Consider the following 56,208-nt stretch of genomic DNA (forward strand, 5'->3'; position numbering starts at 1 on the left):
GTCGCGCGCCGGAGCCGGCCGGCCCGCGGTCCCGTCGTCCGCGGGCGCCTCGCCCGGTGGCGGTGCGCCGTCGGCCGGCCGGATGCCGAGGCCCGGTTCCCGGCCGGCTCGTACGGTGCCGTCCGTGCCGCTGATGCCGGTCCAGGGGTCGTGGGCGAGCAGCAAGTGGCCGTCCAGGTCCGTCCATCGGGCGCGGTCGGCGAGGTGGACGGCGGGGGCGAGTCCGAGGGTGCTGGCGGTGAGACAGCCCAGCATCAGGTCGGTGCCGGTGCCGGCGAGCAGGTCGGCGATGCGCAGCGCGGCGGTGACCCCGCCGCACTTGGCGAGCTTGACGTTGATGCCGTGCACCCGCCCGGCCAGCCGCCGGACGTCGTCGAGGTCTGCCGCGTCCTCGTCGGCGATGACCGGCAGTGGCGAACGGGCGGCGAGTGCGGCCAGCGCCTCGGGGTCGCCGGGGGCGAGCGGCTGCTCCACCGCCTCGATGCCGAGGCCGGCGTAGCGGGGCAGCAGGGCGTCGGCCAGGGCGGGGGTCCAGGCGCCGTTGGGGTCGAGCAGCAGTCGGGCGTGCGGTGCGGCGTCGCGCACCGCCAGTACCCGGTCGAGGTCGTCCTCGGGGTCCGGGGCACCGGCCTTGAGCTTGAGGACGGAGAAGCCGCGCCGGGTCAGCCGGGCCGCCTGCTCCGCGGCCGCCCGGCAGGAGGTGATGCCGATGGTGCGGGCGGTGGCTGCGGACGGCGCTTCCGGGGCGCCGAGCAGCCGGTGCACGGGCCGGCCGGCGCGCTTCCCGGCGAGGTCGAGCAGCGCGGACTCCACGGCCGCGGTCACCGCCGCGGGCGTGCCGGGTGCGGGCAGGTCGCCCGCGCGCAGGGCGTCGAGGGCGCTCTCGGGGGTGGCGCAGCGGGCGAGTTCGCGCCCGGCACGGTGCAGCAGCCGGCCGAGGGTGGCGGCGTCCAGGCCGTAGTAGGCGCTGGTGACGGCTTCGCCGTGGCCGCGGCGGCCTCGGTGCTCGATGGTGAGCCAGAGGGCGTCGCGGGCGGCCATCGTGGAGCGGGAGATGCGCAGCGGCTCGGCGAGTTCGAGCCGTACGGTGCGCTGGCTGACCTTCACGGGGTTTCTTCCCAGGGGGTGGTGGTGCGGGTGGGATGGTGCGGGATGGTGGACGGCCGGTCGGGGTGGGTGACCGGTCCGGGCGGGCAGGCGCCGGCCGGGGCCGCGAGCGGGTCGGCGACCGTCCCGCACCGGGTCCATCCGGTCGCCTCCGCCGCGGTCGGATGCGGGATCTCGACCGGGCGGGTGGCGGCGGTGGCCAGGTCCAGGCCGTGGGCGGTGGCGAAGTCGTCGTCGTAGACGCTGTTGAGATAGCGCTGCGGACCGTCGGGGAAGACGGTGGCGACCACTGCGCCGGGGTGTATCCGCGCGGCCCACGCGGAGACCAGGGCGACCGCGCCGGTGCTCCAGCCGCCGCTGACGAAGTTGCCGGTGGCGAGCCTGCGGCAGGCGTCGGCGGACTCCGCCGGGCCGACCCAGTGCACCTCGTCGAAGGCGTCGTAGGCGACGTTGCGCGGGTGGATGCTGCTGCCCAGGCCGCGCATCAGCCGGGTCCGGGCGGGCTGGCCGAAGATCGTCGAGCCGGTGGCGTCCACGCCGATCAGCCGCAGTCGCGGCCAGTGCCGGCGCAGCGGGCCGATGATCCCCGCGCTGTGGCCGCCGGTGCCGACGCTGCACACCAGGATGTCGAGGTGGTCGAGTTCGGCGGCCATTTCGGCGGCGAGGGAGGCGTAACCGGCGACGTTGTCGGGGTTGTTGTACTGGTCGGGCCAGTACGCTCCGGGCAGTTCGGCGAGCAGGTGCCGCAGCCGGGCCAGCCGGGCCGCCTGCCAGCCGCCCTCGGGCGCCGGCCGGTCGACGAGTTCGAGCCGGACGCCGTGGGTGCGCAGCAACCGGCGCATGGACGGCTCCAGTTCGGTGTCGCCGACCAGCACGACGGGGTGGCCGAGCGCCTGGCCCGCGAAGGCCAGACCGATACCGAGGGTGCCGGAGGTGGACTCCACGACGGGGGCGCCGGGCCGTAGGTGGCCGCGTTCCCTGGCGCCGAGCAGCATGGACACGGCGGCCCGTGCCTTCATTCCGCCCGCGCCGAGCCCTTCGAGCTTGGCCCAGAAGCCGGGGTGCGGGCAGGGGAGGTCGGCGGTGACCCGGGCGAGCGGGGTGCGGCCGACCAGGCCGAGGAGTGCGCGATTGCCGGCGGGGTGCCGGACGGCCGTGGTCACCTGGCGCCTCCGGAGGTCTGGTCGCGGTACTGGTGGATGGTGCCGGGACCGCCGTCGAGCCAGAAGAAGGGGTACGGCTCGGCGCACACCGCGCTCACCCCGGCTCCGAGGAACCGGGGCAGCACCGCGCTGCCCGTCTGCGCGAACATCACCAGGGGCTTGCCGTGGCGGAGTGCCTGTTGCCGCAGCGGTTCGAAGCTGCCGTTGCCCAGCGTCATCCCGGAGGCGAGCACCGCGTCGCAGTGCGGCAGTTCGGCGAGCGCGTCGGTGCGGACCGGCTCGCCCCACTCCGTCGTGCCGCCCTTGAGGTCGCAGGGGACGTAGGACAGTCCGCGCGCACGCAGCGCCTCCAGCAGCGAGTTGACCACGCCGACCACGAGCACCCGGGCGCCCGGCGCGGCGTCGACCAGTCCGGCGACGGCCCGTGCCCTGGCCCGGGACTTGCGCAGGGACGACCCGGCCGGCAGCGACCAGGACCGGGCGCCGTTCGCGGGGGTGTGCGGGAGGACGTGCATCAGGTAGGTGTCGAGGGCGGCCACCCGCACCGGGCGCAGTTCATGCGTCAGCAGGCGGGCCAGGTCCGCGCCGACGCAGTCCTCGACCGCGGCGTCCGGCAGTTCACCGGGCTCCACGGCGCAGGAGCCGACCGCGGCGGCCAGCCGCAGGCTCAGCACCTCGTTGCGGTAGCCGCCGCTGCGGCCCTCGTGGCGTACGGCCTGCCGGGTGCTGAAGGCGACGGCGACCCGCTGGGTGCGCGGGTCGGGCCCGAAGTGGCCGCCGAGGACGCGGTCCACGAGGTCGTCGTACGAAGTGGCGGTGGCCGGGCGATCGGTGGTGGGCGTGGTCATCGGTTCACCACCCGCGGGCGCAGCTCGGACAGCAGGCTCTCGACCCGCCGGCGTGCGCCCGTCCCCTCGGCGTCCCCGGCCATCACATGCCCGAGGTACTCGTTGTTGCTGCCGGCCGCCTTGACCGTCGTGCCGGGCTCGGCGAGCCGGACTTCGAGCACGTCCGGCGCGCTGCGCACGAGGTCCGCGCCATCGGTCCCGGCCAGCACGCCCACGGCGTCCGGGACGAGGAAGCCGATCGCGGCGCTGTGCAGCCCGGTGTCGCGTATGTGCAGGTCGGGGCGCTGCCCCAGTGCCAGGTCCACGGCGGCGGCCGCGATGTCGACGCCGGTGACATGGCGGACGAGTTCGGTGATCCGGTTGCCCGCGGGGCGGGGGTTGACCTCGATCAGCCGTGGTCCGCCGGGCGTCAGCTTGATCTCGGTGTGCGCCACGACGCCGTCCAGGCCGAGGGCCCCGATCGCCTGACGGGCCGTCTCCCCCGCCGCTTCCGCATCGGCCGCCGGGAGCGCGGCGGGAAACATGTGGCCGGTCTCGATGAAGGCCGGTGCCCCGCCGACGCTCTTGTCGGTCACCCCGATCACCTCGGTCCGCCCGTCGAACGTCGCGGTCTCGACGCTGACTTCCGGCCCGTGCAGCAGCTCTTCGAGGAGGACCACGGGCGCCCGGCGCTGACCGCGGGCATTGACGGGAAACGCGTCGAGCGCGCGGTAGGCGCGGGTCAGCTCCGCCTCGTCGTCGACGCGCCGGACGAACATGCCGGCGCACAGGTCGACGGGCTTGAGCACCAGCGGATAGCCGATGCCGGCCGCCGCGTCGGCCGCTTCGGAGCGGTCCGCGCAGACCGCGAAGCGCGGCCCGGGGAGCCCGGCGGCGGCGAGCAGTTGCCGGGTGGCGTCCTTGCGACAGGCGTTCTCGACGGCTTCGGGCGCCGGGCCGGGCAGCCCGAGGCGGCCGGCGATCTTGGCCGCGGTCGGGAGGTAGTAGTCGCAGGAGGTGATCACCCCGTCGAAGCCGAGCGCGGGGTGCAGCCGCTCGACGTACGGCAGCAGGGTGTCCAGGTCGTTGGTGTCGGCGGTCAGCACATGACGGGCGCCGAGCAGCGGGTGTGCGGTGCCCTCGGGCGCGGAGCGCAGGTAGTGGTGCAGGTCGCGGGTGAGGAGGGTGAACTCGTGTCCGCCCTCGCGGATCGCGCGTGGGAGCAGCCTGCTCATCGCTCCGACCCAGCTCTCGACCATCAGCAGATGAGCCACGGTGTCCCTTCTTCGCAGCGTTGTCCGGGGGGTGTGGGGGCGGTACGTGACGGAACGACGGCCTTCCGGGGCGGGCCGTCCGCTTGACCGGGCCACACTGTAAACGATAATCATTTTCACCACCAAGTTCCGTGGCCCCTCCGCCGCCCTCCCGAATGCGAGACCCGTGATTCCTGCCGTACGCCGCACCGGCCTGCTCTGTGCCCTGACGGCCACCGCCGCCCTGCTCCCGGCCGCCCCGGCACCCGCCGCTCCCCCGCCCCCGGCGCTCCGCTTCGGTGCCTGCCCGGACTCCGTACCGGACCCGCCCGCGCCCGCCCGCGTCGAGTGCGGCCGGCTCCGCGTCCCCCTGGACCGCGCAGACCCGCACGGCAGACACCTCGACCTCGCGGTGTCCCGCGTCCGCGCCTCCGGACCGGCCGCCGAGCGCCGGGGCGTCCTGCTGGTCAACCCCGGCGGGCCCGGCGGATCAGGCCTCCCGTACGCGGTGACCAAGCGCGCCAAACTCCCGGAGGCGGTGCGCCGTTCGTACGACGTGATCGGCTTCGACCCGCGCGGCACCGGTGCCGGCGCACCGGCGGACTGCGGCCCGATGGGCGGCCTCTTCGACCGCCCGGGACCGGACCCGGTCCCGTCGGGGCGGACGGCCGAGCGGGCGTACCTCGACGGGCTGCGGCGCACCGCCGACGACTGCGCCCGGCACGTCGCCAAGGCCCTGCCGCATCTGTCGACCACCGAGACCGCCCGGGACATGGACGCCCTGCGGGAGGCGCTCGGTGAGCGCCGGATCAGCTATCTCGGCGTCTCCTACGGCAGCTACCTCGGGGCCGCCTACGCCGCTCAATTCCCGCAGCGGGTGGGCCGGATGGTGCTGGACAGCGTGGTCGGCCCCGAGGAGTGGTACGACTTCGACCTCCGCCAGAGCCGTGCGCTGGTACGCCAGCGGGCGGTGTTCTTCGACTGGGTCGCCCGGCACCGGAAGCACTTCGAACTCGGCGCCGACGGCCCGGCGGTGCGTGCCGCGTACCAGCGGGTGCGGGACGGTCTCGCCGAGCGCCCGGTGGACGGCTTCGGGGCGGCGGAGTTCGACCGGGCCGTCTACCGGGCGCTGGGCCGCACCGAACGCTGGGCGGGTCTCGCCGACGGCCTGCGGACCTATCTGCGGGACGGCACCATAGGCCCGTTGCTTCCGGCGGAGCCCTTCGACGGCCCCGCGTCCCGTACCTTCGAGGCCGCCAACCGCACGGTCAAGTGCGCGGACGGGCCGGCGCCTTCACCCGGCCGGGTCGTCGCCGACATCCGGCGGATGCGGCGGCTCGACCCGCAGCCGGTGCTCACCGGGATGGAGGCCTCGGTCTGCGCGTACTGGCACCACCGTCCCGCACACGCCACCCCGCTCGGCAGCCCGGCCGCGCCACCGGTCCTGCTGGTCGCCTCCGAGCACGACCCCGTCACCCCCGTCGAGGGAGCCCGGGCACTCCAGCGGCGACTTCCCGGCTCCCGGCTCGTCACCCTCCACGACGACTACTCGCACGGGGTGTTCGCCAGCCGCGGCAACGCCTGCGTGGACGGGACGGCCGCGGCCTACCTGACCGACGGGACCGTACCGCGGGATGACGTGGACTGCGCCGGGCCCGGACTGCCCATGCCATGACGCACGTTGACTGACAGCCGTCGGCCCGGCCCGCACACCGGCGGCCGGGCCGGCACCGCCCTCCGCCCGCCCGTCACCCTCCCCCGCGCCCTCCGGGGCGCAGATCGCGCAGCGGTCCTTGCCGTCCCAGTCGTCCCAGCCGAACGCCGCGGGCGACAGGGCCAGCCCCTCCAGTTCGCTGCGCACCGCCACCGGTACGCCCACACCGCCGCGAGGCAGGGATGAGAGGCGTCGTGGAAGGCGGGTGAGGCGGACGAGGCGCCGGTCGCGACCACCCGCCCGGACGGCGCCCGCACGATCCCGCGCGCCGGTGACGCTACCCCTTCCCCGGGGCCGCGGCCTCGAGATCGTCGACACTGCCGGTCATGACCGCCGGGAGGTGCTGGGTGAGGTGCTCGACGGGCCAGTCCCACCAGGCCAGCGCCAGCAGCCGGGCGATGTCCGCGTCGTCGTACCGGCGCCGGATCAGCCGGGCCGGGTTACCTCCCACGACCCCGTAGTCCGGAACGTCGTCGACGACCACCGACCCGGACGCGATCACCGCGCCGTGTCCGATGCGGACACCGGGCATCACCATGGCGCCGTAGCCGAACCAGACATCGTTGCCGACCACGGTGTCACCGCGGCCCGGCAGACCGGTGATCAGGCCGAAGTGTTCCGCCCACGAGCCGCCCATGATGGGGAACGGGAACGTGGAGGGGCCGTCCATACGGTGGTTGGCGCCGTTCATCAGGAAGCGCACGCCTTCGCCCAGCGCGCAGAACTTCCCGATGACCAGCTTCTCCGGCCCGTAGTGATAGAGCACATTGCGGGTCTCGAACGCCGTCGGATCGTCCGGGTCGTCGTAGTAGGAGAACTCCCCGACCTCGATCAGCGGCGAGGTCACCAAGGGCTTCAGCAGCACCACACGCGGCTGCTCGGGCATCGGATGCAGCGCGGTCGGATCAGCGGGCACACCGGGAACAGCGGGCATCACGCATCAGCTCTCTCACACCTCGCGGATCAGAACCCGACCATGATCGCAATGGGCCCCGAGCCGATCCACCGACTTTTCCGATCCGCCGGCTCTCACGACCGGCGGCGGGGTTTGCCACGCCGGCCGCCGCCCTTGGGACCGCCGGAACCGCTCCGCGTGCTCTTGCCGCCCGGCCGCCCCGCGGTCTTGCCTCCCCCTGCCGTGCCTGCCGCTTTGCCCGCGGCGGGCTTCCACCGGGCGCCGCCCGCCTCGGGGCGCTTGCCCTTCGGCTGGGCCGCCGGCTGGGCCTGTGTGCGTCCGCGGCTGCTGTTCACGGTCCGCCCGCGGACGATCCCGATGAAGTCCTCCACCATGTCGGTGGTCTCCTCCTGCGGCCAGGACAGTGCGACGCGGGATGTGGGGGCGTCCGAGACCGTGCGGTAGGTGAGGTCCTTGCGGTGGTGCAGGCGGGCGAGCGACTGCGGGGCCACGAGGACGCCCACCCCCGCCGCCACCAGCTCGATGGCGTCCGCGGTCGTCGCGGGGCGCTCGATCGCGGGCTGTCCCGGGCGGCGCTCCCAGTCGAGGGTCTCGTCGAGCGGATGCAGCACGATCTCGTCGGCCAGGTCCTCGGCGGACACCTCGTCGACCGCCGTCACCAGGTGGTCCTTCGGCACCACGACCACGGTCGTCTCGGTGTAGAGCGGAATCGCCGCGAGATCGTCCCGGTCCACCGGCATCCGTACGAAGCCCGCGTCGGCGCCACCGTCCCGCAGCAGCGCACAGGCGTCGCCCGCGGACACCGGGACCAGGGTCAGGGGGATGTCGGGCAGCCGCTCGTTCCAGATCCGCACCCACTTCGTGGGCGTCACTCCCGGGACGTAGGCGAGCCGGAACGACGGGGGTGCTTCCGAGCTTGTCACGCCCGCCAGGTTACCGGTCGTGGTCGGAGCCCGTGCACACGCTCGATACCCTTGACCTCATGAAGTCGCACCAGACACCCCAGACGATGAAGCCCGCGACCGCGGCGAAGAAGCTGGGGGTGTACCTCGAGGCCACCCCCGCCGAGTTCCAGGAGGGTGTCGTCTCGCGCACCGAGCTGAACGCTCTGCAGGCCGATCCGCCCGCATGGCTGGTGGACCTGCGGCGCAACGGCCCGCACCCCCGGCCGGTGGTCGCGGCGAAGCTCGGCGTCTCCATCTCCGGTCTCGCACGGGCCGGCGTCACGGAAGCGCTCACCACGGAGCAGATCGACGCCCTGAAGCAGGAAAGCCCCGAGTGGCTGCAGCGCGAGCGCGCCACGCAGGCCGAGGTCCGCAAGGAAACGGCCCGGATCAAGGAGAAGAACGCGGAGCAAGCCGCGCAGCAGCAGAGCCCGCGCGCCTGACCTCTGCCCCTTGTCCCTGGGGGCTTCCGTCCCCTGCCCATGAACGATGTCGCCGCGGGCGCGCGGGTGCTCACCCGCCCGCCCGGCCCGGCCGGATGGGCGGCACACCCATCGGTAGCCGCCCGTCACGGACACTCCACCCTGAGCGAGTCCGGCCACCCGCCCGGTTACTCGAAGCGCGAGGGGTCCCCCGCGCCCCGGCGGACGATCTCGACATCGCCGCCGGAGAAGTCGATGACCGTGGTCGGCTCGGTACCGCAGTCGCCCGAGTCGAGCACCGCGTCCACCACGTGGTCGAGCCGCTCCTTGATCTCCCATCCCTGTGTCATCGGCTCCTCCTCGTCGGGCAGGAGCAGCGTGCTGGAGAGCAGCGGTTCACCGAGCTCGGCGAGCAGGGCCTGCGGAACGACATGGTCCGGGATGCGGACGCCGACCGTCTTCTTCTTCGGATGCAGCAGCTGGCGCGGCACCTCCTTCGTCGCGGGAAGGATGAAGGTGTAACTGCCGGGCGTGGCCGCCTTCACCGCGCGGAACACATCGTTGTCGATGTGCACGAACTGCCCCAGCTGCGAGAAGTTCTGGCACACGAGGGTGAAGTGGTGACGGTCGTCGAGGTTCCGGATCGACCTGATCCGCTCGATGCCGCTGCGGCTGCCCAGCTGGCATCCCAGTGCGAAGCAGGAGTCCGTCGGATACGCGATGAGGGCGCCGGAACGGATGCTGTCGGCGACACCGGTGATGGTGCGCCGCTGGGGATTCTCGGGGTGTACGTCGAAATACTTCGCCATCCGTCGAGCCTACGTGATCAGGTCAGGCGCACCCGGAGGGCGAAGTAGGCGCCGCCCCGCTGAGGGCCCCGGAGAGAAGGGCCGCGGGACCGGCGGGATCACCGCTCCAGCAGCATTCGGGCGATCGTGAGCTGGTCCTGATCCAGCTCGTCCTCGCCGTCCTCGATGTTCCACAGCAGGTTCTGCAGGGCCCGCCCCAGCGTCCAGGCGGCGGCCCGCTCCCGGTCGAGGCCCAGCACCTCGGTCATCAGGTCGAAGCGGTAGCGGACTTCGGGCGGGTCGAAGAAATCGGCGAGCGCGGGCATCAGCTCGAAACCCGGGTCGCCGGCCAGCGGCTTGGGGTCGATGGCGAGCCAGGGCTCGCGCTCCCCGGCGAGGATGTTGTCGTAGTGCAGATCCCAGTGGAGCAGCCGGTCGCCGGGGTCGCCCACGACCTCGCGGACGGCCGCCGCACAGCTCTTCAGAACCGCACGCCCGGCCGGGTCCGCGACTTTCCGCACCGCGGCCGGCACCGAGTCGAGCATGCTCTGCGCGATGTCGCCGAGCTGCCGCATTCCGGCCGGTGCGGGTACGCCGGTGAGCCGGGCCAGCAGCTCCGCGATGATCCGTACGGCCGCGCGGGAGTCGTCGAGCGTCGACAAGTGGCGCTTCTCGTCGAGGCGTTCGAGCAGCAGGGTGTTGGTGTCCGCATCGTGGTCCAGCAGCCGTACGACGCCGTCGCCGCCCCAGACGCGCAGCGCCACCGGCTCGCCCGCGCTCTCCTCGTCGAGCAGTTGCATCTTGAGTGCGGCCGGTGTCCCGTCGGCCCGCTCGACCGGCAGGACGAGCGCCGCCATGCCGCACAGCGAGGGCCCGGCCGGCCGCAGCTCCCAGCGGTCGAGGAACTCCGCGGCCCGCTCCGGCAACGCGGCGATGAAGTCACGGCCCGCCGCACCGTTGATTTTGATCTGCGTGGCGACCAGCTCTTCCGGAATGTCGATCACACGGCCGATCCTAGGAGCGGACGTGTCGCGGCTGGTAGCCGAATATCTGCCGGGACGACTCCCCACGCCCCCTCAGTCGCGCTCGACGAACAAATGCCGGGGTCCGCGCAGCACCGGACTCTGCCGGTACGGAGGCGGGTCCTCGGTCAGGCGGGGTGTGTCGAGGTGCTCAAGGAGCTCGTGCAGGGCGATCTGGGCCTCCAGGCGGGCGAGTGGGGCGCCGAAGCAGCTGTGGATGCCGCTGCCGAAGCCGAGGTGCTGGTTGTCCTCGCGGGCCGGGTCGAAGCGGTCGGGGTCGCGGAACCGTTCGGGATCACGATTGCCGGAGGCGAGCATCAGGATGAGCGGGGCGCCCTTGGGGATGGTGAGCCCGGCGACCTCGATATCGGCCAGCGGGGTGCGCTGCGGGAGCATCTGGACGGGCGGCTCGTAGCGCAGCAGCTCCTCCACCGCCAGGGGCATCAGCGCGGGGTCGCGGCGCAGGCGGGCCAGTTGGCCGGGGTGGCGCAGCAGGGTCAGCACGCCGTTGGTGATCAGGTTGACGGTGGTCTCGTGGCCGGCGATCAGCAGCAGCACCGAGGTCGTCATGATGTCGAGCGGGGTGAGCTGCCCGTCGGTGCCGTGGCCCGTGGCGAACGCGGAGAGCATGTCGTCGGACGGATGGTCGCGGCGCTTCTCGGCGAGTCCGCCCAGATACAGCGCCATCGCCTTCCGGGCCTCCGCGGCGGTGCGTTGGCGCTCCGCGGGGTCGTCCCCTGGGCTGGGGTCGATACCGGTGACGATCGCGTCCGACCACTCACGGAACTGCGGTTCGTCCTCGATCGGTACGCCCAGGAGGCGGCAGATCACGGTGACGGGGAGCGGGTAGGCGAAGTCGTCGACGATGTCGATCCGTTTCTTGCCGTCGAAACTCCCGATGAGGTCCTTGACGACGCGGGAGATTTCGCCGTGCATGGCGTCGATCCGGCCGGGGGTGTGCGGCGGGCCGAAGGAGTGCATGGCCAGGCTCCGCAGCCGGTGGTGCTCGGGGTCGTCGAGTCCGATGAAGGCCGGCGGGAGTCCTTCCTCGGCGACGTCCCGCTCGTCCGGTGCGGTGCGGTTGCGGCGGTCCGAACTGACCCGAGGGTCGTGGAGCAGCGCGGCGATCTCGTGGTACGTCCCGACCAGGTAGCTGCCGTCCTCCTGCCGTGCCACCCGGTGCTCGCGGAGTTCGGCGTAGAGCGGGTAGGGGTCGGCGCGGTGGGCGTGGTCGGTGATCCGTTGGAACAGGGTGTCCGCAGCCATGCGCGGGGGCTCCTCATCGCTGTGAAGGGGCGGTTCTCCGCCGTGGAGTGGCGCTTCGCCGCCATGGGTGGCAGTTCGTGGCCATGGGTGGCGGTGGTCTCAGCGGGCCGGTTGCACCAAGGTCAGGCGGCGGTCCGGCAGATGACCGGTGAGGGCGACGGTCGGACCGTGCGAGAGCATTTTCGGGTCCGGCACGTCGGAGGGGACGGGGACCGGGGACTCCCTCTGGTCCGCGGCTCCCGGCGGGGGTGGGAACGGCGCGGCGGTCTCGATCAGCCGCTGGTAGTACTCCAGTGACCTGGCCTGGTTCACGCTCACGGCCGCGGTGACCCGCCCCCGGTAGCCGTAGACGGCGACCAGTCGGGCGTCTTTGAGCGAGCCCTGGGCGATGACCACCTGGTCGGAGAACGTGGGTACGCCCACGGACTTGATGTTGAGGCCGAACTGACTGGACCAGAAGGCCGGGACCGTCAGGTGCGGACGTCTGCGGGGCCCCGGGTTGACCATGTTGTGGGCCGCCACCTCGGCCTGGGCGACCGCGTTGCCCCAGTGCTCCAGAGAGAGCAGCTGGTACTCGAAGAGCGGGTGCGGGAAGCGGGCGACATCGCCGGCCGCGAAGATGTCATCGGTGACGATCCCGTACATGTCGAAGGCCCGGCACCCCGCGTCACAGGTCACGCCCCGGGGGCCCGCGGCGAGTTCCGATTCGGCCAGCCATTCGGTGTTGCGGACCGCGCCCAGGGCGATCACCGCGACATCGGCATCGACCCGGGTGCCGTCGGAGAACTGGGCACCGGTGAGCCGGCCGTCGCCCTCCAGCGAGGTGACCGTCACCCCACAGCGCAGGTCGACGCCGTGCGCCCGCTGCAACTTCGCGGCGAGCGCTCCCAGCGTTCCGCCGAGGGCACCGACCAGGGGCGCCGGTCCGCGCTCCGCGACCGTCACCGCCAGGCCGCGCTCCCGGCAGGCGGAGGCGATCTCCGAACCGGTGAAGCCGGCACCGACGACCAGGACGCGTCGCGGTCCGGCGTCGAGCCGTTCCGCGAGGCGGCGCGCATCGTCGCTGGTGCGCAGGGTGAACACCCCGTCCAGGGCCGCCTCTCCCGGGTGCGGCCAGGGCCGGGCACGGGTTCCGGTGGCGATCAGCAGCCGGTCGAAGGGGACTTCCGCACCATCGGCGAGCAGCACCCGCTTCCCGATCGGATCGAGTCCGGTGGCCCGCACCCCGAGCCTCCACTGCGCGTCCACGTCACGGCGCTGAGGCAGCCCGGTGTCGCACGCGGGGACCTTTCCGAGCAGCACCTGTTTGGACAGCGGAGGCCGGTCGTACGGGGGCTGCGGCTCCTCCCCGATCAGGGTCAGCGAGCCGGTGAACCCCGACTCCCGGAGCGTCTCGGCGGCCCGCAGTCCCGCGAGCGAGGCGCCGACGACGACGATCCGGCCGTCGCGTGGTTCACCGCGCACCGGCGCCCGCCTCCTCGCCCAGGACGATGGCCTGCACCGGGCACGCCGCCACGGCCCGGCGCACCCGTTCCAGCTGCCCGTCCGGCACCACCGGGTGGTACAACAGGGACTCCTCACCATGCATCGCGAACACCTCGGGGGCGAGGAACGCGCACTGCGCATAGCCCTGACAGCGATTGAGATCCACCACGACGTTCAACCCCAGCCACTCCTCTCCACCGCCCACCGGCACATGCGTCGTCTCCGTCCTACTAGCGGTGACGCCGGAGCGCAGAGGATGCTCCGCCATCCGGGGGTTCACGCGGGGTGAGCGGAAGGGGTGGCCGAACCGCTCGCAGCAGACGGGGGCGAGCGGACGAGGCCGTACGCCTCGCTCCGTAGGCGAGCGCGGACGGCGGCAATTGGCCGCCGTGGAGAGTTCACTTCCTGCACACGAATGAGCTGTCGCCACAGCCGTGCGTCACCGGGTATCGGAGCGGCGAAACCCTCCCCGGCGAACGGCTGTCGCAACCCGGCAGGTCACCCGCGAAAAGCCGCAAAGCAGTGGCACCCGGGCAGAGTTCGGACCCGGCGCAGCGTCCACGGTGCCGCGGACGAGTCTCGTATGGCTCATTCACGGCTCAAACCTTGACTGTCGTGCACTGCTCGCGAGACACCCGAACTCCCGCTGCCGACAGGCGGGTTGAGCCATGAAGCCGCTCCCGTACGTCATGTCCCCGAAGATAAGGGACTGCGATTCCGGGTTAATTGCGGAGAGAGATGAGTAACATCCAGCCAACCGTAGATCGATCAGGCGATAGAGAGCAGGCTGTGTCATGTCAGACTCGGAATTCGCTGCGCAGGTAGCTGCCAAACTGAAGAGCATCGCGAAAGAGATCGACGAACTGCAGAAGCTCAAGGTGAAGCTGGAGGACCTCCAGAAGCACCTGGGCGCCGGTTCCCGGAACACCGCCGTCACACCGCAACCGGCCGAGCCCGGACCCGCGGTGACGAAACCGGCGACGGTCCCCCAGGCGCGGCGGGCGCAGGCCACCACCGCACCGAAGGCCAAACCGACGACGAAGGCCCCGGTCAAGTCGGCGAAGAGCGCGAAGAAGAAGACCCGGAAGGCCAAGCCGGCGCGGGCCGCAGGGGGCCGGCGGAACTCCACCCGCGCGGACCGCGTCCTGGGGCTCCTCGACGAGCAGCCGCGCACGGTCGCGGAGGTGGCAAAGCTGCTGGCGCAGCAGCACCCGGACCACTCCGCACCGGAGACCGCCGTCCGCAACACCCTGGAGACCTCGCTCGTCGCCAAGGGCCTCGTACACCGCACCAAGCAGGGCCGGAGCGTCTTCTACTCCCGCCCCGCGTCCGGTGCCGAAGCCGAGGCGGCCAAGGCGGCCGAGGCACCCGCCACCAAGGAGGAGGCCGCATCCGCCTCTGCCTGACGGGAGTGCTGTCCGGCGCTCGGCCACGCCGTCGGCCCCCGCCTCATGGCGGGCTCGCCGACGGTGAGCCGAGCCGGACCCGTCCCAGGGGAGGAAGCCTGCGGCAGTGGTGGGAGGGCTTGGCCGGAGCGGTCGCGCACGCGGAACCGGACCGCGAGTCATATCACCGGCCGCTCCGCCTGTAGGGTCGGGGCGCAGTGGTCCCACCACGGCAATCAGGTTCCCGAGCTGCGGAAACGCCATGGATCGGCCCGCGGCCCCCGGCCCGGAACGAGACGTCCGGCGCGCCCGCGAACGGCCCCGCCCCGGCGGGTGGCAGGCTTTCGCAGCCGCGGTCCTGACGCTGTCGGTGAGGGCGGTCGCAGGGGGGTGAATCGGCCCAGTCTTGACTAACCGGCCCTGCCCGATCTTGACTGCCAGGGTCCCACCCCTGCCAGGGCCCCCACCAGGGGTATTGGCCTACTCACCGAAGGTCACGAACATGACGGTTGACGTCTCCGCCGCCACTGAGGTCGGGCAGTTCCTGCTCGGCGACTCCTTCCCGTGCCTGGCCGGCCGTTCGGCATGGCGACAGGGTGGTATCACCCATCGCCATTACACATGGTTCGGGGATGACACCGCGGCCGAGCAGCTGGCGGCGGATCTGCAGGAGTATGTGGAGGCGGTCGACTGGGCCGCCAAACCCTTCACCAGCTTCGTGGCCACCTTCTCGGGGCCGCTGAATCTGACGGAGATCGAGTTCGAGCAGCTGCTGTGGGAGCAGCTGCAGGCGTTGCACGACCACGACAGCCGTCAGCACTCCTGGGCCGAGGGCTACGACCGGGACCCGTCGTCCGGTGCCTTCGCGTACAGCGTTGCCGGGCACCCGTTCTTCGTGATCGGGCTGCACGAGACGCACAGCCGCATCGGCCGCCGCCCGCCCTTCCCGATGCTCGCGTTCAACTCCCACCACCAGTTCGACCGGATCAAGGCCGCCGGACTGTGGGACCGGCTGGCGGAGAAGATCCGCAAGCAGGACATCGAGCTCCAGGGCAACATCAACCCCAATCTCCTGGAGTACGGGGAGCTCTCCGAGGCACGGCGCTACTCGGGCCGCCCCAAGCCGGCCGACTGGGCCTGCCCCTTCTCCGCCCGGGTCTGAGCCCGTCGGCGGCCGGGAGCGACAGCACCGGGCCGCCGTGCGCATCCGCCGCCCTCCGGACTCGTCCGAGGGCGGCGGTGCCGCATCTACGGGCCGGGCGCCGGCCCGCCCCCTCGGCGGCGGGCAGAGCGCCCTGACCAGCGGTCCCCAGGGCCGTCAGGCGGTCCGGGCCTGCCCTACGCCGAGCCGGGCGACCTGGCGCTCGTGCAGGCGACTGAGGAGCAGCAGCGAGACGATCGCTCCGACGAGGGCGCAGGCCATGTCCCACTGGGTGTCCCACTGGTCCCCCTGGGCGGCCAGGAACGCATCGGCCGCTTCACCGCCGGCCAGCGCCGCCCACCACTCGATCATCTCGAAGAACGCGCTGAAGGCCAGGCATGCGCAGACGGTCAGCGGGGCCAGCCAGCGGCTCCCGCGCAACGGGGAGGTCCGGAGCAGCAGTTCGCGCACCAGGATGGCGGGCACAAAGCCCTGCACGAGATGACCGAAGCGGTCGTAGGGGTTGCGGGAGAGGTCCAGCGCATCCTGCAGCCAGCGCCCCGCCGGGACCTCGGCGTAGGTGTAGTGGCCGCCGACGATCAGGACCAGTGCGTGCGCGGCGAGCAGACAGCACAGGAGCGGGCTGAGCGGAAAGCGCTTCCGCACCGCGACCAGCACCGGTACACCGACGATCACCCAGCAGACCTCCATGAGCCAGGTGGGCCGGTCGTGCGGCTGGAGGCCCGACAGGGCGAGTGCGAGAAGCACCGCCGCGAGCAGGACCGGCGGCAGGGTACGGGGAGCGGTCATGGCCTTCATGGATCAGCCTCGGAGAAATCGGGTGCGGGTCGGCGCGGCACCGCCACGGGCGGACCGTCGGGGCGACGCGCAGGCCGGCCGACGTCGGCGGACCACCTTGTCCCGGGACGGGTCTTTTGGGCCGCGCACGTTCATCGGGTTCAGCGTCGTGGCCGCCGCGGACGCTGTCATGAGTACCGCTACTCAGTTCCCTGCCGGTCGCCCGGAGCCGCAGTTGACGTCGTCCGCCATTTGCCCGGACCGCGCCGTCTGCCTTTGCCGGGACCGGTCTTGTGCCGTTGCCGGGCACCGGGCGGGACAACGAAACGGTGTGGACCGAGACTCTGCTCGGCCCCCACCGTCATCGGCCGCCCCGGCTCGGTCCACGCGGCTCAGCCGGCCGGACCGAGGCCTGCCGGGGTCCTACTCCACCGCGTACGACAGCTTGTAATGGGCGTCGTCCTCGGTGAACTCCAGTACACCGCGGCCGCGCCGGACCGTGTGCGCCCCGAGGAAGTCGTCGTCATCGCCGCCGTAGTCGGCCTCGTAGATCTCGATCAGGGCCTTGCCGGTGAACTGGACGTACTCGTCGATGGTGTCCGTGTCCCCCGCGTCCATCGAGTGGAAGTTCACCACCTTGCCGTTGACCTTGACCACGACGTCGTCATGAAAAGTCCAGTCCTCCTGCTCGATGCACTTGATCTTCTTCAGGTGAAGTGTGGGCATGCCGCTCCCCCGGTCCTTTCGCTCGTGGCCAACTGCACGATCCATGCTCCCGCCGCGCGCTGAACGATCTCTGAACGACGACGGACGGGCCGCCAGGGCCGGTCGCGTTCCGCTTGACGCAGCCCGCCAGGACGCGGCCAAGGATGTTGAGGATCGGTCAACGCCGCGGATTCCGGCCCGAGTCTGCTGAGGCAGTAGTGACGTGCACATGGCGCGTATACGATCGATTGCCCCCTACACGAAGGACTTCCCCCCATGAAGACGACATCCGCGAAGACGACCTCCACGAAGGAGCCCTCGGTCCGCAGAGTCACCTGGCGCATGCTGCTCGCGCTGGGCGGTATGGCGGCGTTAGCCGTGCCGGCCGCGGGCCCCGCCGAGGCCGCCTCGCACACCGCGGACCAAGGAGCCCGGACCGGCCGGTGCGTCATGGTGTATTTCGACCTCGGTGAGACGTTGGTGCACACGGCCGAGGACAAGAGCGTGCACTACCTGCCGGGAGCCGCCGAGTATCTGCGCGCGCTGCGTGCCCGCCACATTCCCGTCGGCCTGATCACCAACGTGCCGCCCTCCTGGGGCGCCACCGACGAGGAGCGTGCGGCGGAACTGAAGAAGGTGATCGACAAGGACTGGGCGGGCAGCAGCCCGTTCGCCTGGTCGGACTTCGGCGACCGGATCTTCACCCCGCGAACAGAGGCGGAGCGCAAGCCCGCCCCCGCCCTCTGGAAGCGCGCCAAGAAGGCCGCGGGCTCCTGCCGGGTGGTCTACCAGGCGGAGACGGCGGAGGAGACCCAAGTGGGCAGTTCCCTCGGATACCTCGCCTACCAGGTGGACCGGCCCGGCTGGCCCGCGTTCCTGCCCGTGCGGGTGATCACCGCGCTCTCCCATCTGCCGCACGGGAACCCGGCGCCTTCCAAGGGGCGTTGAGGGCCTCGGCCTGCCGGCGGGACGCCGTGCGAAGGCGCCGACCCATGGGTGCCGGCCATGGGTGCCCGGTCGTGAGCGAGCCTGGCGCCTGACGCAGCGGCATGCGGTGACTGAGAACGGGAGTGGAGGGCCTCCGGTCCGGATGCCCTCCGCTCCCGCTTGCCGGGGCAGGACGCCCGGCAACCGCGCCCATGGTCCGCATCGCGGTCAGATCAGATCGCGCCAAACCGTCCGCCACGGATTACGGAATCGACGAGCTCTCCCGGGCACAGCTCAGTCCTGCTGGGCACCCCGGCAGATCGTTCACACGATGCGGCGAGCCGTCTCAGGCATGGTGCCCGGCCCACGATCGGGCGCGAGAGCAGTCGGCAGGGCAGCCGGATCAGTCGACCGGCTCATGGGGAATGGGCTGGTCGGTGCGGAACCCCGCGGCCTTCTGACCGCCGGTCCGTCCGGTGCCGGCCTGGTCGGTGTCGGGAACCGTCTCGTCGGGCCCGTCGCTTTCGCCCTCCGACAACTCGGGGTCCCAGGGGTCGGGCACCGGGCTGTCGGCATCAGCCTGGTGGTTCGGCATGTCATGGGGCAGCGGGGTGCGGTCTTCGCCGGTCGCGTCGTCACGGGTCATCGATGGACGTGCCTCCTCCACGATTACGTTGAGCGTCCTGGCCCGGTACCCGGGTTACGCCGCGCCATGCCCGAAGTGGACGGACGGACCACCCGCCCTCCCACGGCAGTCGACCGCCTCCGGAAACGACCCGGCCGCCGAATTCCGCGCCACCGTGACATCCGTCATACCGACGCCCGGCATCAACTAAGCGGGATAGTAGAAAGCCTCCCGACGACATAAGGGACTTGTCCACCTTGGGGCGGGAATTTCACGCACAGAACCCGTCGCCATGCGGACCGCTCGATGGCTTGGCTCACGCCGCGAATACCTAAACGCATCTGACGGGGCACCAGTGATCACGAATGCGCCGAAATCCGGACCAGCACGTTCGTACATCCACTTCAAGGGTCGTGCGGTACTACGAAGCGGAGTAGTACTGAGGTCCGTTGCCTTGCCCTGCAGGGGCCCCAAGAATGACGACCGCAAGGCGTCTTCGCAGCTCAGGCGCGGGGATTGCCAGAGCCAGCCGCGCCGGGGGACGCTCCGCAATTACCGAGTGAGGTCACGCATGAGTAAACATCGCAAGAAGCGGCACCACCGGCAGATAACCATCGCTGCCGTCGCCATAGGTGCCGTGGGCGTGCCCTCTGTTGCCATGGCCTGTCTGCACGGGCAGGAGAATTCCAGTGGCCGGCACCACGGCAATTGGGATAACGCTTCTTACGATCACCAGTGGTCGAAGGAACACCGTTCATGGAAGACCCATGAGGGGTCACGGAAGACCCATGAGGCATCGCGGAAGGCCCGCGAGGGATCGAAGCCGGCGGCGAAGACGACTCCGGCACCCGCCGTGTCCCCGAGCGCCTCGAAGGCCGCCGCCACGGCATCCGGCGCCACGGCCCGCGTGGTGGAACTCGTCAACAACGAGCGCCGCAAGGCCGGCTGCTCGCCGCTGACCGTGAACGCAAAGCTGACAAAGGCCGCCCAGGATCACAGCAAGGACATGGCGGACCATCGGAACATGTCACACACGGGCTCCGATGGCTCCAGCCCGGATGACCGCATCACTCGGGCCGGTTACAACTGGAGTTCCTACGGCGAGAACGTCGCCTACGGCTACTCCACGCCCGAAAGCGTGATGAAGGGCTGGATGTCCAGCCCCGGCCACAAGCGCAACATCCTCGACTGCTCCTTCAAGGAGATCGGCGTCGGCCACGCACAACCCGACGACTACTGGACGCAGGATTTCGGCACCGCGCGATAACGGACGTCGAGAGCGGGCGCCGTCAGCTGACCGCAGAAACCGAGCCGGCATCCCCTGCCCCGCGCAATCCACACAGAACACCGCAAGGTCCCCCACCGGATTCCGGTCGGGGACCTTTGTGTGCGTTGCCGCCCCGACGCCGTCGCCCTGACGTTGCCGCCCGACCGAGGAACCGAGCCCCCGGAGGGCTCAGGCCCCTAAAGCAGATCGGTGGCCGAGTCCGCCAGCCGCCGCCGGGCCGCGCGGGCGGCGGGCACGATCGAGGCTGCCGCGGCGATGGTGACCGCAAGGGCGATGACCAGCAGGAGGATGCCGAGGGACGGGTGCTGGGCGATGCCGGTGCCCCAGCCGCTGGTGCGGCCCTGGAGATTGATCAGCCACTGGGCGGCGAGGACGCCGAAGGCCGTGCCGGCGAGTGCGGCGGCCAGGGTGATGAAGGCCGTGGCCGAGACGATCACCGCAGTGATCTGACGGGGCGTCAGCCCGACGGCCCGGAGGGCGAGCAGGTCGCGGCTGCGGTCGCGGACACCGGCACCGACCGTCGTCGCCAGTTCCACCAGCCCGATCAGGGTCAGCACGGCGATCAGCCCGACGCTGACGGCGCGGACCGCGGACAGCTGGTCGGCGGGGTTGGGGGTCTCACGTACCTCCAGGCGGCCGGCGGATGCCTTGGACAGGGCGTCGCGCACGGAATCCGGGTCCGCACCGGGGCGCAGGACCAGCTGGTAGAAGTCCGGGCGTGAGGGGTGGGGCGCCCCGGGGGCCCCGGACGCCTCCTCGTCGGTGTCGCCTTCGCGCAAGGTGTCCAGGGTGGTGGTGATGACCCGGCCGGCGTCGGCGGTCTCGATGCCGCGGCCGACGATGTGGAGGACGTACGGGCGGCCGGCGACGGTCATCCGGACCCAGTCGCCGACCCGCGCGTCCAGGAGGTCGAGCAGGCCCTGCCCGGCGACCGCTTCGTCGGGGCCGTGGGCGGCGCGCCCTTCCACCACGGCGCCGGGGTACGGGCGGGCTTCCGCGCCGAGCCCGCGCAGAGTGATTGTCCCGGTCTGTCCCGGTACGAGGGCCTGGACCTCGGCACCCGGGTAGGCGGTGATCTGCCGCTGCGAGGCGAGGAGTTGGCGTAGTTCCGGGTCGCCGAGGGTGTCGGAGCGGGCGGTGAGGGCCGCGGGCAGGCCGACGTTCTCGGGGTGTGAGGTGAAGCGGTCCAGGGTGCTCCAGGCGCCCAGCGCGATGGTGATCAGCAGCAGCGGGACGGTCAGCCGCGCCACGGCCGCCGAGGAGCGCAGCGGACGGTGGAAGGCGCCGCGCCAGCCGAGGACCAGTGCCGGCGGGACCCGGAGGCCGAGAGCCCGGCGGGTGAGCGCGGAGGCCCGGCCGCCGGGGGCCGTGGCGGCGCGGGCGACGGGCACCGGCGGCACCCGCCCGGCCCGCCAGGCCGCCAGGCAGGTCGCCGCGCCGATGAAGGCCAGCACACCGCCGGAGATCACCAGGGTCAGCCAGGCGTGTTCGGGCAGCTGCCGCCACAGGGCCATCGCCTCCCCGATCCGGCCGGGGACCAGCGCGCCGGCCGCCTGGGTGACCAGCGCCCCGAGGGCCACGCCCAGCAGCGCGAGGCCGAGGTGGAGGGCGACGAACATGCGGACCACCTGGCCGGGGGTGAAGCCGATGGCCTTGAGGATGGAGATGTCCCGGAGATGTCCGCGGATCCTGGTGCTGATGGCACCGCCCACCGCCAGGGCGGCGGCGAGCAGCGCGCCCAGCCCGAAGAGGCCGAGCAGCCGCCCGAGGAGCTGGTTGTCGCCTTCGGCCTCGGCCTTGGCCTGCCGCCAGGTGGAGACATCGGTGATCTGGTCGGCGCCGAGCAGGGTGACCGCCCGCTGGACGACGTAGTCGGTGTCCGCGGGGTCGCCGAGCTGGAGGCCGATGGTGCGTCCGCGCCGGTCGCGTCCCGCGTCGGAGGCGTCGAGGGTCCCGGGGAGCACCCAGGCCACGCCCGGGGTCTCGCCCGCGCGGAAGGTGACCTCGGCGGTTTCGGCGACGCCCACCACGCGCAGATGTGCCGCGAAGCCGCTCAGCACGATGGTGTCGCCCGGTTTGGCCCACATGGCACGGGCCACCGAACTCTCCAGGACGATGCCCTTGGTGGCCCCGGCATCGGCGCCCGCGTCCAGCCAGCGGCCCGCGGTGATCTGGGGTGCGGCGGTGGCCGGGCGCTTCGCCGCACCGCGCAGTTCGAGGGTCGCCCTGGCGTCGCCGGGCTGGAGGCTCGCGGTGGTGCGGACCGTACGGAAGGGACCGGAAGTGGCCCGTACCTCGTCGAGTCCGGTGAGCGATCCGGTGGCGGCACCGCCTTGGGCGTGGATCCACACGTGGGCGCCGGAGGACTGGGTGAAGGCCCGCTGCCAGGGGTCGGTCGCGTAGGCGAAGAGTGCGGTGGCCAGCAGCAGGGAGATGGTGATCCCGGCCGTGGCCAGCACGGTGAGCACCGCCGCCGGGCGGTGTGCCGTCAGGTGCGCCTGTGTCCAGCGCGCCGCTGCTCGCACGGGTCAGCCCTGGAGCTTGAGTACGTCGGCCACACCGGCCGCGGGGCGCTTCGGGGCGTCGCCGAGGTGGGCGTCGTCGACGACCTGGCCGTCGAAGAAGCTGATCACCCGGTCCGCGGCGCTGGCCATCCTGGCGTCATGGGTGACCAGCAGGATCGTCTGGCCCCGCCGGTGGAAGCGGGCGAGCAGCCGCAGCACTTCCCGGGTGCCCTTGCTGTCGAGGCTTCCGGCGGGTTCGTCGGCGAGCAGCAGGCTGGGGCTGTTGACCAGGGCGCGGGCCAGGGCGACGCGCTGCTGTTCGCCGCCGGACAGCTCGCCCGGTGTGCTGTTCTCCTTGCCGGTCAGCCCCAGCTCGTCGAGCAGCTCGGCCCGGTCGGTGCGGGCCTGCCGCGGGGACCGGCCGGCCAGCAGCGCGGGGAGTTCGACGTTGTCGGCGACGGTGAGATTGGAGACGAGGTTGAAGAACTGGAAGACGATGCCGATGTGGTTGCGGCGCAGCACCGCCCAGCGGGCCTCGCTGTAGGCGTCGACCCGGCGGCCGTCGAGCCAGAGGGAACCGCTGTCCGGCCGGTCGAGGCCGCCGAGGAGATGCAACAGCGTGGATTTGCCGGCGCCCGAGGGGCCGGTGAGGGCGACGAATTCACCGCGTTCGATGCTGAGGTCGACGCCGCGCACGGCATGGACCGGGGCAGCGCCTTCCGGCCGGTGGGTCTTCACCAAGCCGGCTGCCCGGACTATCGGGCCGGACGGCTCGTCCCGGTTCATTCCAACTCCTCCTGACAGCGCTCCAGCCAGTCCAGGTCCGCCTGCAGATGCAGCATCGCGCCTTCGATCAGCAGTTGTGCCACCCGGTTCTCCCGGTCCTCACCCGCCGCGAGTTTCGACAGGTCACGCATGGTGTTGAGGTAGTGGCGGCGCTGCTTGTTGATCAGGGCGATCTGGTCTGCGGTCCCGGTGTGGGGGGCCAGGGCGAGCTTCATGAAGAATTCGTCCCGGACCCGTGGTTCGGCGGTGGATTCCTCGAACCAGGCGTCCACCGTCTCGCGCCCTGCCGCAGTGATCCGGTAGATGCGCTTGTTCGGGCGGTCCGACTGCTCGACGTCCTCTCCCTCGATCAGGCCCGCCTTCTCCAGCCTGCCCAGGGTGACGTAGATCTGGCCGACGTTCGGCTGAGGGTATGCGGCGCCCAGGAGGTTCTCAAGGCCTTGCTTGAGTTCGTAGCCGTGCGCGGGGCCGCTGACCAACAGCGCCAGGAGTGGCAGCCGCACGCTCTCCCTCTCCCTCCCCGCCCCGTGGGTGTCTTCCGGATCAGCCCTAGTTGCCGGTCATCTGACCCCATACGGCTGTGAGCCGGGTCGCTCACGCATCTTCCTGCAGCATCTAGTATCCCGCATGGCTAACAGGTATACATGGGGCGGGCTGTCGGTCCGTGTCCTGTCGACGCCTGGTGCAAGGAGGAGCCCATGCGGTGGAAGCGTGCCGCAGGCCGGGCTCTTCTGGTCTGCGCCCTTCTGTTCGCAGGCAATGCGGGCGCGCAGGCCGGGGAGCCGGCGGGCGGCTCGGACGGCCGGGGTCCGATCACCCTGGTGACCGGCGGCGACCTCACGGGCTATCTGCGGGGTGTCCTCAAGGGCTGGAACGACCGGCACCCGCGCGAGCAGGTGACCCTGGTCGAGCTGCCGGACGCGGCCGACGAGGTGCGGGCGCAGATGGTCACCGAGCTGCGCTCCCGCAGCGACCGCTTCGATGTGCTGAACATCGATGTGGCGTGGACGTCGGAGTTCGCGGCCGCGGGCTGGATCAAGCCGGTGAACGGTGCGCAGTTCCCGCTGAAGCACTTCCTTCCGCCCGTGGTGGACACCGCCACCTTCCGCGGACGGCTCTACGCGGTCCCGTATGTGACCAATGCCGGGCTGCTCTACTACCGCAAGGACGTGCTCGACCGGGAGGGCGCGCGACCGCCGCGCACCTGGGCCGAGTTGGCTCACCTGGCGAAGACGGTGGCGCCGAAGTACGGGCTGGACGGTTACGCGGGCCAGTTCCTGCCGTACGAGGGGCTGACCGCCAATGTCGTCGAGGCCGTCCAGTCGGCCGGCGGCACGGTGCTCGCGGGCGAGGGTTCGCGGGTGACGGTGGACTCCCCCGCGGCCCGTCGCGGGCTGTCCTTCCTGCTCGACGGGGTGCGCGAGGGCTGGATTCCGCAGCGGGCCCTGACGTACAAGGAAGAGGAGTCCCGTAAGGCGTTCCAGGACGGCCGGCTGCTGTTCCTGCGGAACTGGCCGTACGCCTATGCGCTGGCCAATGCGCGGCCCTCCGGGGTGGCGGGGAAGTTCGGCGCGGTGCCGCTGCCGGGTCCCGGCGGGCCGGGCTCCAGTGCGCTGGGCGGCTCCAATCTGGCGGTCAACACACAGTCCCGGCACCAGAAGACGGCCACCGAGCTGATCTCGTATCTGACGACCGAGTCGGTGCAGCGCCGGGTGCTGGCCGAGGGCGCGCTGCCGCCGGTCTGGGCCGATCTGTACACGGACCCGGAGCTGGTGCGGCGCTTCCCGTATCTGCCGACGCTCAAGCGGGGCGTCCTGGCGGCCAAGCCGCGCATCAAGAGTCCGCACTACGACCAGGTGAGCCTGGCGGTGCAGGCGGTCATGCATGACGCGCTGATCCACCGGCGGAGCACGGATGCCGCCGTCGCGCGGCTGTCGCGGGAGTTGTCCGCCATCGTCGGCCGCGGCTGACGCACAGCTCTCGGCGCTCACTCCACCTCCTACTTACTTGTTAGGTAGGCGATGGCTTCACATTTCCCCGCAAATTCGGGCATCTCGCAGCGAGTTTCGAAAGTTTCGTTGACACTCGAAAGACATCCCTACTTAACATGCATGCATAACAGCGATTGCACGCCGCACGGCTTGCCCATGCACGAACGGGATCACGGCAGATGCTCATAGCCACGGCAGGGAACGGCTCCTCGGCCGACTCCGCGCCCTCCCCCTCCCTCACCGATCCGGACTCCGCCGCGCTCACGCCGGCTTCCGGGAACGCGCCCCGGAACACGGCACAGCGCTGGTGGCGCGACGCGGTGATCTACCAGGTCTACGTCCGCAGCTTCCTCGACAGCACCGGCGACGGCATCGGCGATCTGGCCGGTGTGCGGACGGGGTTGCCGTACCTCAAGAAGCTCGGGGTGGACGGCATCTGGCTCAGCCCCTTCTACCCCTCCCCCCAGCACGACCACGGCTACGACGTCGCGGACTACCGGGATGTCGACCCCGTGTACGGCGACCTCGCCGAATTCGACCGCCTGGTGGCCGACGCCCACCGGCTGGGGCTGAAGGTGCTCCTGGACATCGTCCCCAACCACTGCTCCGGCGAGCACCCGTGGTTCCGCGCCGCCCTGGCGGACGGTCCGGGCAGCGCGGCCCGGTCGCGCTTCCACTTCGCCGACGGGCGCGGGGAGAACGGTGAACTGCCGCCCAACAACTGGCGGGCCATGTTCGGCGGCCCCGCCTGGAGCCGGGTCAAGGAACAGGACGGCCGTGACGGCGAGTGGTACCTCCACATGTTCACGCCCGAGCAGCCCGATCTGAACTGGCGCACCCCGGACGTGGGCGCCTACTTCGACGAGGTCCTGCGCTTCTGGCTGGACCGCGGGGTCGACGGCTTCCGTATCGACGTGGCCGCCGGGCTGTTCAAGCACCCCGAACTGCCCGACTCCCCGGACCCGTCGGCCGACGAGCGGACCCGCGACTCGGTCAACCCGCTGGCCTGGAACCAGCCCGAGGTGCACCAGGTGTGGCGCGACTGGCGTGCGCTGTGCGAGGAGTACACGGCCCGCGACGGCCGCGACCGGCTGCTGGTCGGCGAGGTCTCGGTCCGGACCCCGAGCGAGCAGGCCGCGTACGTCCGCCCCGACGAGCTGCACCAGGCGTTCTTCTTCCACCTGCTGACCGCGCGCTGGGACATCGACACCTTCCGTACGGTCATCTCCGAGGCGCTCACCGACATCGCGGGCACCGGCTCCACGGTCACCTGGGTGCTCAACAACCACGACCAGGTCCGGACCGTCACCCGGTACGCGGCCGACCCCGGGGGCGCCGGGCGGGCGGAGTCCGCCGGCGGGCTGGGTCCGGCGCGGGCCCGTGCCGCCGCGCTGCTGATGCTGGCGCTGCCCGGTGCGGCGTACGTCTACCAGGGCGAGGAGCTGGGCCTGCCGGAGGTCGTCGACCTGCCCGACGAGGTCCTCACCGACCCGATCTACCACCGCACGGGCAGCCGGGAGCACATCCGCGACGGCTGCCGGGTGCCGCTGCCCTGGTCCGGGCACGCCTCGCCGTTCGGCTTCACCAGCGGTACCGACGCGGCGCGGCCGTGGCTGCCGCAGCCCGACTGGTTCGCCGAGCACGCGACGGACCGGGCGCTGGCCGACACCCGGTCGTTCTGGCACCTGTACCGCGAGGGGCTGGCGCTGCGGCGCAGTCTCCCGCAACTCGGCGAAGGCACCCTGCGCTGGCTGGACTCGCCGTCCCAGGTGCTGGCGTTCGTCCGTGGTGACGGCCTGGTCTGCGCCGTCAACTTCGGCACCGAGCCGGTGCCCGCCCCCGTACCGGGTGTCCCCCTGCTGGCGAGCGGCGACTGCCCGGCAGACACCCTCCCCGGCTCCACCGCCGCCTGGTGGATGGACACCCCCGAGTCCCGATAGCCCCCGACGGCCCGACCCCAGAAGCTCTCCCCCTCGCACCTCTCCGCAGTACTCCCGAAGGGAATCCCACGATGAGACGACCCGCAGTACGACACACCCGAGCCGCCCTGTCCGGTGCGGCCGTGCTCGGCCTGACGCTCTCCGCCACCGCCTGCGGCGGCGGGGTCTCCGCCGGGGGCGGCAAGCAGGAACTGAGCGGTGAGAGCATCACCGTGGCCGGTGTCTGGACCGGTGTGGAACAGCAGAACTTCAAGAAGGTCCTGGACGCGTTCTCCGAGAAGACCGGTGCGAAGGTCACCTTCTCCTCCACCGGCGACAACGTCTCCACGGTGATCGGCAGCCAGGTCGAGGGCGGCAACGCCCCCGATGTGGTGATGGTGCCGCAGGTCGGCGTGCTCCAGCAGTTCGCCAAGAAGGGCTGGCTCAAGCCCCTCTCGGCGGAGGTCGGCGCCGAGGCCGACAAGAACTTCGCGAAGGTCTGGAAGGACTACGGCACGGTCGACAAGACCTACTACGGCCTGTACTTCAAGGCCTCGCACAAGTCGACGGTCTGGTACAGCCCGGAGGCGTTTTCGCAGGCCGGCGTCGAGCCCGCGAAGACGTACCAGGAGATGCTGAAGTCGGGCCGTACGCTCTCCGACTCGGGTGTGCCGGGGTTCTCCGTCGCGGGCGAGGCCGGCTGGCCGCTCACCGACTGGTTCGAGAACATCTACCTCTCCCAGGCCGGGCAGGAGAAGTACGACAAGCTCGCCGCCCACAAGATCCCGTGGACGGACCCCAGTGTGGTCAAGGCGCTCACCGCGCTGGGCAAGCTCTTCGGCGACAAGAACCTGGTGGCCGGCGGCGGTTCGGGAGCCCTGCGCACCGACTTCCCGGAGTCGGTCCAGCAGGTCTTCGGCCCGGAGCCGGGGGCCGCCATGGTCTACGAGGGGGACTTCGTCAGCGCCCTGATCACCGATGAACTCCACAAGCAGGTCGGCAAGGACGCCAAGTTCTTCCCCTTCCCGGCGGTCGACGGCGGCAAGGCGCCGGTGGTCAGCGGTGGTGACGCCGCCGTGGTGCTCAAGGCCGGAAAGCATCAGAAGGCCGCGATGGAGCTGGTGAAGTACCTGGCCACGCCCGAGGCCTCCGGCGTGTGGGCGAAGGCCGGCGGCTACATCTCACCCAACAAGAAGGTGCCCGCGGGCGCTTACCACGACGAGGTCACCCGCAAGGCCGCCCAGTCGCTGACCGACGCCGGGAACTCCGTCCGCTTCGACATGTCCGACCAGGCCCCCGCGGCCTTCGGCGGCACCCAGGGGGCCGGCGAGTGGAAGCTGCTCCAGGACTTCCTGCGCGACCCCTCGGACCCCGAGGCCACGGCCCGCAAGCTCGAGGCCGCCGCCGCCAAGGCGTACGGAAAGTAAGGACCAAGGCCCGATCCCATGCCTGTGACCACTCCCGCGGTGCCGCCCGCCACGTCGCGCGGCACCGCGCCCCACCCCCCGGGCGGCACACCCGGCAGCAGGGCCGGCGCACCCGTGCGGCGCGCGGTCCGGCGCCGCCGTCAGATCGCCGCGGTCTTCCTGTTCCCCGCGCTGTTGCTGCTGGGCGCGCTCGTCGCGTACCCCATCGTGTTCTCGGTCATCCGCAGCCTGTACGACGCCTCGGGGGACACCTTCGTCGGCGCCGACAACTACACCGCGATGTTCCAGGACCCCGCCACGCTCCGGGCCATCCGCAACAGTGCGATCTGGGTCGTCTTCGCCCCCGCGCTGCTGACCGGACTCGGTCTGGTGCTCGCCGTCCTCACCGAGAAGATCCGGTGGAAGACGGCGTTCAAGCTGCTGATGTTCATGCCCATGGCGATCTCCTTCCTCGCCGCCGGCATCATCTTCCGTCTCGCCTACGAGCAGGACCCGCAGCGCGGGGTGCTCAACGCGGTCACGGTCGGCATCCACGACAGCGTCCAGGGGAAGTCCACGTCCTTCCCCACCGCCAAGGTGCGCTTCGGCGACAAGCAGCTGACCAAGGGCCATGACGGCTCCTACCGCACGACGCACCGCACCGGGCCCGGGAACACCGTCAACCTCGGTCTGGTCGGCGTCGCGCCCAAGGACATGCCGTCCAAGGCCCGGCCCGCCGCACCGGCCGCCAACTCCCCGGCCGCCGACGGGGAACTGCGCGGGGTGGTCTACCTCGACTTCACCCCGGGCGGGGGCGGCAAGCCCGGCCGGGTGGACCGCGCTGAGCGTGGACTGCCCCGGCTCGCGGTCGAGGCGGTCGACTCCCACGGCAAGGTCGTCGCCACCGCGACCACCGCACCGGACGGCTCCTACCGCCTGGCCGGTCTGGCGCCCGGCTCGTACACCGTCCAGCTCCCCGCGAAGGACTTCGCCCCGCCGTACGGGGGCGTCTCCTGGCTCGGTCCGGCCCTCATCACCCCCGCCATCATCGGCGCCTACATGTGGATCTGGACCGGCTTCGCGCTCGTCCTCATCGGCGCCGGGCTCTCCTCGATGCCGCGGGACGTCCTGGAGGCCGCCCGGATGGACGGGGCCAACGAATGGCAGGTCTTCCGCCGGATCACCGTTCCGCTGCTCGGCCCGGTCCTGGGCGTGGTGTTCGTGACGATGGTGATCAATGTGATGAAGGTCTTCGACCTCGTCTACATCATCGCCCCCGGTCCCGTACAGCAGGACGCCAATGTCCTGGCCCTGCAGATGTGGCTGGTCTCCTTCGGCGGCGGCAACAACCAGGGACTCGGCAGCGCGCTCGGTGTCCTGCTGCTGCTCCTGGTGGTCCCGGCCATGGCCCTCAACATCCGACGTTTCCGCAGGAGCCAGTCATGACCACCGTCCACGGAACCCCCGCGTCCGGCCGGCGAACGCGTACCGGGCCGGTGAAGTGGCTCAGCCGCGGCGTGATCCAGGCGTTCCTGCTCGTCATCGGTCTGATCTGGCTCACGCCTGCCGCCGGGCTCTTCCTCTCCTCGCTGCGTACGGAGGAGGCGAACGCGAGCAGCGGCTGGTGGACCGCGCTCACCACGCCCGGTCAGCTGTCGCTCGACAACTACGCCTCGCTGCTCAAGGATTCCGGCATCGTCCAGGCCTTCTGGAACACGGTGCTGATCTCGGTGCCCACCACCGTGGCCGTCGTGGTGATCGCCGCGCTGGCCGGGTACGCCTTCGCCTGGATGGACTTCCCGGGCCGGGACTGGGTCTTCCTGGTGGTGGTCGCGATGCTGGTGGTGCCGGTGCAGATCGGGCTGCTGCCGGTGGCCAAGCTGTTCGGCGCGCTCGGGCTGTTCGGCTCGATTCCCGGTGTGGTGCTCTTCCACACCGCCTACGGGCTGCCGTTCGCCATCTTCCTGCTGCGCAACTATTTCGCGGAGATTCCCAAGGAGATGCTGGAGGCGGCCCGGATGGACGGGGGCGGGGAGTGGCGGATCTTCTCCCAGCTGGTGCTGCCGCTGGGCCGGCCCGCCATCGCCAGCCTCGCCATCTTCCAGTTCCTGTGGGTCTGGAACGACATGCTGGTCGCCCTGCTCTTCGCCGACAACGAGTCACAGCCGCTGACGGTGGCCCTCCAGTCGCAGATGCGGCAGTTCGGCAGCAACATCGGGGTGCTGGCGCCCGGTGCCTTTCTGTCCCTGATCGTGCCGCTGATCGTGTTCTTCGCGTTCCAACGGCACTTCGTCCAGGGCATCATGGCCGGTTCGGTCAAATAGCCGGTCCGGGCAAGGGACCGGTGCAGGAGGGGACGGCGCGCGGCACGGATCATCGTGTCGCGCGCCGCGCCGTACCGCCGTACCTCGCCCGGGAACGCCGCATTATTCGCTCGTCCCCGGTCCGTGCACGGACTAGGTTGGCGCGATGTCCGAACTACGTACCGCGCGCCTGCTGCTCCGTGCATGGCGGGAGACCGACCTCGGCCCCTGGGCCGCGATGAACGCCGATCCGGAGGTGCGGGCGCACTTCCCGGATGTGCTCACGCCGGAGCGGAGCGCGGCGTCCGTCGCGCGCTTCCAGGCCGATATCGCCGACCGCGGCTGGGGATGGTGGGCGCTCGAAGTGCGCGCCACCGGCGAGTTCATCGGGTTCACCGGTCTGGACCCGGTGGACGAGGACATGCCGTTCACCGGTGTGGAGGCCGGCTGGCGGCTGGCCCGTTCGGCCTGGGGGCAGGGCTATGCCACCGAGGCCGGCGAGGCCGCCCTGGCCTTCGGCTTCACCGCCCTCGGCCTGCCGGAGATCCTGGCGGTGACGACCACCACCAACCTCCGCTCGCAGGCGGTGATGCGCCGCCTCGGCATGACCCGCGACCCCGCCGACGACTTCGACAACCCCGACGCACCCGGCGGCCCGCTCCGCCGGAACGTGCTGTACCGGATCTCCGCGGAGGCGTGGCGGGCCGTCGAGCGGGGGTGACGCCGGCCCGCGCCGTCAGGGAAGCGACGGGGCCGGGGAGCCGGTGGGGGCCAGGGTCTCCAGCCCGGCCGGCAGCGGCTGCGTGTGGATCACGCCCAGCCGTTGGGTGGCCCGGGTGAGCGCGACATACAGATCGCTCGTACCGAACTTTGCCGGCTCCACCACGAGCACCGAGTCGAATTCCAGCCCCTTGGCCTGCCGCGGGCCGAGCAGGACCACCGGACTGGTCAGATCCGGGGCGGCTCCGGCGGACACGGCCGGGAGGGCGGCGGCCAGCGCCTCGTGATGGGCGAGCGGGGCGATCACCGCGAGCCGCCCCTCCTGGTGGCGCTCCCCCGCAACCGCCTCGGCGACCACCCGCGCGAGGTCGTCGGTGCGGTGCGCCCACGGGCGCACCCCGGTGGAGCGGATCGAGCGCGGCGGCGCGAAGGACGGATCGGCGGACCGCGGCACCCGCGCCGCGACCTCCATGATCTCGGTCGGCGTACGGTAGTTGACGCCGAGCCGGACATGCTCCCAGCGGTCGTCCACGTACGGCGCGAGCACCGCCTCCCACGATCCGCAGCCGCCGGGCTCGGCGGTCTGTGCCGGATCGCCGACCAGCGTCATCGAACGGGTCGGGCAACGGCGCATCAGCAGCCGCCACATCATCGCGGACAGCTCCTGTGCCTCGTCCACGATGATGTGGCCGAACGCCCAGGTCCGGTCGGCCGCGGCGCGTTCGGCGGCGCTGCGGTGGTCGGCCTCCTCGTGCCGGTCGGCGAGCGACTCCGCGTCCACCAGGTCGTGCGCGGCCAGCACCTCCGACTCCTCGTCGTCGCGGTCCTCGAACTCCTGGGTGCGGGAGCCGTAGGAGAGGTCGAGCACGCCCTGGGCGTAGTCGATCAGCTCCTGGCGCTCCGCCTCGGCGGCGGCGCGGGCCGCCGAGGTGTCCTCACCCAGGAGTTCGGCCGCCTCGTCCAGCAGGGGCACGTCCGCCGGGGTCCAGGCGCCGTCCGTCCGCCGGATGGCGTCCGCGTCGGCGTCCGGGAGGTGGACGGGGTCGGCGAGGAAGTCGGCGACCAGCTGCTCCGGGGTGAGCGCGGGCCACAACGCGTCGATGGCGTGGTGCACTTCGGCGCTGGTGGCGATCGCCTTGCCCAGCTGGGCCACATCGTCCGGGCCGAGGAAATTCGGGCCGCCGAAAGGGTCCGCGCCGAGCCGGTCGACCAGTTGCGCGGTGAGCGCGTCGATGACGCGGAAGGCGAAGTGCGGTCGGGCGAGGTTGTGCGGCAGCCCGGTCTCCCGTGCCCGGCGCCGCGCTTCCCGCGCCATCTCCGCGTCCAGCCGCAGTGCACCGTCCTCGTGGTCGATCTCGATCACGTCATCGGGCACGGCCTGCCGGTCCCGGACGGCCGCCGCGAGCGCTTCGGCCATCGCGGTACTGCCTTTGACCTCGGCGGCTTCGGGGGTGTCGGTACCGGTCGCGGTCAGCCCCGGGAAGAGTTCGCCCGGTGTGGCGAGCAGGACGCCCGTCTCGCCGAGCGAGGGCAGCACCTCCGCGATATAGCCGAGGAACGCCGGGTTCGGCCCGACGATCAGCACGGCGCGGCGGGCCAGCTGTTCCCGGTGTGCATAGAGCAGATAGGCGGCACGGTGGAGCGCGACGACGGTCTTGCCGGTGCCGGGGCCGCCTTCCACGACGAGGATGCCGTGGTGCGGGGCCCGGATGATGGCGTCCTGTTCGGCCTGGATGGTCTGCACGATGTCGTGCATCCGTCCGGTGCGCGCCGCGTCGAGTGCGGCGAGCAGGACCGCGTCCGCGTCGGTGCCCTCGTGTCCGGTCCGTACGGCGTCGGCGAGGTCCATGATCTCGTCGTGCAGGCCGGTGACCCGCCGGCCCTCGGTCGTGATGTGCCGCCGGCGGCGCAGCCCCATCGGGGTGTGCCCGGTGGCCAGGTAGAACGGGCGGGCGACGTCGGCCCGCCAGTCGATGACGAGCGGGGTGCGGTCCGGGTCGTCCTTCCGGATGCCGATCCGGCCGATGTGGTGATCGCGGCCGTCGCGGAATGCCAGCCGACCGAAACACAGGCCATTTTCCCCGGCGTTGAAGGCGGCGAGCAGGCCGGACTGCTCGGCGACCAGCACATTGCGCTCCAGTCGCATCTGGGCATGGTTACCTTCCGGCGGCAGGACGGCGGCGTGCACCGTTGCCTCGGCCAGGTCCCGTAGTTCGGTGAGGCGGTCGTGGAGCAGATCGATGAATTCCTGCTCGTGCTGCCATTCCTCGTTTGACAATTCAGCTCCGCTCGGATAAGGTGCGGTATGTAGGTGAGTTTCTGTTCTGAATTTCTTCAAGGCACAGAAGCCCCCAATATACGCAAAGAAATACCCCGGCCGTCAACTCGGTCCGGGGTATTTCTTTTCGCACCCGGCGGAAGCGCACGGGAAAGCCGCCGGTGTCAGCTCACGCCGTCAGGCCGAGCGACACCGGACGGTCCTTCACGGGCGCCTGATCACCAGGTGTGGGCGACATCCACGATCAGCTCGTGCCCCGACTGCTGCACCCGGAACGGCAGCTTGGCGCGCACACCCAGACCGATCTGGGTCTGCCCTTCGAAGCTCGCCCCGAATTTGGTGTCCTTGAACGTGCGGTAGCCGGCGAGGTTCACCCCGGGCAGCGACTTGCCGGCCGTTCCGGCGTAGGTCTGCTTTCCGGTCACCGGGTCGTGGCTGGGCGCGGACACAAAGACCTGCAGGATGGCGCCGCCTTTCACCGGTATCTTCTCGCCGGAGCCGTCCTGATGGAACGCGTCGACATAACCGACGTGGTAGCCGACCTTTCCGGCCGCCCGGCCGATGTCGAAGACCATGCGGTCGTAGCAGGCGTTCCGGCCGGTCGTGATGTTCTTCAGCGGCGCGGCGTTCGCGTCCGTGGCCGATTTGTTGCCGCTGCCCCAGACGGTCGAACAGGTCGTGGCCGGGGCGGCCTTACCCTCCGGGCCGGTCGCGGCCCCGGCCACCCCGGCCGTGCCCGCCACCCCGGCGCCCGCCAGCACGAGCGCCGCGGCCGCTGTCCCCAACCGTCGCATGACTTACCTCCAGAGAAACGCTGTGTACAGATGCGTGCGGTAGGACGGGCGCGGGGGCGAAGGCGTTGTGCGCCGGCCCGCTTTTGGCCGAGGAAAGTGTCACGTTGTCGCGAAACCGGAGTGCTGCGCGCCCGACGCCGCACCGGCGGTCACCCGCGAGAGCCCCCGCGCGGGCAGTCACCCACGAAGGCGAGCTGACATGACGACCGAAGGTATCGAGGCCGTGTTCCTGACGACGCGCAACTGGGGCAAGGCGGCAAAGTTCTTCCAGGAGCTGGGGTACGAGCTGGAGTTCGCGACGGACCACAACTCCGGCCGGCTCCGCAACGGCGACGGTCCCCACCTGTTCATCGCCGAGGTTCCCGAGGACCGGGAGCCCCGGACGCAGATCGTGCTGAAAGTTCCGGACGCGGACGCGTTCCGTGCCGATCCCGTCGTCGGGGTGGTCACGCCGTTCGAGGACACCCATTACGGGACCAAGGAGATGACCGTCCGCCCTCTGGCGGGCGATGCACCTCCAGGTGCGCCCGCGGCCCGCCGTCCGGCGTCATGCAGGTCGCACGCGCGCCGTCGCCTGTGCGGCGGCGCGCTCGCGGGCGGCCGCGGCGCGTACCGGGTCGCCGAGCTGGTCGGCCAGGCGGGCCTTGGCCGACCAGTTGTACGGGCAGACCGGGCGCAGCTGGATGCGTTCGCTGAGCAGCGTCCGGGCCAGCTCGGTGCGGCCGGCGCGAAGGGCCGCCTCGACCAGGGTCCGCTGGATCGCGTCCCGTTGGGCATGGCTGCCTCCGAAGCGGTGCAGCCGGTGGCGGACGGGCAGCAGCAGGTCGGCGGCCCCGTCGTAGTCACGCCGTCCATAGGCGATCAGGGCACGGCAGACCGGTAGTCCGATCTCGGCCGTCATCGCGCGGTTCGATCCGCTGGGTTCGGCCGCCACCCAGCGTTCCCGGTCCTGGACGAGGCGCTCGGCGAGGGCGAGCCGCCCCGAACCGACGTAGGCCATGACCGCGTGCGCGTCGTTGAAGGCGTAGTGCGGGCCGTCGTGGCGGCTCTCCCAGGCGTCGGCGAGCCGGGACCACCGTGCGCTCTGTTCGTCCTCGGCCAGATAGAGCCGCCACAACAGGGCCGCGGCGTCGAGCAGTTCCATCGCCACGCTTTCCGAGGCATCGTGGTGGAGCGCGGAGTCATAGATCTCCATCACGCGCGCCGTGTCGCCGGTCTCCAGGGTGAAGAGGGCGTAGTGCCACCAGTTGTGGACCGTGAGCAGGCTGCCGTGTGACCAGTTGTCTGTGCGGGCGTCGAGGAAGCGGATGCCGTCCGTGAAGCGCCCCCGCATCTCATAGGTGTGCACCACGCCGTGGATTCCCCACACATCGCCCGGATGCCGCGCCAGCGCCGCCAGGCCGACCTCCTCGGCACGTTCGTGGTGTCCCGACTCCTCCAGTCCGAACGCGTACATGCCGAGCAGCGGACCGCGATGGGGATCGTCCTCGTCCCAGGCGTCCAGGGCGCCGCCGACCCGGTCGCGGAGGCGGGCGGCGTCCCCGGTGAGGAAGTCGTGCTGATGCCCGGCGAAGAGGGCCAGCGCATCGCGCGGGTGGGCGATGGTGAGGTCACCGAGGATGCGGCCGGCGCCGTGGAGGTCGCCGTCCAGCCATGCCGTCGCCGCCGCGAGGTGCATCCGCTCCCGGGGCGTCAGCCGCTCCGTGTCAAGACCGGAGCGGAAGCGTGCCAGGCCGTCGCGTGCCGCGGCCGCGTCCTTCTCCTCGGTCCCCAGTACGCCCAGATACGCGGCCAGCGCCTGCCCCATCACCGACCGCGGCGCGGCGGCCAGTACCGACTGCGCGGCCGTGGCGACCGTGGGCCGGAAGAACAGCAGGTCGTCCAGCGCCTGTTCGTACGGGACAAGGGCCTCGGCGCCGGTGTCACTCATCAGATGTCCGTGTCGGTCCGCTGTCATGGGGGCTCCTGCGGGCTGAGTGCGGTACGGGGCGCGGAGGTGACGGTTAGTCAGTCAGCCCGGTCACTTTCGTCCGGGCCGCCGGTCCACCTGTCCTCCTGTCCGCCGGGTTCCTATCCTTACCCGCTTCACGGCCGGAGCCACGGCGGAAACGTCCGGTTCATCTGGGACGACGCCGCGGGAAACACACGCTGCCTAATCTCCCCGCCAACGCCGCCGCGCGGGACCCGCCCTCCCCCGCCGCGGGCGGGATACGGCACCGCTTTCCCTTGCATCCTCAGGAGGTCCGGCATGAGTGTCGAGCCACAGTTGACCGCCCCCGACAACGATCGGCGGTCACCGCGCGACGAGGTGCCCGCCGTGGGCCCCCCGCCCACCGAGGCCCCCGCGCCCGCCGGCCGTGCGGCCGACGAGACCCTGGAGGACTACACCCTCCGCTTCGCCCCGCGCAGTTACCGCCGGTGGACACCGATGGTCGTGGCGACGACGGCGCTCGGCGGCATCGCGTACATGGCCGACTTCTCGATCGGTGCGGGCATCGGGCTCACGCACGGCACCGGGAACGCGCTGGCCGCGATCCTCGTCGCCGCGGTCGTCATCTTCGTGACCGGCTTCCCCCTCGCCTACTACGGGGCGCGCTACAACATCGACCTGGACCTGATCACCAGGGGCTCCGGATTCGGCTACTACGGCTCGGTGCTGACGAGCGTCATCTTCGCCAGCTTCACCTTCATCTTCTTCGCCCTCGAAGGCTCGATCATGGCTCAGGGCCTGAAGCTGGGCTTCGGTCTGCCCCTGTGGCTGGGCTATGCGCTCTCGACGTTGCTGGTGATCCCTCTCGTCATCTACGGGATGAAGGCGCTGAGCAAGCTTCAGGTCTGGACGACTCCGGTCTGGCTGCTGCTGATGGTGGGCCCGCTGGTCCATCTGGTCGCCACCGAGCCCGGTACGGTGCACACCTTCCTCTCGTATACGGGCTCGCAGGGCGGCGACGGTGGCATCGACGCCGCCTCGGTGCTGCTCGGCGCGGGCGTATGCCTGTCGCTGATCGCGCAGATCGGTGAGCAGGTCGACTATCTGCGCTTCATGCCGCCCAGGACCGAGCGGAACAAGCGGGCCTGGTGGACGGCCGTCGTGCTGGCCGGTCCCGGGTGGGTGGTGCTCGGCGCGCTCAAGCAGGCCATCGGGGTCTTCCTGGCCGTGTATGTCCTTGCCGAGGTGGGCCCGGCCGCGGCCACCGAACCCATTCGGCAGTTCACCGGGGCCTTCGCCGCCATGATGCCGTCCTGGCTGGTCATCCCGCTGGCGGTGGTTCTGGTGGTGATCAGCCAGATCAAGATCAATGTCACCAACGCCTACTCCGGCTCGCTGGCGTGGACGAACTCGTTCACCCGGGTCACCAAGCGCTACCCCGGCCGGATGGTGTTCGTCCTCGCCAATCTGGCCTTCGCGCTGCTCCTGATGGAGGCGGACATGTTCCGCGTCCTCAACAGCATCCTCGGGTTCTACTCCAACTGCGCCATTGCCTGGATCGTCACCGTCGCCACCGACATCATGGTCAACAAGTACCTGCTGAAACTCTCCCCGCAGGCACCGGAGTTCCGCCGCGGCATGCTGCACGCGGTCAATCCGGTGGGCGTGGTGGCCTTCCTCGCCGCGTCCGGGCTGTCGATCGCCCTGTACTTCCATGCCCTGGGTGACACGCTCCAGCCGTACTCCCCGGTGGCGGCGGCGGTGATCGCCTTCGTGGTCACCCCGCTGATGGCCATCGCGACCAGGGGCAGGTTCTACTTGCGGCGCACCTCCGACGGGATCGACGCTCCGCTGCTGGAGCCGGACGGCAACCCCAGCTCGGCCACGTTCCCCTGCCATGTGTGCGGGCAGGACTTCGAGCGCCCGGACCTCACCGCCTGCCCCGGCCACGGCGGGACGGTCTGCTCCCTGTGCCTGAGCACCGACCGGGCCGGCGCACATCTGCTGCCCGCGGAACGGAGCTGAGGCAGCGACGGCCCCGTCCCGGCCGGGCGTCAACACGTGCGGCCATATCACCTAAAGGTCTGCTCTTCGTGGCTGGTGTCTCTGGAGTGGGAGCCGGTGGGGAACGACAGCGTTGTACGGGCGGCTCACAGCCGTGGCGCACAGCGGTCAACGGGACCGCGACGCCATGGGCCGCCGTTCCTCCACCAGTTAGGAGACCGACCGATGGCTCACCGGATCAAGAGCGCTCTGGTAACCGCGGGTGCCTGCGCCCTCGTGCTCGGCGGTGCGGGTTTCGCCGGTGCCGACAGCGGCGCCGGGGGCGCGGCTCTCGACTCACCCGGGGTGGTGTCCGGCAACAACATCCAGATCCCGATCCAGATTCCGGTCCAGGCCTGCGGCAACACCATCAGCATCATCGGGGTGTTCAACCCCGCCGTCGGCGTCCCCTGCGGGACCGACTGACGCCGGACCGGCGCACGGCCGTCCAGGACGAGCCGCCGTCCCGGCCGGAGCCGGCCGAAGTGGCCCTCGGGATTCTCCGGGGGCCACTTCTCATGGGACGGAACGGTGGGCCTCAGCGGGAAGGAAGAGCACGGGGGCGGTACACCGGTCAGGCACCCGGGGCAGGGTGTGACAGCTGCCGCAGCAGCGTCGCGTTGTCAGGCGTACGCCGGACCTTCTCCAGCAGCGACTGCATCGTGGCCGGTCCGTCGCCGGCCTGGAGGGCGCGGCGCAGTCGACGTGTCGCCGTCAACTCGGCCGGGGAAAGCAGCAGTTCCTCCCGCCGGGTGCCGGAGGAGACGGCATCGACCGCCGGGTGGATCCGCTTGCCGGCGAGCACCCGGTCCAGGCGGAGCTCCATGTTCCCGGTGCTCTTCAACTCCTCGAAGTAGTAGTCGTCGGCGCGGGAGCCGGTCTCCACCAGGGCCGTGGCGAGGATGGTCAGCGAACCGCCCTCCTCGGCGAGCCGCGCCGCGCCGAAGAGCCGCTTGGGGCCGTGCAGCGCGGCGGCGTCGACGCCTCCGCTCAGCGTGCGGCCCCCGGATGTGGCGGCGTTGTTGTGGGCCCGGCACAGCCTGGTGAGGGAGTCGAGCAGGATGACGACGTCCTGCCCGTGCTCGACGAGTCGTTTGGCGCGCGCCACGGCCAGTTCGGCTAGGGCGATGTGTTCCTTGGCCGGACGGTCGAAGGTGGAGGCGAGTACCTCACCGCGCACCGAACGGCGCATCTCGGTGACTTCCTCCGGCCGTTCGTCGATCAGCACGACCATCAGCCGGCATTCGGGGTGGTTCTCGGCGACGGCGGCCGCGAGCTGTTGCAGCAGCACGGTCTTCCCCGTCTTCGGCGGTGCCACGATCAGCCCGCGCTGCCCCTTGCCGACCGGCGCCAGCAGGTCGACGATCCGCGGGGCCGGTCCGCCGGTGGCGCTGTCCAGGCGGATTCGGTCGCGGGGGTGCAGCGGTGTGAGGTCCCGGAAGTGCGGTCGGCCGCGCACGGCGCCCGGCCGGTGCCCGTTGACCGTCTCGGCCCGGGCGAGCGTCCGCGGGCGGTCGCAGACCCCTACGACGAAGTCGCCGGTGCGCAGGCCCGCCGCACGGATCAGCGCGGCGGGCACCCGGACGTCGCGGGGCGAGGGAAGACAGCCCTCCACACGGAGAAAGCCGGACTCCTGCCGTTCGTTCACGAGGTCCAGGACCCCGGCGGCCGTGATGACGGGTGAGGTTGCGGGCCCGGCGGCGGGCGGTGCGGTGCTGCGGGAAGGGGCGCCGGCGGTGGGCTTGCTGCGGTCGAGTTGAGTGCTGGTGGTCACGGGTGTCCTCTCGGGGACGTCGGTACAGGGCCGATGGGAAGGGAACCGGCGAGGGAGGGCGGTGGGATCACGCCCCGCGGCGGGCCGGAAGGCCCGCGGCCGGAGAGAGAAGCTGCGGCATCGCGGATGGCACGTGCCGAAAAGCGGTGCTGGATCGCCGGCCGGAACGACGGGCGTGACAGCGGGAAGAGCGATCCGCGAAGCGATGCGCAGCGGAGAAAGAGGCACCGGAGCCGGAATCGCGGCGAACACAAGTGCGTCTCTTCAGCACGGTACCACCACCGGGCGCGAGCGGTGCCGTGACGACGGAACGGATCTATGCTGAGGGCGATGTTCGCACCCCAGGGACCCACCTTCCGTGAACTCGCCGTCCAGGCGCTGCTCTCCGTCGAGCGCGGCTACGACCTGCTCGCCCCGAAGTTCGACCACACGCCGTTCCGCACCCCGGACCGGGTGCTCACGCCGGTGTCACGGGCGCTGCACGCGCTCGGCCCGTTCGACAGCGGTCTCGATCTCTGCTGCGGAACGGGCGCGGGCATGGACGTGCTGCGGCAGGTCTGCCGGGAGCGGGTCACCGGGGTCGACCTCAGTGCGGGGATGCTCTCCGTGGGCCGGGCCCGTGAGCGGGTGACCACGGCCGCACCACGGGTCGAGTGGGTGCGCGCGGATGCGCGGGCGCTCCCCTTCGGGCCGGCCTTCGACCTCGTGGTGAGCTTCGGCGCCTTCGGGCACTTCCTGCCGCGGGAGCGGCCGGGGCTGTTCGCGCAGGTCCACTCCGTGCTGCGCCCGGGTGGCCGGTTCGTCTTCCCGATCGGGGCGCCCCCCCGGCCGGGGTCGGCCGGCTACTGGATGCTGCTGGGCTTCGATGTGGTGATGCGGGTGCGCAATGCGCTGTGGCGCCCGGACTTCGTCATGTACTACCGCACGTTCCGGCTCGCCGACGTGCGCGCTGAGCTGCAGCGGGCCGGTTTCGACGTGCGGCTGCAGGCACTCCCGGAGCTCGGGCAGCGCCCCGACGGCAGCCCCCGGGCCCGGCTGGTGGTGGCCACCCGGGCCACGTGAGCGACGCCGTCATAGGGCCGAGCACCGCGTCGGCAGTCTGAACCGGCGGGGCAGGCAGCCTCCTCGTGGGCCGGGCCCCGGCCTCGTCACCAGCGGAGGGCGGTGAAGTCGATGGGCTGCGGCTGAAGTGTGCGGGTGCGGGCCGTCAGCTGCGTCAGGCGGCGGGACAACTCCTCGGCCGGGAGCCGCTTGCGGTCGCCGTGGCCGGGCAGCACCCACTCGAAGCGCAGCCGGTCGGCCGTCCGGGCCAGGGAAGCGGCCAGTTCCGTGATCGAGTACCAGGTGACGCTGGCCGCCACCTCCAGGTCGGCGGCGGTGCGCGACCAGTAGAAGCTGTCGCCGCTGAAGCAGTAGACCCCGTCGGCGAGGTAGAGCACGCTGCCCTCGGTGTGGCCGGGCAGCGGATGGGCCGTGACCCCCGGGCCGATCTCGACCGGTTCGGTGCCCCGGAGGATGTGGTCGGCGTCCGGAGCGGCATCGAGGTCGCCCTCGTGGATCCACAGCCGGGCGCCGAACCGGTCGGCGTAGCGACGGCCGTGCGCGGCGTGGTCCCGGTGGGTGAGCAGGACGTCGGTGACGGGGCCCAACGCCTCGTAGCGGCAGGCCAGTTCGTCGCTCCACCGGGGCGTGTCGATCATCATCGTGCTGCCGTCGGGACGGCCCAGCAGATAGGCGTTCGCCCCTGCCGTGTGAGGGGAGTTGTGCCCACAGAGATGGACGGTGTCGTCGAGGGCGAGGGGGAAGGGGTCGAGGTCGCGGGTGAGGCGCAGTGCGGGGTGGCGGATGGACCGGGTGTGACAGGAGAAGGCAGCCGCGTACACCTGCTGTCGCTCCGCCTCGCTGCTCGGCTGCCGGGTCACCTCCGCCTGTCCGTCCTGCTCACGGATGACATCGGGGGCCATCTGCCGGGCCACATCGCAGTTGGTGCAGCGCGCATCGACGTACCAGCCCTCGGCTGTTCGCTTCCCGGCTGCCGCCTCGGGTGTGTGGTCCTTGCTCATGACAGCTCCGTCCTTCCTGGTCCGTTGTGGGGGCCCTGTGCAGGCGTCCTGGCCAGCTTCCTGATGGGACGTCAGCACACTGCGCCGTCACCAGAAGTACCCCGCCCCACGACAAAAGCAGAAGAGGGGCAGACCTTGTGCTTTGCGGCTGGAACGTCTCTTCCGGCCGGGAAACGGACGCGCGCGACGGGGTGTTTTGTACCCCTATGAACTACCCGCTGAACGGCCTCTCGGCCCTTTGTGTGCGGGCGGGGCCGGGGCACCCTCCCCACTCCCGCCCGCACACAGGATGGCCCACAGACCTCAGACGCCCCTCTGGCACTCGGCACGCAGCCGGCGAAGCGTCGTGCGCATACCGGCGCGATTGACCGCGGCGCGCCGGACGGCCGGGGTGCCGGTGAAGAGCAGCCCCAGCAGTTCGGCGGTCCGGCGTCGCCAGCCACGGCGACGGTGGTCGATCCAGTACTCGGTGACCAGCGTGCCGCGCTCCGTCGGGGTCAGTCGGTAGCCCCAGCGTGCGATGGGCAGACCGAAGGTGGTGTTGTCGAAAGCGAACTCCCGGTCCGGTTCGGCGATGACGATCCGGCAGGTGGCGAACCAGACCCAGCAGGCCTTCCGGTTGACGCCCACGAAGCCGTCCCCGCGCGGCCACACCGCGATGACTTCCGGGCTCCACTCCGTCATCCGCCGGACATCGGCGAGGGCCGTGTAGACGGTCCGCGGCGGGACCGGGATCTCCAGGGATTCCTCCACGCTCCACACCCGGCCGGTCATCGCGTCCCCCTCCGGGGCCTCGGACCGTGTGCGCGGGCGGCGACGACCGCGGCGGCATCGCGGATGTGCTGCGCGAGGTCCGCCGTATCGGCGAGGGCGGTGAGGTGTCCGCACCGCGGCCGGATGGTGAGGCGGCCGTCGCGGCAGGCGCGGAGGAAGCGGCGTTCATGGCGGCGGAAGTGGTCACGTTCACCGTTGACCAGCCAGACCGGACCCGGGTAAGCGGAGAGCGCCGCCAGGGGGTCCAACTTCCGTACGGCCGTGACGATGGCGGGTACGGCCTCGGAGCTGAGGCCGCCCGCGATCATGGCGGCCGCCTGGGGGCGGGGCAGTGCGCGACGGAACGCGAAGGCGCTGAGCCGGTTGAACCCCTCGGGATGCCTGGCCGCCAGCCGCGCCGCGCCGCGGTAGGCAGTGCCGAACATCCCGTGTGGCGCCGCCGTACACCCCATGGCCACCACCCCGAGGACCCGGTCCGGGTGGGCGGCAGCGGTGGCGAGGGCGACATAGCCGCCCAGGGACAGCCCCACGAGCAGCGCACGGCCGCCGAGTTGGGTGAGGGCGTCGTCGACCGCCGCCACGGCGCCGGGCATGCCGAACGGCTCCCCGCGCCGTACGCCGTGACCCGGCAAGTCGGGTGCCGCCGTGGGGTGGTGAACTCCGAGGGCTTGGATCACGGGTTGCCACATCGTGCCGCTGACGCGCATGCCGTGCACGAAGACGATGGGCAGCCCGGCTTCTTTGGACTCCATGCCGGCACGCTACCGCAAATGCAACGCAACGTTGCGTTGTTTCTGCTGCTAACCTTCCCTCATGAGCGAGGAGCGGCACGGAACACGGCGCGGTGACGGCCCGCGGAAGGCGCAGGAGATCTTCGACGCCACGCTGGACCTGCTGGCGGAGAAGGGCTACGAGGGGCTGACCATCGAGGGGGTCGCCCAGCGGTCCGGCGTCAACAAGACCACGATCTACCGCTGGTGGCCGTCGAAGGGAGCGCTCCTGGGCGCCGCGCTGATCGGCGCGCGACAACTCGACTTCACCCCTCCCGACACCGGCAGCCTCACAGGCGACCTGGAGGCCCTGCTGCAGACGGTGACGACCCTCCTCACCACGCAACCGGCCTGCGGCATCGCCGTCTCCGTACTGGGCGCCGTCACCCAGAGCCCCGAACTCGCGCTCCACATAAGGGAGTTCTTCGCCGACCGGATCGCGCTGGAGCAGGCCGTCTTCGATCGCGCCGTCGCCCGCGGTGAACTCGCGGCGGACGCCGACACCATGCTGCTGGTGGATCTGCTGGCCGGGGCCACCTGGATGCGGGTCGTGCTCCGCGGGCTCCCCCTGGAGCGGGATTTCGTGGCGCGCGCCGTCGGCACCGTCCTCGATGGAGCGCGCCACCAAACCTGACGCAACCTCCGGTTCAATCCCCTTAAAGAGTCTGTTTCAGCATCAACTACAACTTTGCCAATTCTTGGTGTAGTTGAAACAGATTTCACACCAGTCTCAAACGTAACAGCGACGAACCTCACACTTGGACTCGTCGCTTCCACAAAGCTGGGCGAGAGGTAACAGCACGATGGCAAACAGCAGAATCATCCGCCACGGAAGCCGGCTGATGGCGCTGACCACGGCGTCACTGGGGCTGGTCGCGGCAATGACCGTGCCGGCCGCCGCGGAGGACGGACCCACCCGGGAGCAGCTCATAGCCGACTGCGCCTCGGGAGAAGGGAAGTGCAGTTTCAACGAGCCGAAACTCGGCGAGGCGTACCTCGGAGACTTCCGACAGGTCTCCAACTCCCTGTACAACTGCAGCACTTCGGACGCCACCCAGTCCATGGGCTGGTCCGACACCGTGGGATCCACGGACTCGGCGGGGGTCTCCGTCACGGCCGGCGGAAACATCGCCGGGCTGATCGACCTGAGCGTCACCGCGACGTACAGCCACACCTGGTCGTCGTCGCACACCGAGAACAGCTCGATGAACATGACGGTGAAGCCCGGCGAGGTGGGCTGGATCTCCCGCGCACAGGTGATGCAGACCGTCTCCGGCACCTGGCAGACGCACTACGACAACCAGAAGTGGGGTCACTACTTCTGGTACGTGCCGGACACCGTCACCGGGCCCGCGCCCAACGGGACGGACGGAAAGAGCAACGCGGTGACCGTCAAGACCCGCAAGATGACCGCCGCGGAGAAGAAGTCCTGCTCGGCGGAGAGCAATCAGGGCAAGTCGTTCATGGTCAAGCGCTGACCATGGCGTAGTCGCGTAGCTGAACGGGGGCGCGGTCCCGCTGCAACCGCACGGGCCCGCACGATCACAGCCGCCGACCACAGTGCCTCTCGGCTCCCACGAACCGGGAGGCACCCCCGGAACTGCTCCTGCGGGACGCGCACGGCGACCCCGTCATCGACGAGGACTGGGACGAGCCGCTGTTCGACATCTCGACCGCCGCCAAGCGTGCGGCCCTCATGGAGATCGTCGGCCCGTGGATCGACGGCTGCGCCAAGGCCGGTTTCGACGCCGTGGAGCCCGACAACCTCGACTCCTACGAGCGTTCCGACGGCAGGCTCACCGCCCGGCACGCCGCGGCCTTCGCCCGGCTTCTGGCGCACCGCGCCCACCAGCGTCATCTGGCCATCGCCCAGAAGAACACCGGCCGGCACCAAGGGCGCGCTCCGCAGGTACTGCTGACGGCGGCCCCGGGCCGCCGGGCCGTCGCGCCCTGTTCCACCGTTGTACCGCGGTCAGTTGAGCTCGGTCGGATCGTCGTGGGCCGGTTCGGTGCGGCGCAGGTCGGTGTCGGAGAGCGGTTCGAGTTCGCCGTGGGTGTCCAGCCAGTAGAGGAAGGCCACGGCCGGGAGGACGAGCACCGCGGCCACGACGGTGACCAGGCCGGTCCAGCGCAGGCTGCCGGGGGCACCGGCGCCCTCGGCCACGGTCAGCGACGTGGGGACGAGGTAGGGGCGTTGGGCGGCGCCCCAGGCGATGACCGCCGCCGCGACGACGCCGACGGCGGTGACCCGGGACCAGGCGCCGGAGCGGCGCAGCAGCAGCCATCCGGTGGCGACGGAGCAGACGCCGGCCAGGATGACGAGGCCGAGGCCGACGCCGTGGGTGAGCCCGTGCCAGACGTGCGGGGCATCGGTCCGGGTCACGGTCAGCATGACGGCCGCCAGGACGGCGAGGGCGACGATGCTGCCCAGTGCCCGCCGCCGGAAGTAGCCCACCAGGTCCGGTGCGCCGAAGCGGACGGCGTCGCGGGCCAGGAACACGGCGCCGAGGAAGGCCGTCACCACGACGGCGATCAGCCCGAAGAGGACGGAGGTCGGATTGGACCAGGCGTGGGCCGAGGCCTCCGTTCCCGGGACCGCCCGGCCCGAGGCGATGCCGCCGACGGCCGCGCCGAGGAAGAACGGGGTGAGGAGCGAGGAGAGGGCGAAGGCGGCGCCGTAGAGGCGGCGGCCGGCGATCCGGCGGATGGGTTTGCGCAGCGCGAAGCCGGCACCGCGCAGGACCAGGCCGATGGCGGCCAGCGCCAGCGGCAGCCACATCGCGGAGAACACCGTCTGGAAGAGCGTCGGGAAGCCGGTCCACATGATGACGAAGACGAAGACCAGCCAGACGTTGTTGACCTCCCATACGGGAGCCATGGCGTGGTCGATCAGCCACCTGGGGCGCGCGCCGCGCCCGGCGCCACCGGCCGTCAGGTCCCAGAACCCGGCTCCGTAGTCGGTGCCTCCGGCGCAGGCGTAGGCGGCCACGGCGAGCAGCAGCACCACGGCGATGACGTCGGCGATCACGGCCGGCCGTCCTCGGCCGGGCCGGGCCCGGTGCCGTCGGCGGGTACCCGCGCGCGGGGCCCGTACGGGGTTTCGGCCTCCGGTTCCTCGGTCCGCTCCCCCGCCGACCGGCGGGCGTCCGCGAGCCGCCAGCGCGTACGCATCTTCAGCAGCACGGCGAGCAGCGAGCCGAAGATGAACGCGTACACCACGACGACCAGGCCCAGCATGATCCAGAGGCTGGTGGAGCGGGTCGGGGTCACCGCCTCGGCGATGCGCATGTGCCCGTAGACGATCCAGGGCTGGCGCCCCACTTCGGCCGTGACCCAGCCGCATTCGACGGCGACGACGGAGGCGACGCCGGCGCAGGCCGCGGCGCGGAAGAACCACGGTGAGGCGGGCAGCCGGTGCCGCCGCAGCCGGCACCAGCCGTACCAGAGGGCGAGCAGGATCAGCAGGGAGCCGATCACCACCATCAGGTCGAACGCCCAGTGGGTGATGGTGGCTTGGGTGGCCGTCGGCCGGTCGGCGGCGGGGACGGAGGTCAGTCCGGTCACCTTGGTGCCGGGGGTGAACCCGGCGAGGATGGAGTCGAATTGGGGGATTCTGATGCCGCCGGAGACGGTGCCGTCCGGGTGCAGGCGCCCGAAGATGTACTCGGGTACATGGGTGTCGGTCCGCCAGACGATTTCCGTCGCGGCGAACTTCACCGGCTGCTTGTGGAAGACCGACCGGGCGATCGAGTCCCCCAGCAGGAACTGCACCGGGGTGAACACCGCGGCAAGGGTGAAGGGAAGGGTGAAGCCGAGCCGGTGGTAGCGGTCGCGGCGGCCGCGCAGCCAGCCGACGGCGTAGACACCGGCGACGGTGTAGCCCGCGGTGAGCAGCATGGCGACGACGAAGTGCCAGTACTGCGGCCCGAACATCGGGGTGAAGATCGCCGACCAGATGTGCACGTCCTGCGGGGTGCCGCCGGCGTCGAGGGTGAATCCCCGGGGCGTGTTCATCCACGAGTTGGCGGCCAGGATGCCGAACGCGCCGAGCAGGGCGGCGGCGGGCAACGGCAGGCCGAGCAGGAAGTGGGTGCGCGGCTTCAGCCTCCGCCAGCCGTAGAGGTAGATGGCGATGAGCACCGCTTCGAGGAAGAAGGCCCAGGCCTCCACCCCGAATCCGATGCCGAAGACGCCGCCCCACTTGCCCATCAGGCCCGGCCAGAGCAGTCCGAACTCGAAGGACAGCACGGTGCCGGTGACCACACCGACCGCGAACTGCACCGCCATCACCGCCGACCAGCGCCGGGCGAGGAGCAGTGCGACGGGGTCGTTGCGGCGGAGGCCGCGATAGTGCATCACCAGTGTGAGCAGCGGGAGTGCCACCCCGAACGGCACCAGGATGATGTGGGAGGCCAGGGTGAAGGCCATCAGCTGGCGGGCCGGGAGCAGTTGGGCCGGGGCGTCCGCCAGCAGGATGACCGTGGTGTGCATGGCTCTGTGCCTTCGCTGGTCGGGACGTTCAGGAGCGCGCCGGCCTCGGCGTCCACGCCTGCCCGCCTCCCCGGTGCACGGCCCCGGCCCTGCGGAGCACCGCACCGGTCGCGCCGGCTCGTCACACAACCACCGGGGGGCGCGGGGCGGCACGCACCGTGCGTCCGGGTTGCGCCGTTGCGCCGATGTTCTTCGCCCGGTCGGCCCAGCCGGCGGCCCGGCGCACCTCAGGGCGGTCCGGCGCCGGGCGGCCGGCGGGCGCACGGGCCACGGGACCGCGGACAGCGCTGGAGGGGCCCGGCGGCCCCACACCACCGAACCCCTCCGCCGGGAGACCCGCCGGTCTCCCTCGCGCCATTCAGCTCCTTGTCGCCCCCCCTACGCCGTCTCGTGACCGGCGTTGCCGTTGATCTTCTCGATCGCCTGCCGGGCCTGTTCCTGCGGGGAGCGGGCGGGCAGCGGCGACACCGTCGTGGACGCCACGGCGGGCTGGGCCCGTTCCTGCGGCATGGCCTTGGCATGGGCCGCGGGCGGCCGGATGCGCAACCGCTGGCTGGCGGCCTCGTCCAGCGTCACCGGGCGTTTGAAGCGGGCAGCCAGCCGTGCGGCGTCCTGACCGAGCGCGGCGACGTCCTCCCACTGCAGACGCACCACCAGAGAGAGTTCGGCGTCTCCGTCCGGCAATGCCTGCAGCTGCGGGATACCCGGGTCAGTCATGCTGCCTCCTCACATCGTGGACCGGTGCCCAGGGGCACGGATATGGAGAGATACGCAGCGGCGCCCGCTGCCGTTCACCTCCGTCCGTGGAAATGACGGGACGGGGCGGGCCCGGGTGGGCCCGGGTGGGCCCGGCATGCGGAGGTGCGGATTCCGTAGGGCACGATGGGGGTGGAACGGTGAGCGGGTGATGCCAGTGATGACTCTGCAGCGGCTTCTCGGCTCCGTCGGGCCGGCCGTGCTGTCGGGGGTGTGCGCCCCTGGGGGCACCGCGGTCCCGGTGGGAGATGTGGTGATCGCCGAGCCGGACGGTGGCTTCGATCTGCGGCCGGGCGATGTCGTCCTCGGCGTGAATATCACGGAGCGCTCACAGGCCCTGCGGCTGTTGTCGTTGTGCGCCGGTCGGTCGGCCGGCGCACTGCTGCTCAAGGCGCCGGCCGTGGTCGACGCATCGGTGGTCACGGCCGCGGGCGCCGCGGGGCTCCCGCTGGTGCGGGTCGAGCAGCAGGCCGGCTGGGCGCAGGTCGTGTCGCTGCTGCGGGCGGTGCTCGACAGCGAGGGGTACGCGGACTCCGGCAGCGGGACGGCCGGCGCCGAGGCGGGTGATCTCTTCGGGCTGGCCGATGCGATCGCCGCCGTGATCGACGCACCGGTCACCATCGAGGACCGCAGCTCCCGGGTGCTGGCCTACTCCGCGCGGCAGGAGCGCGGCGACGAGGCGCGGGTCGCCACGATCATGGGGCGGCATGTCCCCGACGAGGTGAACGCCCAGTTCCGGCGGTACGGCGTCTTCCACAAGATCGCCAAGGACACCGGACCCATCTACGTACCCGCGGTGGTCGAGGGGACCAAGCCACGGCTGGTGATGCCGGTGCACGCCGGCGGGGATGTGCTCGGCTCGATCTGGGCCATCGTGCCGGGTCCGGTACCCGCCGAGCGGGCCGCGGCATTCGCCGACACCGCCGCGACCGCCGCCCTGCATCTGCTGCGGCGACGGGCCGGTGCGGATGTGGAACGGCTGGTGCTGACCGACATGGTCGCCACGGTGCTGCACGGACAGGAGGGAGCGGCCGACGCGGCGCGGCGTCTGGGCCTCACGACCGGGCCCTGGCGGGTGATCGCCGTGGGGGTACGCTCCGAGGACGACGACGAGGCGGAGCGCCAGCGGCTGACTGTATGGGAGCGCATGTCCCGGTTCCGTGGCAGTCGTCTGCGGTCACCCGCGGCGGTCGTCGGCGGGGTGGTCTACGGGATCGTTCCGGCGGAGAGGGTAGCCGCCGGTGCCGACGACGGTCCTGGATGGCTGGAGACGCTCCAGGGCTCCATCGGAATGCCCGCTCCGCTCGTCGCGGTCGGTGGACTCGCGGCGTCGGTCCCCGGGCTGGCCCGGTCGCGTGAGCAGGCCGACGACACGCTCGATCTGCTCCGGACCGGCCTGATATCGCGCGACCGGGCCGTGCACGACGAGGTGTGGGCCACGGTCGTGCTGCGCCATGTCGCCCGGTCCGCCGCGGCGGCACGGATCGCGGCCATCGGGCCGCTTCAGCAGTTGGTGGACCGCGACCGTGCGCACGGCACGCACTGTGTGCCGACGCTGCACGCCTGGCTGGAGGAACGGGGCGATCCACGGGCCGCCGCCGCCCGGCTGCACATCCACCCCAACACGCTCCGGCACCGGCTGCGCCGGCTTCAGGAGGTCGTGGCCCTGCCGCTGGACGACCCGGAAGTCCGCACCGCCCTGCTGCTCCAGCTCACCGCCCGCCGGTACGGCGCGGAGGGCGGCCCGGACGGCGCGCAGGGCAGCCCGGTCGGCGGGGAGAGTGCTTCCGGGTGAGCGGTTCCGGGCCACTGCCTGGTATGTCGCTTTGACGGTTTTGCGTCTTGGTGTGTCGGGATAGCTGTATGCCGTCGTCCCGCATGTCGCCTTTCCCCTCCCCCTCTCGCCCGCCCTCTCCCCTGTCGCCCGCCGCCCTGCGGTCCTCCCTTGTCGTCCGCCCGCCTGCCGCCTTTCCCGTTCCGTTCTCCTGCGTGCCGCCTGCTGCCCTGCCGCCGTCCGTTGTTCCGGGCCCACCGGTGACCGGTCCGAGACGGTGCCGAGCGCACGATGACGGCCCGTTCCCCCGTCGCAACCATGGGTTCACCCGCAGCCCATCGGGCAGCACTGGTTTCCCTGGAAGGACGGTGGCATGGCAGTCGGTATTCCCCGCGCGGCCGAGAGCGTCGAAGCCGGATCGGGAGCGGCGGTGACCACGGTCATGGCACGACACCCTCAGCAGGTGGCCGTCGGGTCGCCCCCGGCCACGGGCCCGGCCGCGATTCCGTCGCCCGCCGCAGGACCGGAGCCGGTTGCCGGACCGACGGAAGCAGGACACGGCGGCACACCGCGGTCGGCCGGAACACCGCACGCACAGGCCCGAGTTGACCTCGCGGCGATCCGTTCCAACGTCAGCCGGCTGCGTGAAGCGGCCGGTTCCGCCGAGGTGATGGCCGTGGTCAAGGCCGATGCATACGGCCACGGCGCGGTCCCCGTCGCCCGCGCGGCGCTCGCGGGCGGTGCCACCTGGCTCGGCGTCGCCGGGATGCGGGAGGCGCTGGCGCTGCGGGCGGCCGGTGTCCCCGGGCGGCTGCTGGCCTGGCTGCTGGCGCCGGGGGACGACTGGAACGCCGCGGTCGCCGCCGACGTCGAGTTGTCGGCCGGGGCCGACTGGGCGCTGCGGGCCGCGGTCCGGGCGGCGCAGGCCGTGGACCGGCCCGCGCTGCTGCACCTCGAAGCGGAGACCGGGCTCGGACGTGGCGGCGCCGCCGCGGGCGACTGGCAGGCGCTGGTCGACGCCGCGGCCTCCGCCGAAGCGGCCGGGTACGTCCGGGTGGTCGGCGTGTGGTCGCATCTGGCGCGGGCCGATGAGCCGGGACACCCGTCCTGCGAGCGGCAGTTGGCGGCATTCCGCGACGCGGCCGCGCTCGCCCGCCGGGCCGGGCTCACCCCCGACGTGCTGCATCTTTCCAACTCGGCCGCCACGCTGACGCTTCCGGAGGCGCACTTCGACCTCGTACGACCCGGGCTCGCCGTCTACGGACTGAGCCCGGTGCCGGACCTGGCCGGGCCCACGGAACTGGGACTGCGCCCGGCGATGACCCTCACCGCCCGGCTCGCCTCCGTCAAGCGGGTCCCCGCCGGGCAGGGCGTCTCGTACGGCCACCGTTATCGCACCACCCGCGAGACGACGCTCGGACTGGTGCCGCTCGGCTACGCCGACGGCGTGCCCCGGCATGCGTCGCAGGCCGGGCCGGTGCTCCTCGGCGGCCGGCGGCTGACGGTGGCCGGCACCGTGTGCATGGACCAGTTCGTCGTCGATCTCGGCGACGCCCCGGCCGCACCCGGGGACGAGGCCGTGCTCTTCGGGCCCGGCGACCGCGGGGAGCCCGGCGCGGCGGACTGGGCACGGGCCGCCCACAGCATCTCCCACGAGATCGTCACGCGCATCGGCGCCCGCGTGCCACGCACCTACGACGACGGCACGGCCCCCGGCTGACGCCCATCCCTCCACCGCCCCCTATGGACAGCCGCTCCTTGGATGACTGCCTCTTTCGATGACCGTCCCTGACGAAAAGAGCCTGCACCATGACGCACCGGCCACCACCGTCCGCACCCCACCCCCTCGACCGCGACGACACCGGGCCCGACAGCGCCGGCCCCGAGCACCTCCACCGGGGTCTTCACTCCCGCCACATCCAGATGATCGCGATCGGAGGCACGATCGGGGTCGGGCTGTTCCTCGGTTCCGCCGGGGCGCTGCACGACGCGGGTCCGGGCCTGCTGCTCAGCTATGCGCTCGCCGGCGTGGTCATCTTCTTCGTGATGCGCGCCCTGGGCGAACTCCTGGTCCACCGGCCCGTGTCGGGTTCGTTCGCCACCTACGCGGAGGAGTTCATCGGGTCCTGGGCCGGGTTCGCCACCGGCTGGAGCTACTGGCTGATGTGGGTCGTCACCGGTACGGCCGAGCTGACCGCGGCGGGGATCTACGTCCGGTTCTGGTGGCCCGCGGTGCCCCAGTGGCTGCCCGGACTCATCGCGCTGGCGATCCTCGGCGTGGCCAACCTGGTGGCGGTCCGGCTGTTCGGCGAGTTCGAGTTCTGGTTCGCGCTGATCAAGGTGCTGACCATCGTCGTGCTGCTGGTCATGGCGGCCGCCATCCTGATCTTCGGCTTCGGTCCCCTGGGGGACACCGCGTCACTGAGCAACATCTGGAGCCACGGCGGCTTCTTCCCGCACGGTATGGCCGGACCGTTGCTCGCCCTGCAAGTGGTGGTGTTCGCCTTCGTCGGCGTCGAACTGCTCGGGGTGACCGCCGGGGAGAGCAAGGACCCGGAGAAGACCCTGCCCACCGCCGTGCGCCGGGTGATCTGGCGGATCGGCCTGTTCTATCTGGGCGCCCTCACCGCGGTCATGGTGCTGGTCCCGTGGAACCAACTCGATCCGGAGGTCAGCCCGTTCGTGCTGGTCTTCGCCAAGGTCGGCATCCCGGCGGCGGCCGGTGTGGTGAACCTGGTCGTCCTCACCGCGGCCCTGTCCTCCTGCAACAGCGGGGTGTTCTCGACCGGCCGGATGCTGCACACCCTGGCCCGGGACCGGCACGCACCGGCCGCTTTCGGCAGGGTCAGCCGCCAGGGCGTCCCCGCCGCGGGCATCCTCGCGTCCATGGCCGTGATGCTGCTCGGTGTGGCCGCGAACTACTTCGTTCCGGAGAAGGCCTTCGTGTACGTCACCAGCATCGCGACCGTCGCCGCGGTCTTCACCTGGGGGATCATCGCCTGGGCCCATCTGCGCTACCGGGCGGCGGTCCGCGCCGGGCGGCTGCGGCCGGTGTCCTTCCGGATGCCGCTGGCCCCCGTGTCGAACTACTTCGTCCTCACCTTCCTCTGTCTGGTGCTCGTCCTGCTCGCCTTCGACGCCGAGACCAGAATCGCGCTGTACGTGGCCCCGGTCTGGGCGGCGATCCTCACGGCGGGCTACTTCTCCACCCGCCGGGGCCGGGCCGCCTGACGACCGCGCACCGGGCGGTGCGCAAAAATGGCGGTGCGCCACAGGCTGGCTGCCTGTGGCGCACCGGGTAAGGAAGTGGTGACCGGTGAGGGGGACATGGGCCGTCTCCCTCACCGGTTCACCTCCACCGAGAGTCAGTGACGGTGACCGTGGCCCCAGCGGACCTGGTCGACGACCCGGCGGTGGTCGTTGCGCAGGGTCGCGGTGTCACGGAAGTTGTCCCAGACGTAGTTGCGCCGGTCCTGGTAGAGGTCCCAGCGGTTGTCGAAGCCGCGGCCGGTGTGGACGCGGACCTGGCTGTGGCCGGCCAGCCGGACGTTGCCGAAGCGGTAGGAGTGTCCGCTCTTGTCGGACAGGCTCCAGCCCTTGATGTTGACGGGTGTGCGGCCGGTGTTCCGCACCGTCACCCACTCCGCGTTGAGGCTGCGGTTCGAGCGGTCGTCGCGTCCCGGGCTGTCGTACTGGATCGGTCCCAGGACCACGGCGGAGCGCCAGTGCGGAGCGTGGCAGTGGTGGCCGTCCGCGCTGGCCGGGAGGGCGGCGGTGGCGGTAAGGGCTGCGGAGCCCAGAACAGCCATGGCGACACGCGAAACGATACGGAACATCGAACCTCCTGTGGCGGACGCCCTTGTCGGGCGCCCAAAAACCGGACTCCCGGCCGGTTTGACCGGGCTCCCACAGAGTGACGGCCCGTCACGCCTTGGCGGAAGAAATCCATGTTGGTGTTACAAAACACGGACATATACACAACCGCCCCACGCCAGGCGCGTACGCCCCCGCGCTCACCCCCTCACCCGCAACACCCCCTACACGTATCCCCGCACGGCCTTACGGGGGTGCGGACCATCCCGGGGCTGACCTGCCGACCCGCGGAGTCCGCCCCGCTTGGCACACGTCCCTTTTCAGCGACGGGTGTTGTCGCCTCGGGAACGGCCCCTCAACTCCCCGGCTGACCCGAACTCAGCTTTGCGGTGCGCCACTTGGGCCTCATCCGTTGCCTGCTGACCCCGGAGCCTCTACGTTGAGCGCGCCTGAATTCAGCTCGGCCCGTCGCCTTTGCGGCGGGCTTGCTCCGGGAGGAACCCCCCATGCGCAGAAACACCTCCGGACCTCACCGCAGACGCACCTCCATACGGACTGCGGTGTCCGTCGGCATCGCGGCAGTGGCGGTGGCCACGACGGCCGCCGCGTCCACCGCGGAAGGCGCCACTCCGGCCCCGTCCGCCCAACGCACCCAGCACGTCGAGTACTTCAACGTTGCCGGTGGCCACCCACGGCAGACCACCGTCCCGGCCTCGAAGCCCCTCGCACCGTCCGAGAAGGCCGCGATCGCCGCCGGCGACGGCGATGTCACCTCGATCGTGCAGAACGGCACGGTCGACTCCAAGCTCGACATCGTCTTCATCGGTGACGGCTACACCGCCGCCCAGCAGGAGGACTTCCACGCCGACGTCCGCGCCAAGTGGGCCAAGATCTCCGCCGTCGAGCCGTACGCCACGTACCGCGGACTGTTCAACATCTGGGCGGTCGACGCCGTCTCCAACGAGTCCGGTGTCTCCGGGGACCCGACGAAGGACGTGGTCCGCGACACCGCCCTCGACTCCGCGTTCTTCTGCGAGGACACCGAGCGGCTGCTGTGCGTCGACACCGGCAAGGTCGAGTCGTACGCGTCCAAGGCCCCGGCCGCCGACCTCGTCGTGGTCCTCTCCAACTCCACCAAGTACGGCGGTGCGGGCTACAACGACGTCTCCTCGCAGGTCGGTTACGACGGCATCGCCACGGCCTCCTCCGACAACGACCAGTCGGACCAGATCGCGGTGCACGAAACCGGTCATTCGCTGGGCAAGCTCGCCGACGAGTACGACTACGGCCAGTCCGGGACCTACTCCGGCCCGGAACCCGCCGAGGCCAATCTCAGCAAGCTCTCCGCCGACCAGATGACCGCGCAGCAGCAGAAGTGGTACCGCTGGATCGGCCAGCAGTCGCCGGACGGCGGCGCGGTGGGTGCCTTCGAGGGCGGCGGCTACTACCAGTACGGACTCAACCGCCCCACCGAGAACTCGATCATGCGCACCCTGGGCCAGGAGTTCAACCTCCCCGGCCGCGAAGGCATGATCGCGGGCTT

49 protein-coding genes and 2 pseudogenes (2 of these 51 running past the window's edge) are annotated in these 56,208 nt (G+C 71.3%); 23 read left to right on the forward strand and 28 right to left on the reverse strand.

The window, feature by feature from the left end; all coding sequences use genetic code 11:
* The 4 genes in view from ACFW5B_RS02980 to ACFW5B_RS02995 are tightly spaced (each overlapping or abutting the next) and all read right to left on the reverse strand, a layout consistent with a single transcriptional unit that may run on beyond the window.
* Positions 1 to 1,107: the 5' portion of a mandelate racemase/muconate lactonizing enzyme family protein gene (locus ACFW5B_RS02980; RefSeq protein WP_386432260.1), read on the reverse strand. The gene continues 18 nt to the left of window position 1, outside the view; only the first 1,107 of its 1,125 coding nucleotides appear in the window; the start codon lies at positions 1,105 to 1,107; the stop codon falls past the left edge of the window.
* Complete coding sequence (locus ACFW5B_RS02985; RefSeq protein WP_386432263.1) at positions 1,104 to 2,270, reverse strand: PLP-dependent cysteine synthase family protein; 1,167 nt, start codon at positions 2,268 to 2,270, stop codon at positions 1,104 to 1,106. The genes ACFW5B_RS02980 and ACFW5B_RS02985 overlap by 4 nt, the downstream gene beginning before the upstream one ends.
* A complete protein-coding gene (locus ACFW5B_RS02990) occupies positions 2,267 to 3,118 on the reverse strand; it encodes a Rossmann-like domain-containing protein (protein WP_386432266.1) in 852 nt (283 codons plus the stop codon). The genes ACFW5B_RS02985 and ACFW5B_RS02990 overlap by 4 nt, the downstream gene beginning before the upstream one ends.
* Positions 3,115 to 4,371, reverse strand: a complete 1,257-nt coding sequence (locus ACFW5B_RS02995; protein WP_386432269.1) for an ATP-grasp domain-containing protein — start codon at positions 4,369 to 4,371, stop codon at positions 3,115 to 3,117. The genes ACFW5B_RS02990 and ACFW5B_RS02995 overlap by 4 nt, the downstream gene beginning before the upstream one ends.
* Positions 4,372 to 4,537: 166 nt before the next feature.
* On the opposite strand from ACFW5B_RS02995, the gene ACFW5B_RS03000 reads away from it, so the two are divergent.
* The gene (locus ACFW5B_RS03000; RefSeq protein ID WP_386432272.1) at positions 4,538 to 6,025 is read left to right on the forward strand and encodes an alpha/beta hydrolase; all 1,488 of its coding nucleotides are present in this window, start codon (positions 4,538 to 4,540) and stop codon (positions 6,023 to 6,025) included.
* A 316-nt stretch (positions 6,026 to 6,341) separates the two neighbouring features.
* Here ACFW5B_RS03000 and ACFW5B_RS03005 read toward each other — a convergent pair whose 3' ends face one another.
* Together ACFW5B_RS03005 and ACFW5B_RS03010 are read right to left on the reverse strand one after the other, a co-directional pair.
* Positions 6,342 to 6,998: a CatB-related O-acetyltransferase gene (locus ACFW5B_RS03005; protein WP_386432275.1), complete on the reverse strand. Its 657-nt coding sequence runs from the start codon at positions 6,996 to 6,998 to the stop codon at positions 6,342 to 6,344.
* Between the two features lie 95 nt (positions 6,999 to 7,093).
* A complete protein-coding gene (locus ACFW5B_RS03010) occupies positions 7,094 to 7,903 on the reverse strand; it encodes a LysR family substrate-binding domain-containing protein (RefSeq protein WP_386432278.1) in 810 nt (269 codons plus the stop codon).
* Positions 7,904 to 7,962: 59 nt separating this feature from the next.
* Here ACFW5B_RS03010 and ACFW5B_RS03015 point away from each other — a divergent pair, with 59 nt between their 5' ends.
* Positions 7,963 to 8,367, forward strand: coding sequence for a DUF5997 family protein (locus tag ACFW5B_RS03015; protein ID WP_386432281.1), 405 nt, complete (start codon positions 7,963 to 7,965; stop codon positions 8,365 to 8,367).
* A 167-nt stretch (positions 8,368 to 8,534) separates the two neighbouring features.
* Here the strand turns inward: ACFW5B_RS03015 and ACFW5B_RS03020 are convergent, their stop codons facing one another.
* The 5 genes from ACFW5B_RS03020 to ACFW5B_RS03040 form a co-directional block, all read right to left on the reverse strand.
* Positions 8,535 to 9,155 (reverse strand): L-threonylcarbamoyladenylate synthase, encoded by a 621-nt coding sequence (locus ACFW5B_RS03020; protein WP_386432284.1) that lies wholly within the window; start codon positions 9,153 to 9,155, stop codon positions 8,535 to 8,537.
* A 98-nt stretch (positions 9,156 to 9,253) separates the two neighbouring features.
* Entirely contained in the window at positions 9,254 to 10,147 is an 894-nt protein-coding gene (locus ACFW5B_RS03025; RefSeq protein WP_386432490.1) for an aminoglycoside phosphotransferase family protein, read from the reverse strand.
* A gap of 63 nt (positions 10,148 to 10,210) precedes the next feature.
* Positions 10,211 to 11,422 (reverse strand): cytochrome P450, encoded by a 1,212-nt coding sequence (locus tag ACFW5B_RS03030; RefSeq protein ID WP_386432287.1) that lies wholly within the window; start codon positions 11,420 to 11,422, stop codon positions 10,211 to 10,213.
* Positions 11,423 to 11,521: 99 nt separating this feature from the next.
* Positions 11,522 to 12,886, reverse strand: coding sequence for an NAD(P)/FAD-dependent oxidoreductase (locus ACFW5B_RS03035; RefSeq protein ID WP_386432290.1), 1,365 nt, complete (start codon positions 12,884 to 12,886; stop codon positions 11,522 to 11,524).
* Positions 12,876 to 13,085, reverse strand: coding sequence for a ferredoxin (locus ACFW5B_RS03040; protein WP_386432292.1), 210 nt, complete (start codon positions 13,083 to 13,085; stop codon positions 12,876 to 12,878). Before ACFW5B_RS03040 ends, ACFW5B_RS03035 begins: the two co-directional genes overlap by 11 nt.
* A 616-nt stretch (positions 13,086 to 13,701) precedes the next feature.
* Here ACFW5B_RS03040 and ACFW5B_RS03045 point away from each other — a divergent pair.
* On the forward strand, positions 13,702 to 14,313 hold the full coding sequence (locus ACFW5B_RS03045; protein ID WP_386432295.1) for a hypothetical protein: 612 nt from the start codon (positions 13,702 to 13,704) through the stop codon (positions 14,311 to 14,313).
* Between the two features lie 481 nt (positions 14,314 to 14,794).
* Positions 14,795 to 15,454 carry a guanitoxin biosynthesis heme-dependent pre-guanitoxin N-hydroxylase GntA gene (gntA, locus tag ACFW5B_RS03050; RefSeq protein ID WP_386432298.1) on the forward strand — a complete coding sequence of 220 codons (660 nt, stop codon included), beginning with the start codon at positions 14,795 to 14,797 and terminating at the stop codon, positions 15,452 to 15,454.
* A 156-nt stretch (positions 15,455 to 15,610) separates the two neighbouring features.
* Here gntA and ACFW5B_RS03055 read toward each other — a convergent pair whose 3' ends face one another.
* Together ACFW5B_RS03055 and ACFW5B_RS03060 are read right to left on the reverse strand one after the other, a co-directional pair.
* Complete coding sequence (locus tag ACFW5B_RS03055; protein WP_386432302.1) at positions 15,611 to 16,243, reverse strand: DUF2238 domain-containing protein; 633 nt, start codon at positions 16,241 to 16,243, stop codon at positions 15,611 to 15,613.
* Between the two features lie 411 nt (positions 16,244 to 16,654).
* Positions 16,655 to 16,957, reverse strand: coding sequence for a hypothetical protein (locus ACFW5B_RS03060; protein WP_386432305.1), 303 nt, complete (start codon positions 16,955 to 16,957; stop codon positions 16,655 to 16,657).
* 255 nt (positions 16,958 to 17,212) lie between these two features.
* Here ACFW5B_RS03060 and ACFW5B_RS03065 point away from each other — a divergent pair, with 255 nt between their 5' ends.
* A complete protein-coding gene (locus ACFW5B_RS03065) occupies positions 17,213 to 17,884 on the forward strand; it encodes a hypothetical protein (protein WP_386432307.1) in 672 nt (223 codons plus the stop codon).
* 382 nt (positions 17,885 to 18,266) lie between these two features.
* On the opposite strand, the gene ACFW5B_RS03070 is transcribed toward ACFW5B_RS03065, so the two are convergent.
* Positions 18,267 to 18,509, reverse strand: coding sequence for a hypothetical protein (locus ACFW5B_RS03070; protein ID WP_386432310.1), 243 nt, complete (start codon positions 18,507 to 18,509; stop codon positions 18,267 to 18,269).
* Positions 18,510 to 19,059: 550 nt separating this feature from the next.
* On the opposite strand from ACFW5B_RS03070, the gene ACFW5B_RS03075 reads away from it, so the two are divergent.
* Positions 19,060 to 19,755, forward strand: a complete 696-nt coding sequence (locus ACFW5B_RS03075; RefSeq protein WP_386432313.1) for a CAP domain-containing protein — start codon at positions 19,060 to 19,062, stop codon at positions 19,753 to 19,755.
* 197 nt (positions 19,756 to 19,952) lie between these two features.
* Here the strand turns inward: ACFW5B_RS03075 and ACFW5B_RS03080 are convergent, their stop codons facing one another.
* Genes ACFW5B_RS03080 through ACFW5B_RS03090 form a run of 3 tightly spaced genes read right to left on the reverse strand, consistent with a single transcriptional unit; the run spans position 19,953 to position 23,569 of the window.
* The gene (locus ACFW5B_RS03080; RefSeq protein ID WP_386432316.1) at positions 19,953 to 22,301 is read right to left on the reverse strand and encodes an FtsX-like permease family protein; all 2,349 of its coding nucleotides are present in this window, start codon (positions 22,299 to 22,301) and stop codon (positions 19,953 to 19,955) included.
* A gap of 3 nt (positions 22,302 to 22,304) precedes the next feature.
* The gene (locus ACFW5B_RS03085; RefSeq protein WP_386432319.1) at positions 22,305 to 23,066 is read right to left on the reverse strand and encodes an ABC transporter ATP-binding protein; all 762 of its coding nucleotides are present in this window, start codon (positions 23,064 to 23,066) and stop codon (positions 22,305 to 22,307) included.
* Positions 23,063 to 23,569, reverse strand: coding sequence for a PadR family transcriptional regulator (locus tag ACFW5B_RS03090; RefSeq protein WP_386432323.1), 507 nt, complete (start codon positions 23,567 to 23,569; stop codon positions 23,063 to 23,065). The genes ACFW5B_RS03085 and ACFW5B_RS03090 overlap by 4 nt, the downstream gene beginning before the upstream one ends.
* Positions 23,570 to 23,764: 195 nt before the next feature.
* Here ACFW5B_RS03090 and ACFW5B_RS03095 point away from each other — a divergent pair, with 195 nt between their 5' ends.
* The 6 genes from ACFW5B_RS03095 to ACFW5B_RS03120 all read left to right on the forward strand — a co-directional run bounded on the left by ACFW5B_RS03095 (position 23,765) and on the right by ACFW5B_RS03120 (position 31,406).
* Positions 23,765 to 25,036 (forward strand): ABC transporter substrate-binding protein, encoded by a 1,272-nt coding sequence (locus ACFW5B_RS03095; protein ID WP_386432325.1) that lies wholly within the window; start codon positions 23,765 to 23,767, stop codon positions 25,034 to 25,036.
* A 200-nt stretch (positions 25,037 to 25,236) separates the two neighbouring features.
* On the forward strand, positions 25,237 to 26,997 hold the full coding sequence (locus tag ACFW5B_RS03100) for a glycoside hydrolase family 13 protein (RefSeq protein ID WP_386432328.1): 1,761 nt from the start codon (positions 25,237 to 25,239) through the stop codon (positions 26,995 to 26,997).
* Between the two features lie 71 nt (positions 26,998 to 27,068).
* Positions 27,069 to 28,403, forward strand: coding sequence for an ABC transporter substrate-binding protein (locus ACFW5B_RS03105; protein WP_386432330.1), 1,335 nt, complete (start codon positions 27,069 to 27,071; stop codon positions 28,401 to 28,403).
* Between the two features lie 18 nt (positions 28,404 to 28,421).
* Complete coding sequence (locus ACFW5B_RS03110) at positions 28,422 to 29,828, forward strand: ABC transporter permease subunit (RefSeq protein WP_386432333.1); 1,407 nt, start codon at positions 28,422 to 28,424, stop codon at positions 29,826 to 29,828.
* Positions 29,825 to 30,706 carry a carbohydrate ABC transporter permease gene (locus ACFW5B_RS03115; protein WP_386432336.1) on the forward strand — a complete coding sequence of 294 codons (882 nt, stop codon included), beginning with the start codon at positions 29,825 to 29,827 and terminating at the stop codon, positions 30,704 to 30,706. Before ACFW5B_RS03110 ends, ACFW5B_RS03115 begins: the two co-directional genes overlap by 4 nt.
* Before the next feature lie 145 nt (positions 30,707 to 30,851).
* Entirely contained in the window at positions 30,852 to 31,406 is a 555-nt protein-coding gene (locus ACFW5B_RS03120) for a GNAT family N-acetyltransferase (RefSeq protein WP_386432339.1), read from the forward strand.
* A gap of 15 nt (positions 31,407 to 31,421) precedes the next feature.
* Here the strand turns inward: ACFW5B_RS03120 and ACFW5B_RS03125 are convergent, their stop codons facing one another.
* Both ACFW5B_RS03125 and ACFW5B_RS03130 read right to left on the reverse strand, forming a co-directional pair.
* Positions 31,422 to 33,683, reverse strand: a complete 2,262-nt coding sequence (locus tag ACFW5B_RS03125) for a HelD family protein (RefSeq protein ID WP_386432342.1) — start codon at positions 33,681 to 33,683, stop codon at positions 31,422 to 31,424.
* Between the two features lie 218 nt (positions 33,684 to 33,901).
* On the reverse strand, positions 33,902 to 34,477 hold the full coding sequence (locus ACFW5B_RS03130; RefSeq protein WP_386432345.1) for a hypothetical protein: 576 nt from the start codon (positions 34,475 to 34,477) through the stop codon (positions 33,902 to 33,904).
* A gap of 199 nt (positions 34,478 to 34,676) precedes the next feature.
* Between ACFW5B_RS03130 and ACFW5B_RS03135 the strand changes: the two are divergent.
* A pseudogene (locus ACFW5B_RS03135) lies at positions 34,677 to 34,973 on the forward strand (VOC family protein); the annotation flags it as partial.
* Between the two features lie 51 nt (positions 34,974 to 35,024).
* On the opposite strand, the gene ACFW5B_RS03140 reads toward ACFW5B_RS03135, so the two are convergent.
* Positions 35,025 to 36,434, reverse strand: coding sequence for a tetratricopeptide repeat protein (locus ACFW5B_RS03140; protein WP_386432348.1), 1,410 nt, complete (start codon positions 36,432 to 36,434; stop codon positions 35,025 to 35,027).
* Between the two features lie 291 nt (positions 36,435 to 36,725).
* On the opposite strand from ACFW5B_RS03140, the gene ACFW5B_RS03145 reads away from it, so the two are divergent.
* Positions 36,726 to 38,432 carry a purine-cytosine permease family protein gene (locus tag ACFW5B_RS03145; RefSeq protein ID WP_386432352.1) on the forward strand — a complete coding sequence of 569 codons (1,707 nt, stop codon included), beginning with the start codon at positions 36,726 to 36,728 and terminating at the stop codon, positions 38,430 to 38,432.
* Between the two features lie 204 nt (positions 38,433 to 38,636).
* The gene (locus ACFW5B_RS03150) at positions 38,637 to 38,876 is read left to right on the forward strand and encodes a chaplin (protein WP_386432355.1); all 240 of its coding nucleotides are present in this window, start codon (positions 38,637 to 38,639) and stop codon (positions 38,874 to 38,876) included.
* Between the two features lie 148 nt (positions 38,877 to 39,024).
* Here ACFW5B_RS03150 and rho read toward each other — a convergent pair whose 3' ends face one another.
* Positions 39,025 to 40,125: a transcription termination factor Rho gene (rho, locus tag ACFW5B_RS03155; RefSeq protein ID WP_386432493.1), complete on the reverse strand. Its 1,101-nt coding sequence runs from the start codon at positions 40,123 to 40,125 to the stop codon at positions 39,025 to 39,027.
* A gap of 429 nt (positions 40,126 to 40,554) precedes the next feature.
* On the opposite strand from rho, the gene ACFW5B_RS03160 reads away from it, so the two are divergent.
* Positions 40,555 to 41,286 carry a class I SAM-dependent methyltransferase gene (locus ACFW5B_RS03160; protein WP_386432358.1) on the forward strand — a complete coding sequence of 244 codons (732 nt, stop codon included), beginning with the start codon at positions 40,555 to 40,557 and terminating at the stop codon, positions 41,284 to 41,286.
* A gap of 86 nt (positions 41,287 to 41,372) precedes the next feature.
* Here ACFW5B_RS03160 and ACFW5B_RS03165 read toward each other — a convergent pair whose 3' ends face one another.
* From ACFW5B_RS03165 to ACFW5B_RS03175, 3 genes are all read right to left on the reverse strand, one after another.
* Positions 41,373 to 42,287: an MBL fold metallo-hydrolase gene (locus ACFW5B_RS03165; RefSeq protein ID WP_386432361.1), complete on the reverse strand. Its 915-nt coding sequence runs from the start codon at positions 42,285 to 42,287 to the stop codon at positions 41,373 to 41,375.
* 303 nt (positions 42,288 to 42,590) lie between these two features.
* Positions 42,591 to 43,061 carry an SRPBCC family protein gene (locus ACFW5B_RS03170; protein WP_386432364.1) on the reverse strand — a complete coding sequence of 157 codons (471 nt, stop codon included), beginning with the start codon at positions 43,059 to 43,061 and terminating at the stop codon, positions 42,591 to 42,593.
* Complete coding sequence (locus tag ACFW5B_RS03175) at positions 43,058 to 43,813, reverse strand: alpha/beta fold hydrolase (protein WP_386432367.1); 756 nt, start codon at positions 43,811 to 43,813, stop codon at positions 43,058 to 43,060. Before ACFW5B_RS03175 ends, ACFW5B_RS03170 begins: the two co-directional genes overlap by 4 nt.
* A 61-nt stretch (positions 43,814 to 43,874) precedes the next feature.
* On the opposite strand from ACFW5B_RS03175, the gene ACFW5B_RS03180 reads away from it, so the two are divergent.
* The 3 genes and pseudogenes from ACFW5B_RS03180 to ACFW5B_RS03190 form a co-directional block, all read left to right on the forward strand.
* Entirely contained in the window at positions 43,875 to 44,465 is a 591-nt protein-coding gene (locus tag ACFW5B_RS03180; RefSeq protein WP_386432370.1) for a TetR/AcrR family transcriptional regulator, read from the forward strand.
* A gap of 169 nt (positions 44,466 to 44,634) precedes the next feature.
* Positions 44,635 to 45,309 carry a hypothetical protein gene (locus ACFW5B_RS03185; protein WP_386432373.1) on the forward strand — a complete coding sequence of 225 codons (675 nt, stop codon included), beginning with the start codon at positions 44,635 to 44,637 and terminating at the stop codon, positions 45,307 to 45,309.
* Between the two features lie 116 nt (positions 45,310 to 45,425).
* Positions 45,426 to 45,713: pseudogene (locus ACFW5B_RS03190) on the forward strand (endo alpha-1,4 polygalactosaminidase); the annotation flags it as partial.
* A gap of 90 nt (positions 45,714 to 45,803) precedes the next feature.
* On the opposite strand, the gene ACFW5B_RS03195 reads toward ACFW5B_RS03190, so the two are convergent.
* From ACFW5B_RS03195 to ACFW5B_RS03205, 3 genes are all read right to left on the reverse strand, one after another.
* Positions 45,804 to 46,859: a cytochrome d ubiquinol oxidase subunit II gene (locus ACFW5B_RS03195; RefSeq protein WP_386432375.1), complete on the reverse strand. Its 1,056-nt coding sequence runs from the start codon at positions 46,857 to 46,859 to the stop codon at positions 45,804 to 45,806.
* Positions 46,856 to 48,322, reverse strand: a complete 1,467-nt coding sequence (locus ACFW5B_RS03200) for a cytochrome ubiquinol oxidase subunit I (protein ID WP_386432378.1) — start codon at positions 48,320 to 48,322, stop codon at positions 46,856 to 46,858. Before ACFW5B_RS03200 ends, ACFW5B_RS03195 begins: the two co-directional genes overlap by 4 nt.
* 378 nt (positions 48,323 to 48,700) lie before the next feature.
* Complete coding sequence (locus tag ACFW5B_RS03205) at positions 48,701 to 49,039, reverse strand: hypothetical protein (protein WP_386432381.1); 339 nt, start codon at positions 49,037 to 49,039, stop codon at positions 48,701 to 48,703.
* A 199-nt stretch (positions 49,040 to 49,238) separates the two neighbouring features.
* On the opposite strand from ACFW5B_RS03205, the gene ACFW5B_RS03210 reads away from it, so the two are divergent.
* From ACFW5B_RS03210 to ACFW5B_RS03220, 3 genes are all read left to right on the forward strand, one after another.
* Positions 49,239 to 50,873 carry a PucR family transcriptional regulator gene (locus ACFW5B_RS03210; RefSeq protein ID WP_386432384.1) on the forward strand — a complete coding sequence of 545 codons (1,635 nt, stop codon included), beginning with the start codon at positions 49,239 to 49,241 and terminating at the stop codon, positions 50,871 to 50,873.
* A gap of 352 nt (positions 50,874 to 51,225) precedes the next feature.
* On the forward strand, positions 51,226 to 52,572 hold the full coding sequence (alr, locus tag ACFW5B_RS03215) for an alanine racemase (protein ID WP_386432387.1): 1,347 nt from the start codon (positions 51,226 to 51,228) through the stop codon (positions 52,570 to 52,572).
* A gap of 89 nt (positions 52,573 to 52,661) precedes the next feature.
* Entirely contained in the window at positions 52,662 to 54,083 is a 1,422-nt protein-coding gene (locus tag ACFW5B_RS03220; RefSeq protein WP_386432390.1) for an amino acid permease, read from the forward strand.
* A 134-nt stretch (positions 54,084 to 54,217) separates the two neighbouring features.
* On the opposite strand, the gene ACFW5B_RS03225 is transcribed toward ACFW5B_RS03220, so the two are convergent.
* Entirely contained in the window at positions 54,218 to 54,688 is a 471-nt protein-coding gene (locus ACFW5B_RS03225; protein ID WP_386432393.1) for a lamin tail domain-containing protein, read from the reverse strand.
* Positions 54,689 to 55,171: 483 nt separating this feature from the next.
* On the opposite strand from ACFW5B_RS03225, the gene ACFW5B_RS03230 reads away from it, so the two are divergent.
* Positions 55,172 to 56,208 carry the 5' portion of a M64 family metallopeptidase gene (locus ACFW5B_RS03230; protein ID WP_386432396.1) on the forward strand. Its footprint extends 295 nt past the window's final position, so only the first 1,037 of its 1,332 coding nucleotides appear in the window; the start codon lies at positions 55,172 to 55,174; its stop codon lies off the right edge, out of view.

This window comes from Streptomyces sp. NPDC058773 (assembly GCF_042746015.1).
In the GTDB taxonomy this organism is placed as follows: domain Bacteria; phylum Actinomycetota; class Actinomycetes; order Streptomycetales; family Streptomycetaceae; genus Streptomyces.

Coding starts and splice junctions, on each gene's coding strand:
- ACFW5B_RS02990 (WP_386432266.1), bottom strand. CDS start 3,118: ATGACCACGCCCACCACCGATCGCCCGGCCACCGCCACTTCGTACGAC.
- ACFW5B_RS03005 (WP_386432275.1), bottom strand. CDS start 6,998: ATGCCCGCTGTTCCCGGTGTGCCCGCTGATCCGACCGCGCTGCATCCG.
- ACFW5B_RS03015 (WP_386432281.1), top strand. CDS start 7,963: ATGAAGTCGCACCAGACACCCCAGACGATGAAGCCCGCGACCGCGGCG.
- ACFW5B_RS03020 (WP_386432284.1), bottom strand. CDS start 9,155: ATGGCGAAGTATTTCGACGTACACCCCGAGAATCCCCAGCGGCGCACC.
- ACFW5B_RS03030 (WP_386432287.1), bottom strand. CDS start 11,422: ATGGCTGCGGACACCCTGTTCCAACGGATCACCGACCACGCCCACCGC.
- ACFW5B_RS03045 (WP_386432295.1), top strand. CDS start 13,702: ATGTCAGACTCGGAATTCGCTGCGCAGGTAGCTGCCAAACTGAAGAGC.
- gntA (WP_386432298.1), top strand. CDS start 14,795: ATGACGGTTGACGTCTCCGCCGCCACTGAGGTCGGGCAGTTCCTGCTC.
- ACFW5B_RS03055 (WP_386432302.1), bottom strand. CDS start 16,243: ATGACCGCTCCCCGTACCCTGCCGCCGGTCCTGCTCGCGGCGGTGCTT.
- ACFW5B_RS03060 (WP_386432305.1), bottom strand. CDS start 16,957: ATGCCCACACTTCACCTGAAGAAGATCAAGTGCATCGAGCAGGAGGAC.
- ACFW5B_RS03065 (WP_386432307.1), top strand. CDS start 17,213: ATGAAGACGACATCCGCGAAGACGACCTCCACGAAGGAGCCCTCGGTC.
- ACFW5B_RS03070 (WP_386432310.1), bottom strand. CDS start 18,509: ATGACCCGTGACGACGCGACCGGCGAAGACCGCACCCCGCTGCCCCAT.
- ACFW5B_RS03075 (WP_386432313.1), top strand. CDS start 19,060: ATGAGTAAACATCGCAAGAAGCGGCACCACCGGCAGATAACCATCGCT.
- ACFW5B_RS03085 (WP_386432319.1), bottom strand. CDS start 23,066: ATGAACCGGGACGAGCCGTCCGGCCCGATAGTCCGGGCAGCCGGCTTG.
- ACFW5B_RS03095 (WP_386432325.1), top strand. CDS start 23,765: ATGCGGTGGAAGCGTGCCGCAGGCCGGGCTCTTCTGGTCTGCGCCCTT.
- ACFW5B_RS03100 (WP_386432328.1), top strand. CDS start 25,237: ATGCTCATAGCCACGGCAGGGAACGGCTCCTCGGCCGACTCCGCGCCC.
- ACFW5B_RS03105 (WP_386432330.1), top strand. CDS start 27,069: ATGAGACGACCCGCAGTACGACACACCCGAGCCGCCCTGTCCGGTGCG.
- ACFW5B_RS03110 (WP_386432333.1), top strand. CDS start 28,422: ATGCCTGTGACCACTCCCGCGGTGCCGCCCGCCACGTCGCGCGGCACC.
- ACFW5B_RS03115 (WP_386432336.1), top strand. CDS start 29,825: ATGACCACCGTCCACGGAACCCCCGCGTCCGGCCGGCGAACGCGTACC.
- ACFW5B_RS03120 (WP_386432339.1), top strand. CDS start 30,852: ATGTCCGAACTACGTACCGCGCGCCTGCTGCTCCGTGCATGGCGGGAG.
- ACFW5B_RS03130 (WP_386432345.1), bottom strand. CDS start 34,477: ATGCGACGGTTGGGGACAGCGGCCGCGGCGCTCGTGCTGGCGGGCGCC.
- ACFW5B_RS03140 (WP_386432348.1), bottom strand. CDS start 36,434: ATGACAGCGGACCGACACGGACATCTGATGAGTGACACCGGCGCCGAG.
- ACFW5B_RS03145 (WP_386432352.1), top strand. CDS start 36,726: ATGAGTGTCGAGCCACAGTTGACCGCCCCCGACAACGATCGGCGGTCA.
- ACFW5B_RS03150 (WP_386432355.1), top strand. CDS start 38,637: ATGGCTCACCGGATCAAGAGCGCTCTGGTAACCGCGGGTGCCTGCGCC.
- ACFW5B_RS03160 (WP_386432358.1), top strand. CDS start 40,555: ATGTTCGCACCCCAGGGACCCACCTTCCGTGAACTCGCCGTCCAGGCG.
- ACFW5B_RS03165 (WP_386432361.1), bottom strand. CDS start 42,287: ATGAGCAAGGACCACACACCCGAGGCGGCAGCCGGGAAGCGAACAGCC.
- ACFW5B_RS03170 (WP_386432364.1), bottom strand. CDS start 43,061: ATGACCGGCCGGGTGTGGAGCGTGGAGGAATCCCTGGAGATCCCGGTC.
- ACFW5B_RS03175 (WP_386432367.1), bottom strand. CDS start 43,813: ATGGAGTCCAAAGAAGCCGGGCTGCCCATCGTCTTCGTGCACGGCATG.
- ACFW5B_RS03180 (WP_386432370.1), top strand. CDS start 43,875: ATGAGCGAGGAGCGGCACGGAACACGGCGCGGTGACGGCCCGCGGAAG.
- ACFW5B_RS03185 (WP_386432373.1), top strand. CDS start 44,635: ATGGCAAACAGCAGAATCATCCGCCACGGAAGCCGGCTGATGGCGCTG.
- ACFW5B_RS03200 (WP_386432378.1), bottom strand. CDS start 48,322: ATGCACACCACGGTCATCCTGCTGGCGGACGCCCCGGCCCAACTGCTC.
- ACFW5B_RS03205 (WP_386432381.1), bottom strand. CDS start 49,039: ATGACTGACCCGGGTATCCCGCAGCTGCAGGCATTGCCGGACGGAGAC.
- ACFW5B_RS03210 (WP_386432384.1), top strand. CDS start 49,239: ATGACTCTGCAGCGGCTTCTCGGCTCCGTCGGGCCGGCCGTGCTGTCG.
- alr (WP_386432387.1), top strand. CDS start 51,226: ATGGCAGTCGGTATTCCCCGCGCGGCCGAGAGCGTCGAAGCCGGATCG.
- ACFW5B_RS03220 (WP_386432390.1), top strand. CDS start 52,662: ATGACGCACCGGCCACCACCGTCCGCACCCCACCCCCTCGACCGCGAC.
- ACFW5B_RS03225 (WP_386432393.1), bottom strand. CDS start 54,688: ATGTTCCGTATCGTTTCGCGTGTCGCCATGGCTGTTCTGGGCTCCGCA.